The organism is Novosphingobium sp. 550D (assembly GCF_057401885.1).
The window spans coordinates 608099-665291 of record NZ_CM171613.1; the positions used below are offsets into that span (position 1 = coordinate 608099).

General features: G+C 62.7%; 52 protein-coding genes, 1 tRNA gene and 1 riboswitch (2 of these 54 cut by a window edge). Of the genes, 32 read left to right on the top strand and 21 right to left on the bottom strand.

Annotated features, from left to right (window positions below):
• Window positions 1–103 carry the 5' end (the start) of a spinster family MFS transporter gene (locus tag AC2S2E_RS02885; protein ID WP_476105997.1) on the bottom strand. The gene continues 1139 nt to the left of window position 1, outside the view, so 103 of the gene's 1242 nt are visible here — the first part of the coding sequence; its start codon is at window positions 101–103; the stop codon falls past the left edge of the window.
• A 125-nt stretch (window positions 104–228) separates the two neighbouring features.
• Between AC2S2E_RS02885 and AC2S2E_RS02890 the strand changes: the two genes are divergently transcribed.
• Together AC2S2E_RS02890 and AC2S2E_RS02895 are read left to right on the top strand one after the other, a co-directional pair.
• Window positions 229–870 (top strand): TetR/AcrR family transcriptional regulator, encoded by a 642-nt coding sequence (locus AC2S2E_RS02890; RefSeq protein ID WP_486523619.1) that lies wholly within the window; start codon window positions 229–231, stop codon window positions 868–870.
• Window positions 867–1724: an alpha/beta fold hydrolase gene (locus tag AC2S2E_RS02895; RefSeq protein ID WP_486523621.1), complete on the top strand. Its 858-nt coding sequence runs from the start codon at window positions 867–869 to the stop codon at window positions 1722–1724. The genes AC2S2E_RS02890 and AC2S2E_RS02895 overlap by 4 nt, the downstream gene beginning before the upstream one ends.
• Before the next feature lie 225 nt (window positions 1725–1949).
• On the opposite strand, the gene AC2S2E_RS02900 is transcribed toward AC2S2E_RS02895, so the two are convergent.
• The 3 genes from AC2S2E_RS02900 to AC2S2E_RS02910 form a co-directional block, all read right to left on the bottom strand.
• A complete protein-coding gene (locus AC2S2E_RS02900; RefSeq protein ID WP_486524530.1) occupies window positions 1950–4256 on the bottom strand; it encodes a TonB-dependent receptor in 2307 nt (768 codons plus the stop codon).
• A gap of 148 nt (window positions 4257–4404) precedes the next feature.
• Window positions 4405–5448, bottom strand: a complete 1044-nt coding sequence (locus AC2S2E_RS02905; RefSeq protein ID WP_486523622.1) for an AI-2E family transporter — start codon at window positions 5446–5448, stop codon at window positions 4405–4407.
• Window positions 5449–5529: 81 nt separating this feature from the next.
• Window positions 5530–6003 (bottom strand): low molecular weight protein-tyrosine-phosphatase, encoded by a 474-nt coding sequence (locus AC2S2E_RS02910; protein ID WP_486523623.1) that lies wholly within the window; start codon window positions 6001–6003, stop codon window positions 5530–5532.
• Between the two features lie 400 nt (window positions 6004–6403).
• Here AC2S2E_RS02910 and AC2S2E_RS02915 point away from each other — a divergent pair, with 400 nt between their 5' ends.
• The 3 genes from AC2S2E_RS02915 to AC2S2E_RS02925 all read left to right on the top strand — a co-directional run bounded on the left by AC2S2E_RS02915 (window position 6404) and on the right by AC2S2E_RS02925 (window position 7923).
• Complete coding sequence (locus AC2S2E_RS02915; protein ID WP_486523624.1) at window positions 6404–6793, top strand: group III truncated hemoglobin; 390 nt, start codon at window positions 6404–6406, stop codon at window positions 6791–6793.
• Window positions 6790–7359: a hypothetical protein gene (locus tag AC2S2E_RS02920; protein ID WP_486523625.1), complete on the top strand. Its 570-nt coding sequence runs from the start codon at window positions 6790–6792 to the stop codon at window positions 7357–7359. Before AC2S2E_RS02915 ends, AC2S2E_RS02920 begins: the two co-directional genes overlap by 4 nt.
• A 108-nt stretch (window positions 7360–7467) precedes the next feature.
• Window positions 7468–7923 (top strand): Dps family protein, encoded by a 456-nt coding sequence (locus AC2S2E_RS02925; RefSeq protein WP_486523626.1) that lies wholly within the window; start codon window positions 7468–7470, stop codon window positions 7921–7923.
• 57 nt (window positions 7924–7980) lie between these two features.
• Here AC2S2E_RS02925 and AC2S2E_RS02930 read toward each other — a convergent pair whose 3' ends face one another.
• Entirely contained in the window at window positions 7981–8472 is a 492-nt protein-coding gene (locus tag AC2S2E_RS02930) for a response regulator (protein WP_486523627.1), read from the bottom strand.
• Between the two features lie 350 nt (window positions 8473–8822).
• Here AC2S2E_RS02930 and AC2S2E_RS02935 point away from each other — a divergent pair, with 350 nt between their 5' ends.
• The gene (locus tag AC2S2E_RS02935) at window positions 8823–9443 is read left to right on the top strand and encodes a 6-phosphogluconolactonase (protein WP_486523628.1); all 621 of its coding nucleotides are present in this window, start codon (window positions 8823–8825) and stop codon (window positions 9441–9443) included.
• Window positions 9431–9922, top strand: coding sequence for an NUDIX domain-containing protein (locus AC2S2E_RS02940; RefSeq protein ID WP_486523629.1), 492 nt, complete (start codon window positions 9431–9433; stop codon window positions 9920–9922). The genes AC2S2E_RS02935 and AC2S2E_RS02940 overlap by 13 nt, the downstream gene beginning before the upstream one ends.
• Window positions 9923–9935: 13 nt before the next feature.
• On the opposite strand, the gene dinB is transcribed toward AC2S2E_RS02940, so the two are convergent.
• Both dinB and AC2S2E_RS02950 read right to left on the bottom strand, forming a co-directional pair.
• Window positions 9936–11054: a DNA polymerase IV gene (gene dinB / locus AC2S2E_RS02945; protein ID WP_486524531.1), complete on the bottom strand. Its 1119-nt coding sequence runs from the start codon at window positions 11052–11054 to the stop codon at window positions 9936–9938.
• A gap of 72 nt (window positions 11055–11126) precedes the next feature.
• A complete protein-coding gene (locus AC2S2E_RS02950) occupies window positions 11127–11513 on the bottom strand; it encodes a UrcA family protein (protein WP_486523630.1) in 387 nt (128 codons plus the stop codon).
• 251 nt (window positions 11514–11764) lie between these two features.
• Here AC2S2E_RS02950 and AC2S2E_RS02955 point away from each other — a divergent pair, with 251 nt between their 5' ends.
• Window positions 11765–13018, top strand: a complete 1254-nt coding sequence (locus AC2S2E_RS02955) for a multidrug effflux MFS transporter (RefSeq protein WP_476106010.1) — start codon at window positions 11765–11767, stop codon at window positions 13016–13018.
• Window positions 13019–13599: 581 nt separating this feature from the next.
• Window positions 13600–13854 (top strand): hypothetical protein, encoded by a 255-nt coding sequence (locus AC2S2E_RS02960; protein WP_486523631.1) that lies wholly within the window; start codon window positions 13600–13602, stop codon window positions 13852–13854.
• Between the two features lie 58 nt (window positions 13855–13912).
• Here the strand turns inward: AC2S2E_RS02960 and AC2S2E_RS02965 are convergent, their stop codons facing one another.
• The 5 genes from AC2S2E_RS02965 to crtY form a co-directional block, all read right to left on the bottom strand.
• Window positions 13913–14860, bottom strand: coding sequence for a phytoene/squalene synthase family protein (locus tag AC2S2E_RS02965; RefSeq protein WP_486523632.1), 948 nt, complete (start codon window positions 14858–14860; stop codon window positions 13913–13915).
• Between the two features lie 10 nt (window positions 14861–14870).
• On the bottom strand, window positions 14871–15452 hold the full coding sequence (locus AC2S2E_RS02970) for an LOG family protein (protein WP_486523633.1): 582 nt from the start codon (window positions 15450–15452) through the stop codon (window positions 14871–14873).
• Between the two features lie 269 nt (window positions 15453–15721).
• Complete coding sequence (locus AC2S2E_RS02975; protein ID WP_486523634.1) at window positions 15722–16051, bottom strand: hypothetical protein; 330 nt, start codon at window positions 16049–16051, stop codon at window positions 15722–15724.
• 234 nt (window positions 16052–16285) lie between these two features.
• Window positions 16286–17767 carry a phytoene desaturase gene (locus tag AC2S2E_RS02980; protein ID WP_486523635.1) on the bottom strand — a complete coding sequence of 494 codons (1482 nt, stop codon included), beginning with the start codon at window positions 17765–17767 and terminating at the stop codon, window positions 16286–16288.
• Window positions 17764–19002, bottom strand: coding sequence for a lycopene beta-cyclase CrtY (crtY, locus tag AC2S2E_RS02985; RefSeq protein WP_486523636.1), 1239 nt, complete (start codon window positions 19000–19002; stop codon window positions 17764–17766). The genes AC2S2E_RS02980 and crtY overlap by 4 nt, the downstream gene beginning before the upstream one ends.
• Before the next feature lie 209 nt (window positions 19003–19211).
• A riboswitch (TPP riboswitch) is annotated at window positions 19212–19317 on the top strand.
• Window positions 19318–19399: 82 nt separating this feature from the next.
• Here crtY and AC2S2E_RS02990 point away from each other — a divergent pair.
• The 3 genes from AC2S2E_RS02990 (at window position 19400) to AC2S2E_RS03000 (ending at window position 22440) form a co-directional block, all read left to right on the top strand.
• The gene (locus AC2S2E_RS02990; protein ID WP_476106017.1) at window positions 19400–19801 is read left to right on the top strand and encodes a hypothetical protein; all 402 of its coding nucleotides are present in this window, start codon (window positions 19400–19402) and stop codon (window positions 19799–19801) included.
• A 17-nt stretch (window positions 19802–19818) separates the two neighbouring features.
• On the top strand, window positions 19819–21681 hold the full coding sequence (gene thiC / locus AC2S2E_RS02995) for a phosphomethylpyrimidine synthase ThiC (protein ID WP_476106018.1): 1863 nt from the start codon (window positions 19819–19821) through the stop codon (window positions 21679–21681).
• Window positions 21682–22029: 348 nt separating this feature from the next.
• A complete protein-coding gene (locus tag AC2S2E_RS03000) occupies window positions 22030–22440 on the top strand; it encodes a DUF4440 domain-containing protein (RefSeq protein ID WP_486523637.1) in 411 nt (136 codons plus the stop codon).
• Between the two features lie 266 nt (window positions 22441–22706).
• On the opposite strand, the gene AC2S2E_RS03005 is transcribed toward AC2S2E_RS03000, so the two are convergent.
• The 4 genes from AC2S2E_RS03005 to AC2S2E_RS03020 form a co-directional block, all read right to left on the bottom strand.
• Entirely contained in the window at window positions 22707–22997 is a 291-nt protein-coding gene (locus tag AC2S2E_RS03005) for a hypothetical protein (RefSeq protein WP_476106020.1), read from the bottom strand.
• Between the two features lie 380 nt (window positions 22998–23377).
• Complete coding sequence (locus AC2S2E_RS03010; RefSeq protein WP_486523638.1) at window positions 23378–23806, bottom strand: cupin domain-containing protein; 429 nt, start codon at window positions 23804–23806, stop codon at window positions 23378–23380.
• Window positions 23806–24747 carry a 1-phosphofructokinase family hexose kinase gene (locus AC2S2E_RS03015; RefSeq protein WP_486523639.1) on the bottom strand — a complete coding sequence of 314 codons (942 nt, stop codon included), beginning with the start codon at window positions 24745–24747 and terminating at the stop codon, window positions 23806–23808. The genes AC2S2E_RS03010 and AC2S2E_RS03015 overlap by 1 nt, the downstream gene beginning before the upstream one ends.
• A 7-nt stretch (window positions 24748–24754) precedes the next feature.
• Window positions 24755–25060, bottom strand: coding sequence for an alkylphosphonate utilization protein (locus AC2S2E_RS03020; RefSeq protein ID WP_476106023.1), 306 nt, complete (start codon window positions 25058–25060; stop codon window positions 24755–24757).
• A gap of 175 nt (window positions 25061–25235) precedes the next feature.
• Here AC2S2E_RS03020 and AC2S2E_RS03025 point away from each other — a divergent pair, with 175 nt between their 5' ends.
• The 12 genes from AC2S2E_RS03025 to AC2S2E_RS03080 all read left to right on the top strand — a co-directional run bounded on the left by AC2S2E_RS03025 (window position 25236) and on the right by AC2S2E_RS03080 (window position 40223).
• On the top strand, window positions 25236–26048 hold the full coding sequence (locus AC2S2E_RS03025; RefSeq protein WP_486523640.1) for a hypothetical protein: 813 nt from the start codon (window positions 25236–25238) through the stop codon (window positions 26046–26048).
• A 108-nt stretch (window positions 26049–26156) separates the two neighbouring features.
• Window positions 26157–27395, top strand: coding sequence for an MFS transporter (locus tag AC2S2E_RS03030; RefSeq protein WP_476106025.1), 1239 nt, complete (start codon window positions 26157–26159; stop codon window positions 27393–27395).
• A gap of 87 nt (window positions 27396–27482) precedes the next feature.
• Window positions 27483–29048, top strand: coding sequence for an aldehyde dehydrogenase (NADP(+)) (locus tag AC2S2E_RS03035; RefSeq protein ID WP_486523641.1), 1566 nt, complete (start codon window positions 27483–27485; stop codon window positions 29046–29048).
• Window positions 29049–29130: 82 nt separating this feature from the next.
• Window positions 29131–29556 (top strand): thioredoxin TrxC, encoded by a 426-nt coding sequence (gene trxC / locus AC2S2E_RS03040; RefSeq protein WP_486523642.1) that lies wholly within the window; start codon window positions 29131–29133, stop codon window positions 29554–29556.
• Entirely contained in the window at window positions 29553–29960 is a 408-nt protein-coding gene (locus AC2S2E_RS03045; protein ID WP_486523643.1) for a group II truncated hemoglobin, read from the top strand. Before trxC ends, AC2S2E_RS03045 begins: the two co-directional genes overlap by 4 nt.
• Complete coding sequence (locus tag AC2S2E_RS03050) at window positions 29957–33505, top strand: hydantoinase B/oxoprolinase family protein (RefSeq protein ID WP_486523644.1); 3549 nt, start codon at window positions 29957–29959, stop codon at window positions 33503–33505. The genes AC2S2E_RS03045 and AC2S2E_RS03050 overlap by 4 nt, the downstream gene beginning before the upstream one ends.
• Before the next feature lie 99 nt (window positions 33506–33604).
• Window positions 33605–34762: a M20 aminoacylase family protein gene (locus tag AC2S2E_RS03055; RefSeq protein WP_486523645.1), complete on the top strand. Its 1158-nt coding sequence runs from the start codon at window positions 33605–33607 to the stop codon at window positions 34760–34762.
• Window positions 34759–36036: an MFS family transporter gene (locus AC2S2E_RS03060; RefSeq protein ID WP_486523646.1), complete on the top strand. Its 1278-nt coding sequence runs from the start codon at window positions 34759–34761 to the stop codon at window positions 36034–36036. The genes AC2S2E_RS03055 and AC2S2E_RS03060 overlap by 4 nt, the downstream gene beginning before the upstream one ends.
• A 269-nt stretch (window positions 36037–36305) precedes the next feature.
• Complete coding sequence (cysD, locus tag AC2S2E_RS03065) at window positions 36306–37226, top strand: sulfate adenylyltransferase subunit CysD (RefSeq protein WP_476106032.1); 921 nt, start codon at window positions 36306–36308, stop codon at window positions 37224–37226.
• 1 nt (window position 37227) lies between these two features.
• Entirely contained in the window at window positions 37228–39165 is a 1938-nt protein-coding gene (gene cysN, locus AC2S2E_RS03070; RefSeq protein WP_486523647.1) for a sulfate adenylyltransferase subunit CysN, read from the top strand.
• Window positions 39166–39210: 45 nt separating this feature from the next.
• Window positions 39211–39462, top strand: coding sequence for a DUF2061 domain-containing protein (locus AC2S2E_RS03075; protein WP_172342322.1), 252 nt, complete (start codon window positions 39211–39213; stop codon window positions 39460–39462).
• Window positions 39463–39476: 14 nt separating this feature from the next.
• The gene (locus AC2S2E_RS03080; RefSeq protein WP_486524532.1) at window positions 39477–40223 is read left to right on the top strand and encodes a 3'(2'),5'-bisphosphate nucleotidase CysQ; all 747 of its coding nucleotides are present in this window, start codon (window positions 39477–39479) and stop codon (window positions 40221–40223) included.
• Here AC2S2E_RS03080 and AC2S2E_RS03085 read toward each other — a convergent pair.
• The gene (locus tag AC2S2E_RS03085) at window positions 40208–40978 is read right to left on the bottom strand and encodes a helix-turn-helix transcriptional regulator (protein ID WP_486523648.1); all 771 of its coding nucleotides are present in this window, start codon (window positions 40976–40978) and stop codon (window positions 40208–40210) included. The two genes, AC2S2E_RS03080 and AC2S2E_RS03085, sit on opposite strands and share 16 nt — an antisense overlap.
• An 80-nt stretch (window positions 40979–41058) precedes the next feature.
• Between AC2S2E_RS03085 and AC2S2E_RS03090 the strand changes: the two genes are divergently transcribed.
• Window positions 41059–41817, top strand: coding sequence for a class I SAM-dependent methyltransferase (locus tag AC2S2E_RS03090; RefSeq protein ID WP_486523650.1), 759 nt, complete (start codon window positions 41059–41061; stop codon window positions 41815–41817).
• 47 nt (window positions 41818–41864) lie between these two features.
• Here the strand turns inward: AC2S2E_RS03090 and AC2S2E_RS03095 are convergent.
• Window positions 41865–41938: transfer RNA gene (locus AC2S2E_RS03095), tRNA-Gln, on the bottom strand.
• Window positions 41939–42123: 185 nt separating this feature from the next.
• On the opposite strand from AC2S2E_RS03095, the gene AC2S2E_RS03100 reads away from it, so the two are divergent.
• Together AC2S2E_RS03100 and AC2S2E_RS03105 are read left to right on the top strand one after the other, a co-directional pair.
• Entirely contained in the window at window positions 42124–43503 is a 1380-nt protein-coding gene (locus AC2S2E_RS03100) for a Ppx/GppA phosphatase family protein (protein WP_476106036.1), read from the top strand.
• Entirely contained in the window at window positions 43500–44195 is a 696-nt protein-coding gene (locus tag AC2S2E_RS03105; protein WP_486523651.1) for an RlmE family RNA methyltransferase, read from the top strand. Before AC2S2E_RS03100 ends, AC2S2E_RS03105 begins: the two co-directional genes overlap by 4 nt.
• Window positions 44196–44431: 236 nt before the next feature.
• Here the strand turns inward: AC2S2E_RS03105 and AC2S2E_RS03110 are convergent, their stop codons facing one another.
• Window positions 44432–45208: a siderophore-interacting protein gene (locus tag AC2S2E_RS03110; protein ID WP_486523652.1), complete on the bottom strand. Its 777-nt coding sequence runs from the start codon at window positions 45206–45208 to the stop codon at window positions 44432–44434.
• 227 nt (window positions 45209–45435) lie between these two features.
• On the bottom strand, window positions 45436–47427 hold the full coding sequence (gene thrS / locus AC2S2E_RS03115; RefSeq protein WP_486523653.1) for a threonine--tRNA ligase: 1992 nt from the start codon (window positions 47425–47427) through the stop codon (window positions 45436–45438).
• Between the two features lie 107 nt (window positions 47428–47534).
• Between thrS and AC2S2E_RS03120 the strand changes: the two genes are divergently transcribed.
• From AC2S2E_RS03120 to AC2S2E_RS03130, 3 genes are all read left to right on the top strand, one after another.
• Window positions 47535–48263 carry an alpha/beta fold hydrolase gene (locus AC2S2E_RS03120; RefSeq protein ID WP_486523654.1) on the top strand — a complete coding sequence of 243 codons (729 nt, stop codon included), beginning with the start codon at window positions 47535–47537 and terminating at the stop codon, window positions 48261–48263.
• A gap of 6 nt (window positions 48264–48269) precedes the next feature.
• On the top strand, window positions 48270–49139 hold the full coding sequence (locus tag AC2S2E_RS03125) for a tetratricopeptide repeat protein (RefSeq protein ID WP_486523655.1): 870 nt from the start codon (window positions 48270–48272) through the stop codon (window positions 49137–49139).
• A gap of 180 nt (window positions 49140–49319) precedes the next feature.
• Window positions 49320–54119, top strand: coding sequence for an NAD-glutamate dehydrogenase domain-containing protein (locus AC2S2E_RS03130; protein WP_486523656.1), 4800 nt, complete (start codon window positions 49320–49322; stop codon window positions 54117–54119).
• A 240-nt stretch (window positions 54120–54359) separates the two neighbouring features.
• On the opposite strand, the gene queG is transcribed toward AC2S2E_RS03130, so the two are convergent.
• A complete protein-coding gene (gene queG, locus AC2S2E_RS03135; protein ID WP_486523657.1) occupies window positions 54360–55391 on the bottom strand; it encodes a tRNA epoxyqueuosine(34) reductase QueG in 1032 nt (343 codons plus the stop codon).
• A 93-nt stretch (window positions 55392–55484) separates the two neighbouring features.
• Here queG and AC2S2E_RS03140 point away from each other — a divergent pair, with 93 nt between their 5' ends.
• Window positions 55485–56453 carry an ABC transporter ATP-binding protein gene (locus AC2S2E_RS03140; protein WP_486523658.1) on the top strand — a complete coding sequence of 323 codons (969 nt, stop codon included), beginning with the start codon at window positions 55485–55487 and terminating at the stop codon, window positions 56451–56453.
• Window positions 56453–57193, top strand: the 5' portion of a protein-coding gene (locus AC2S2E_RS03145; RefSeq protein WP_486523659.1) for an ABC transporter permease. 498 nt of this gene lie beyond the right edge of the window; only the first 741 of its 1239 coding nucleotides appear in the window; it begins with the start codon at window positions 56453–56455; its stop codon lies off the right edge, out of view. The genes AC2S2E_RS03140 and AC2S2E_RS03145 overlap by 1 nt, the downstream gene beginning before the upstream one ends.

Here is a 57193-nt window from a genome sequence, read left to right on the forward strand (position 1 = left end):
CCAAAATGCCAAGAATCTGCCGGTCGATGAAATTGAACGTATAAACCACCAGCAGCATCGCCAGCACAAAGGCTGGCTTTCGCCGGGTTGCGGGCTCGGACATGCTTCTCTCCCAAGGGGCCTTGCGCCTGAATGGTAAACCTTGCCGGGTAAACCTTGCGCTTTGGGCCTGCTTGGGCATAATAGTGAAAAATGAATCACGCTTCAAATTAGAAAGCGGCTTGAGCGATGTCTGAAACGAAAAATGCCCCCGCGCCCGCGGCAAAACCGGCCTCCAGCAAGGTGCCCAAAACCGAGCGAGGCCGCCGCACCCTTCGCGCGCTGCTGAACGCGGCGGCCGAAGAGTTTGGCGAAAAAGGCTTTCACGATGCCGCCATCAGCCAGATCACCGCGCGTGCCGGCGTCGCGACAGGCAGCTTTTACGTCTATTTCGACAGTAAGGAAGCGATTTTTCAGGCACTTGTCCGCGATCTGTCGGGTCAGGTAAAGGATTTCGTCGCCCCCCGCATCGCCGCTGCCCCGGACCAGATCGCCGCCGAACAGGCGGGCCAGCTGGCCTATCTGGAATTCGTGCGACAGCATAAAGAGATCTATCGCATCATCGATGAATCCGAATTCGTCGATCCGGCCGCCTATCGCGAACATTACACCAAATCGGCCACCCGCATCGCCACCCGCCTGCAATCGGCGATGGAACGCGGTGAAATCAGCCAGGGCGATTGCGAAGTTCGCGCATGGGCGCTGATGGGCATCAACGTGTTCCTTGGCCTGCGTTACGGCGTGTGGGGCGATGAAGCCCCCGCCGACATCGTGCGCGAAGCAGGACGTTTCATAACCAGCGGCCTGGCCCCACAGGAGGAAAAGCCATGATCGAAGGTCTGCCCCGTCATTGGCGCAGCGCCGATGGCCTGAACCTGTTCGGCCGCGATTATGCCGCCAGCGCGGGCGCGGCCCGGCTGCCGGTGGTATGCCTGCACGGCCTGACCCGCAATTCGCGCGATTTCGAAAATGTCTCGCCATGGATCGCGGCGCGGCACAGGCGCGTGCTGGCGCTGGATATGCGCGGGCGTGGCATGTCGGACCGCGATCCGGCGGAAAATTATGATATTGCCACCTATGTTGATGATATCACCGCCCTGCTGGCGCAATTGGGCATAGGGCAGGCGGTGTTTGTCGGCACGTCAATGGGCGGGCTGATCACGGTGGAATTGGCCACGCGCCACCCCGAACTGGTGGCGGGCGCGGTGATCAATGATATCGGACCACAGCTCTCCATGGTCGGCCTTGGCCGGATCGCGGGCTATGTCGGTCAAGGCAAACCCCTGCCCGACTGGCAGGCCGCAGCGGACGCCTGCGCGGCCATGAACGCGGATGTGTTTGCCCATTACGGCCCCGCCGACTGGATGGCCATGGCGCGCCGCCTGTTCCGCGAGGATGATGGCCGGATCATCGCCGATTACGATCCCGGCATTGCCCGTGCCCTTGCCCGCATTGTGGCCGACCCCGATCCTTGGGGCAAATGGCATGATTTCGCCGCGAAACGCCCCGTGCTGGTGCTGCGCGGGACGGTGACCGATCTGCTGAACGAAGATGTGGCGCAGGCGATGGTGGCGGGTAAACCCCGCGCCGTTCTGGCCCCGGTGCAGGGGGTGGGCCACGCGCCGATGATGGACGAGCCGGATGCCCGGGAGGCAATGGCGCAGTTTTTTGACGAAGTTGAATAGGATGCGAGGGTCATAACCCTCGCGCTCCCGTTACTGTCTGCGTGGCGCATGGGGTTCGGCGTTTTGTGTCCGACGCGGCGTTGAACAATGAAAGCCTGCGGCGCCTGTTAAAAGCGCCGCAGGCTTTCAATTAACGGCCATCTCACCCCTTCGCAAATCTGGCGCCACCCCATTAACGGGATTGCCAAGGGCTTTCGCCCTTGGCCCGCCGGAGGCACCCCTATCTTAAAAATTCACCGTCGCCGTCGCAAACACCTGACGCGGATTACCCCAATAGGTGGTCAGCACGCCTTCTTTGCCCAGCGTGGGGATCAGATTGCCCGCCCCGGTATAGGTCAGCGCGCCCGTGGTGGCATTGCCCGCCACATAGGTATAGCCAGAAGTCTTGTACCGCTTGTCGGCCAGGTTCTTGCCGTAAATGCCCAAAGACCAGCGCCCACCGGGCGCGCGATAAACAAGGCTGGCGTCGAGCAGCGCATAGGCGGGCTGGTCGAGATAGGGGTTGGGCACTTCGAATTGATAGGTCGTGCTTTTCCACGAAACGCCGCCCGACAGATCCAAGGAACCCGACGGCACGGGAATCGCATAGGTGGCCGAGGCATTGCCGGTCCATGCGGGCGTGTTCTGCACCTTGCGATTGGCGGCCACATCGGTCGGCTGACCTGCGATCAGGGTGATATATTTCAGATATTTCGCATCAATATAACCCAGAGAGCCGTTCAGCGAGAGAGCGCCCAGCTTGAGCTTGGCTTCCGCCTCGACGCCCTGCATCCGCGCCTTGCCGGCGTTCGACACCACGCCGCAGAAACTGGGCAGGCCCGACACAGTACAGGCCACCGAGCCGGGGATCTGCACATCGGTATAATCCATTCGGAACGCCGCCAGATTGAGCGCCAGTTTCCGGTCGAACAGGCGCGTCTTCAGGCCGATTTCATAGCTGTCAACCTTTTCCGGACGGAAACTGAGGAACTGCCCCTGCGACACGCCCGCAGGCGCATTCACACCCACGCCGCGCGGGTCAAACCCGCCGCCTTTAAAGCCCTGACTATAGCTGGCATAGATCGTGTTGTTGGTGTCCGGCTTCCAATTCAAAGAAACGCGCGGGGTGAACTTGGTATAGCTCGCGCTGCCAAGGAAATTGGTGCTGGGTGCGCCAAAGGCCGTCCCCGCGCCGCCAAAGGTGGGCGAACCGCCGCCCAGATAGCTCTGACGCAGGATCTGGGCATAGCGCTTGTCCCAAGTATAGCGCCCGCCCGCCTCGATGCTCAGTTGATCGGTGATGTCATAGGACATGTTGACGAAACCGGCCATCGTGTCGGTGCGGATATTGGCGTCCGTATAGGCGGTAAAGCCGGGCAGCGTGGTGAACAGGCGCACGTCAAACTGGGTCAGAGCCGTTGCATAGAGGTAATAGAACCCCGCCATGCCGTTGAACCGGCCCTTGCTGTAAAGCACCTGAAGCTCCTGGCTCCATTGCTTGTTGCGGTAATAGGCGGGCACATCGACGTCTTGCGACGCGGTGGCGTCAAAGTCGATGGGCGAGGCCGAATCGTCCTTGCGGAAGGCGGTGATCGAGCGCAGCGTCAGCGCCTCGGTCGGCTTGGCCTCAAGGAACAGCGACCAGCCCCAGGCCTTCACATCCTGCTTGGGGCTGTTGAGGCCCGCCTGCGTGTCGAACACATTGGCCAGCACCGGCGCGCCGCTGAATTGCCCCGGAATTTCGCGATGGCCGCCGCGCGGGTTTGACAGGTCATGGGTGTAATCGCCGGTCAGGCGGGCAAAGATCTTCTCCCCATGCACCTCGATCGTGCCGCGTCCGGCATAAATGTCCTTGTTATAATTCGAGCGCCCGGTGGTCAGATTAGTGCCGAACCCGCCGCGCGTCAGGCGGGCAAAGGTGCCGCTGGCCCGGATCAACCCATCCTTGGTGATCGGGCTGCTGACCGTGACCACGCCATCACCCTGATTATAGCTGCCATAGGTGCCGCGCAGGCCGAAGTGAAAGGAATCGCCGATCTTCTTGGTCACATATTTGATCGCGCCGCCGATCGTGTTACGGCCATAAAGCGTGCCCTGCGGTCCGCGCAGCACTTCGACGCGTTCGACATCGTAAATGTCCAGCACGGCGGCCTGCGGACGGTTGAGATAGACATCGTCCAGATAGATGCCGACGCCCTGTTCAAAGCCGGAAACGGGGTCTTGCTGACCCACCCCGCGGATAAAGGCCGAAAGGGTCGAATTGGTCCCACGCGAAGGCTCCAGCGTCACATTGGGCACTTCATCGGCCAGCGATGTGATGTCGGCAAAACCCTTGGCGGCCAGTTGATCCCCGCTCAGCGCGGTCATGGTGATGGGGACGTTGTTCAATGATTCGTTGCGGCGGCGGGCGGTGACGATGATGTCGCCATTGCTGGCCGCCGGGGCGGCTTGCGCCAGAACCGGGGTTGGCAGCGCGCCGATGGCCACGCTGGCCAAAAGGGTTGCGGCGAACGGAATGGCTACGGGCGGACGGATGCTGTTGCGGGCGTTCAATGCCATGGTCCTCTCCTTGCGCGGCGGTCTTTTGCGCCAGCGTCTGAAGTGAACAATATTGAAAGGTGAACCGGCTTTCAACTTTGAATTTCAGGCACACCGAAATATCCCTGTTAAGGCGTTGCTAACCGGCAACATGATGGCAGGTTCAGATGTCCGTTTTAGGCCCGGCGGGACGCTTGGGCGTGCGCCCCAACATCGCTCCGATGTAAAGATGCTGAACCAGAATATAGCCGACAATCGTCAACGGCGCGGCCAGCAGCACACCGGGAGGGCCAAACACCGTGCCCGTCGCGATCACCGTGAACAACAACACCACCGGGGGCAGATCGACCGAGCTTTTCTGGACCATGGGTTGCACGACATGACCCTGAATTTGTTGAACAAGCACGAACAGGCCGATGGTCCACAGGCCGGTCGTCGGGCTGGCCGAAAATCCGACCAGAACGCCGGGAATCGCGGCCAGAACCGGGCCGAGATAGGGAATGAAATCAAACGCCCCCGCCAAAATCGCCAAAGCATAGGCCGAAGGAACGCCCAACAGCAGCAGGCCCGCCAGTGTCAGCGCGGCGATGAACAGGCTCGATACCATTTGCCCTTTAAGCCACAATTGCAGTCCGCGCCCGCAATCATCCAGCGCGTCGGCCATCAATCGTTCCACCGAACGCGGCAATAGACGCAGCATCCCGGCGCGGTAAAAGGCCGGATCGACGGCAAAGAAAATGCCCCCCACAAACACCACCGCAACATCGGCCACCACCCCGCCGATCGAGATCACAAAGCCGCTGGCCCGCTGAAATATTGAGGAAAATTGCTCTTTGGCAACCTTGGCCATTTCCGACAGGTTATAGTCGATATGCCACCGGTCCAGATAGGTCTGCGCCGCATCCACCGCACCGGGCAATTGTCGGCCCAGTTCCACAAACTGATCCGAAACCAGCCCGCCGAACATCGCGCCCAGCCCGGCAAAAATCGCCAGCAAGGACAGAACCGCCAGCCCCACGGCCGCGCCATTGCCCAGCCCCAGCCGCAGAAAATGCCCTGCCAGCGAACGCAAGACCACCGCCACCACCACCGATGCAAAGACCAGAATCAGCAGATAGGACAGTTCCACCACCAACGCGGCCAATGCCACGATGAACAACAGAGCCAAAGCCTTGCGGGTGAAACCAATCAGATCATCGTCGCGCATGATGCCTCTTTGCCAAGAGCCGAATTGCCATGACTTATGCCATAGACCGGCGCGAAGGCATTAAAAATCGGCGAAAATTATTCAGGCTCCACAGCGCAAGTGTTCGACCAATGCCTGAGCCGCCGTCGCGATTTCATCCCATGCGATCGCGAAATCTTCCGGCCCGCCGTAATAGGGGTCGGCCACCGACTGTCCCTTGCGCCCCGGAACGTGGTCCAAAAGCAGGGAAAGGCGGGCGGGCGCATTGTCGGGCGCGATACGTTGAAGATCGGCCAGATTGGCCTCGTCCAGCGCGATAATATGGTGAAAGCGGTGAAAATCCGCACGTTCAACCTGTCGCGCGCGCAGGCCGGTGATATCCACGCCATGCTTTGCCGCCTCGGCACGGGCGCGCGGGTCGGGCGCTTCGCCAATGTGCCAACCGCCCGTTCCGGCCGAATCGACATAGACGTCTATGCCCATACGACTGGCGGCCGCACGAAATGCCCCCTCGGCCAAAGGCGAGCGGCAAATATTGCCCAAACAGACAAAAAGGACTGAGGCTTCCGACACCATCGGAAAAGAACGTAACCGCGATTGCCGCGCCTGTCACTTGCTACAAAGCCCAGTTTTGTGCGATTTTTGTAAAAATACGCCTCATTGTGAGACAGTATAAACGGCTAATATACCGCTTAGGTGTATTTGCAGTAATCCATACAACCAGACAGGCGAAACCTCGCACCCATGCGCCTGATACAAGATTTCGCCCATCGAGCATTGCGATCCATCGCCCCGCCTGCTTCAGAGCGACCTCGGAATAGTAACTCAATTCAAGAAGTAGACAATGCACTCGCGACGAGGTGCGCAGCACTTTCGACGAACGGAGTGCATGCCGCGATGGCCCAACTGTACCGCGGCGATACGGGCGTAAAACAGGCGCTTTGCAACGCCGCAAACCGGGGCTAGGCCGCGAATCGTGACCCAATCCTCCTCCCCTCACTCGGTGCAATTGCGCCACCCCGATCTGGCTCGCCTGGTCGAGCATTTTTATGGCCATGCGCGAGGGGACGCGCTGCTTGGTCCCGTCTTTGCGCGGGTCCATGACTGGCCGCACCACTTTCGCGCGCTGACGGCTTTTTGGGCCACGCAATTGCGCGGGCGCAGCGTCTATCGCGGGGCGCCCATCGCGGTCCACCGCGCCATGGCGGGCCAATTGACACCCGCCATGTTCGACCGCTGGCTGGCCCTGTGGGACATGTCCACCGACGCCGTCATGGAACCACAGGATGCCGCGGCGTTGCAGGCCCATGCCCGGCGCATTGCCGATGTGATGCGCGCCGCCATCTTTGATGGAGAAACGACATGAATGCGGCGCTCTGGGCCATGGTCGGGTGCTTTCTGGCCGGGATTGGCGCGCGCGATCAGATGTTGGTGGCGGTGCTGACCGCTCGTTTGGGGCGCCATGGCGGGTTGCTGATGATGGGGGCCATCACCGGCGCTCTGGCCAGCGGATTTGCCGCGTGGTTTTCGGGCGAAATGGCCGCGCAAATGACCTATCCCGCGCGTCTGGTGCTGGCCTGTTTCGCGCTGATCGCGGCGGGCGGAGAAGCCTTGCTGTTCCGCCCCAGTTTCAAGGCCAAGGAACCGACGCGCTCGCTCTTTGCCGCAGCATTGGTGCTGTTGATGCAACAGGCGGCGGATGCGGCGCGGTTTATCGTGCTGGCCGTGGCGCTGGTCGGGGATGCGCCCATTCCGGCGGCGGCAGGCGGCGCAGTGGGTACGGGCTTTGCACTCTTGCTGGGCTGGCTTGCATCGAACGCAATGCTGGATGCACAGGGCGGCATTGTTCAGATTCGTCGATGGGCCGGGGCCGTCCTGCTGGGGGTGGGTATTGGGCTTTCGGGGTGGATCTGGTTCGGATTCAACGGGTAAGGGCCATGCTTAAAATCGCAAATGACGATTACAGTTGCCCATTTCATTCGTTTTTACAATTACAACCCCCGCGCTAAAAAGCCTCAACACTTTCAGAGGCAAGCGCATATGAACGACCACAATACCAAAACCGCCCTCGTCCACAGCCTGAACGGTTTGCTGGCCGATCTCTTCACGCTCTATCTCAAGACCAAGAGCTTTCACTGGCATGTGAAGGGGCCGCAGTTCCGCGATCTGCACCTTTTGTTCGATGAACAGGCCGGGGCGATCTTTGCGCTGACCGATATTGTCGCGGAACGCATCCGCAAAAATCAGGGTGAGGCCCTGACCGGCATCGGTGCCATCGCATCGGCATCGCGCATTGCCGATCAACCCCGCGCCGATCTGGCCGCGGCCGACATGATCGATGAATTGCGCCGCGACAATCTGACGCTGATCGGCGCGATCCGCGAGGTCAAGGCCGCCGCAGGCGCCGCGGGCGACAATGCCACCGAAGGCTTTGCCGACGATTGGACCGATCAGGCCGAAACCCGCGTCTGGTTCCTGTCCAGCCATCTGGCATAAGAAAACCCGGCCCTGTCGCGATGGACAGGGCCGGGCCGTCTTCAATGCGAAATGAAATCAGATCTTCTTGATGATCCGGCGCAAGGATTGGGTCATCATATTTACCTTTTCCTTTTTGGTGATGTATTTCCACGCACCATTCTTGCCCGCCCGGAACACATCCATTTCCGCCTTGGACGAGGTCAGAACCACGGCGGGAAAATCCACCAGCATCCGCGCCTTCATATCGGCCAACAGGGCAAAGCCGTTCATACGCGGCATCGACAGGTCAACCAGCGCGAGATTGGGCGTGAACTTGCGCCCATCGATGATTTCCAAGGCTTCGACGCCGTCATAGGCGCGCACGACATTCTTGACGCGGGGAATATTCTTGAGGGCTTCAAGGATAATAAAGGCGTCGGCATCATCATCTTCGACCAGAAGGATGTCGACCGTCTTTTCTTCGGTGATGGCTTCCTTCGACTGAAGCAAAGCCGGCTTCACTTCGGTATCACGGTCTTTTTCAACAACCGTGGACTGTCTTTCGTCTAGAACATGCTCAACAAGCATTACTTCCTCCATTAGCCCCCTCAAGGCCAGACATGAATTTCTGAATTGGCGTCCCCAACCAATTCAAAAGATCGACGGGAGGAAACATAGACAGATTTGATTTTTTTGATCTTAGGAAGGGTATAGTAAAACATACTGATTTAATGAAAATTAAACTACGCTATAATCAGACAAAACAACCGTTTGCATAGGCTTATCATCCATCAAGCCTATGACATGTAAATAGACCCTTCCGGCGTACTTCCCGTAAGATTCTCGTTCGGATACTTAGGCATATTCGCCGATTAATGTGCCCAAGCATAGGTTTGCGCCGCTTTGCCCTAATCGCGGCGCCCTGCTATCAAGGGCGCATGGCCGACATTTCCATCCATCAAGGCGCCAGCGACAGCGCCATCGCCACCTGGCTTGCCCAGTTTCTGTTCAACGCACTTGCAGCACAGTCTGGCGAAATTGCCATTTCGCTGCCCGGTGGGTCGACGCCTTTCCCCATTCTGGCCGAACTGGCGCAACAGGGGGTGCCGTTTGACCGCATCGCGATCTGGCCCGGCGATGACCGCGTCGTTCCCGAAGATCACGCAGCCTCCAACGTCGGCCGCATCCGCGCCGCGCTCGAACCGCTGGGCGCGCGGATCGTGCCTTTGACCGAAGGCGCAACCCCGCCCCATTTCGCGCTGGTCTGGCTGGGCATGGGCAATGACGGGCACATTGCCTCGCTTTTCCCCAACACAGATCCCCGGCCTGATGCGCCTGCGCGCGTTCTGCGCCTGACGCCCGATCCTTTGCCGCCAGAGGCGCCGTTTGATCGCCTGTCGCTGACCATCCCCAGCCTTGTGGCGGCCGACGCCATGATGTTCGTGGCGCGCGGCGCGGAAAAAGAAGCGATCTTTCGCGCCGCCATGGCCGGTGAGCATGACCTGCCGGTGGCCCGTCTGTTGCGCGCGGCACAAGCGCCGGTCACGTGCTTTACCTGATCGCCGAAACCATCCTTGGGCGCCTGCCCGCGCCGTTGCATCGCATCGCGCTGCGCGGGGCCCATGGATTGCGCAAGGCGTGGTGGCGCGTGCGCCGCCCCGGTCTGGAAGGCTGCCGCATCCTTGCGCTGGATGAAACCGGGCGCGTGCTGCTGGTCCGCCATTCCTATGGCAAGACGCATTGGATGCCGCCCGGCGGCGGGATGAAGCGCGGCGAAGACCCGTTGCTGACGGCGCTTCGCGAATTTTCCGAAGAGATCGGCTGTATGCTGATCGCCCCGCGCCTGATCGATGTTGTGCAGGAAGGGCTGCATGGTGCGGACAACCGCGTCCATGTCGTGATCGGCCTGTGCAAAGGCATGCCCGCGCCCGACATGCGCGAAATCACCGATGCGCAATTCTTTGCCCTCGATGCCTTGCCCGATGATCTGCCAAAGGGTTTGAAGGAACGCCTGCAGCAATGGTTGTCGGCGGGTTGATCGTGGCGGGGCGCTAAAACAGCGCCATTTGTCCATTGCCCTCAACGGGCGCGGGGGTCTCTGGCGCCTCGAACCCCGACAGGGTCATGCCCATCAACCGTACCGGCAAGGGCAAGGGCAAAAGGTCATTCAGCAATTCCCGCCCGATCGCGGCAAGTTCATCCCGCCCCGCCACAAACCGGTCCAGTGTGCGCGCATGGGTGCGGATCGAGAAATCGGACAGGCGCAGCTTGAGCGTGACCGTCCGGCCCTGTGCCTGCGCTTTGGTGATGTCGTCCCACACCATTTCGATAATCCCCTCCAACACCTGACGCAGGCCGGGGCCGGTGGAAATATCGCGATCAAATGTGCGCTCTCCACCAAGGGATTTGCGCGGGCGATTGGGCTTGACCGCGCGCAGGTCAATCGCCCGCGCCGCGCGATAGAGATAGTCCGCCAATGATCCGAAATGTTCGCGCAGGAATGCAATGTCATGCCCGCGCAAATCCGCCCCCGTTTCAATGCCCAGCGCGGCCATCTTTTCCGCCCCGCGCGGACCGACACCGTGAAAGCGCCGCACCGGCAGGCTGGCGACAAATTGCGCGCCTTCGCCGGGGCGGATCACGCAAAGGCCGTCGGGCTTGTTCTGATCGCTGGCGATTTTGGCGAGGAACTTGTTATAGCTGACCCCCGCGCTGGCGGTCAGGCCGGTTTCCGCCTTGATGCGGGCGCGGATCAGTTCGGCGATGCGGGTCGCGCTGCCGATGCCTTTTAAATCCTGCGTGACGTCCAGATAGGCTTCATCCATCGCCAGCGGTTCGACCAGCGGGGTATATTCGCGGAAAATGGCGCGGATCTGCTGCGAAACCTTGCGGTAGGCCTCAAATCGCGGCGGTTTGAAAATAAGGCTGGGACAAAGCCGCGCCGCCGTCACGCTGGGCTGGGCCGAGCGGACGCCGAATTTGCGCGCTTCATAGCTGGCCGCCGCGACGACGCCGCGTTCGCGGCTGCCGCCCACGGCGACGGGTTTGCCGCGCAGCGCTGGGTCGTCGCGCTGTTCGACGCTGGCAAAGAAGGCATCCATGTCGACATGGATGATCTTGCGCAGGCCCGGCGCGCTGATTTCCTCATCCTGTGCCGGTTCCGATTCCATGGACGCCACGATAATGCCCCGATGCCGTTTTGGCACCGGGGCATGGCAAGATATGAACATAAAAAGAACGCTTCAACGCTGGGCCAGCTGCTTCGCCTTCATTTTGACGGCAAAATTGGTGATCGCATTGTCCAGCGCCTCTTCCTTGCACTGACGATAGGCGGCGCGGGCCTTGAGCGGGTCGGTGATGCTGGTGGCATCGTCGCACACCATATGCGCGGCCGCGGCCAGACGGTGGCGCATGGCGCGGCGGCCCTGATCCGTGGTCAGATCAAGGTCGGCATAGGACACGCGGATCGCGGGCATGTCGCCTGCAACCTGCTCGAACTGCTGCGACGTGATCGGGGCGGTCGCGGCATGGGCGGGCATGACAAAAGTGAACGTGGCAAGGCCCAAAGCGGCCGTGGTGGCGAAGCTGAGTGCGAGGGGGCTGAGGGCGTTGGTGCGCGAGATGGACATGGTCGGTATCCTTCTGATGGTTCGTTGGTTTCGTTCAAACCGGCGTTTGCCGGATGTCAGAAGGATTGCAGGGGGCGTGCCAATTTCACGAAATTGTGTAAATTCAGTTATTTATGAATTTTCACGCATTTTTCCGACACCGCCAAACCTGAATAAATAGCAATATTTCCCATTTATCATTGTAATTTTCACCACATTATTTGTTTCTTCCGGGACTAGCCATTTTGGCGCCATGTCGCCATGGTGAATTCATGACGTCTCCCTCCCCCGGGCCTGCCGAAAAGAAGATTGGCGGGCTGGAATTCATCCTTCTCATGGGTCTGGTTCAAGCGCTTCAGGCGCTCGCTGTGGACTCGATGCTGCCCGCGCTGGGCGAAATGGCGCGCGATCTTGGCTCGCGCGATCCCAACGAGCGCCAGCTTGTCGTGGGCGTGTTCCTGATTTTCAGCGGGCTGGGCTGTCTGGTTCCGGGGGCTTTAGCGGACCGTTTCGGGCGGCGTCCGGTGCTGCTGTCCTGCATCGCGGCCTATGTCATCTGTTCGGCGGCCTGCGGGCTGGTTCAGAATTTCTCGCAATTGCTGGTGCTGCGCGCGCTGGTGGGCTTTGCCTGCGCAGGTTTGGCTGTATTACCCGCCGCGATCATCCGTGATCTGCACGAAGGCGACCGGATGGCGCGCATGCAATCGACGGTCTCGATGGTCTTTATGATCGTGCCCATGATCGCGCCCAGCGTGGGTCAGGCCGTGCTGTTCCTGGCTAGCTGGCGTTGGATCTTTGGCGTGATGGCGCTGATGGGCGTGGCGCTGGCCACGTGGATTGCGCTGCGCCTGCCCGAAACGCTGCGCCACGAGTATCGCCAGACCATCAGCCTGCCCAATATCGGCCGCTCGATGATCGAGGTGACGACGACGCGCGCCGCATTGGGCTATGTGTTCGGCATGGCGCTGATCCAGTCGGCCATGTTTGGCTACATCAATTCGTGCCAGCAATTGGTGGGCGAGCATTTCGGGGCCGGAACGCGCTTTCCCCTGATCTTTGCCGGGATGGCGATGGTGATGGCCACCACCAATTTCATCAATTCGCGCATCGTCATGCGTTTCGGCGCCCGCCGGGTCAGCCACACCGCCTTGGTCGTCTATATCGCCACCAGCGCGCTGCAATTCTATATGGCCACCCGCCCGGATGAGACCTTGTGGGAATTCGTGCCGATGATGACGGTCAACATGTGCTTGCTGGGCTTTTTGGGCGCGAATTTCTCGTCCATCGCGCTACAACCCTTTGCCAGCAAGGCGGGGGCAGCTTCTTCGGCGCAGGCGTTTATTCGCATGGTGCTTGCCTCGTGGCTGGGCGCGTTGATCGGTCAGGCCTATGATGGCACGGCGCGCCCGCTGGCCTTTGCGCTGCTGACGGCGGGCTGCGGCTGCCTGACGCTGATCCTGTACAGCGAAAAGGGCGAATTGTTCCGCCGCCGTAACCCTCCCGGCACGACCTATCCGGTGGCCTGAAGGGGGCTGTTGACGCAACCCCTGCATCGTGACCGGACCGAGCGCGAGCAAGTGTAACATCTTTTAATCCGCCATACGCCAGCGCCGCGTCATGGTTTAGGTCCACCTATGCGCGACACTTCGGCCTTCGCAATTGCAACATAGGGTGGAGTTCCCCACCGAACGTGTTGACCGAATTGCTCAATCCAGCAATCCTAACATGCGCCGCTCGATCACTTAATAATAACCACTAAGGATATGACGAATATTCTTTTTCAGGCATATTCATTCACGACTATGATTTATTGTTCATCCTAAATGTATATTCGCAAATTGGGCCAAAAATTTGCCATTTTGCACATGATTTCGCCGGCCGCCTGCAAACAACGGTTCGCATATTGCAAGTGGCATGCAGGCTGATCCGATTCAAAATGCAATGAAATCGCCAAAATGGCCGCCGATTTCAGAAAATAATCCCATTTGGTTCAAGATGTCACCAAACCGTTCACCATCAATTTTTACAATTTGATCACCGCTCCTTACAGATAGTTAACGCCTGTTTTCAAAGGCTATTTCGCCAAAACAGAACAGGGGTCACCAGTATGAGCGTGAATTTGATCGTGATTTTGGCTGCTACAAGTCTGGCCGCAACCCACGCGACCGAGGCGATACGTTCATCCCAAGCCTTGCCCAACGCCCATGCCGCACAAAACAGTTCGGCGGGGAAAAATCACCCCGTTGGTACCGAATGGGCCTATGAAAAATTCAAGCACAGTGCATCGCACAACGTGAACTTTCCGGTTCGCCCCAACCCCCACGCCTGCGGCGCGCATGGCGTGGCAATCTCGGCCTGCTGAACCGGCGGCATTCATCACGAACGACCGGCCCCGTCACAAGGCGGGGCCAACCAGCCCTTCACACCCGCGCAACCGCGCGCGCCAGATCCCCCCGGCGATAGGGCACCATGGGCACCTGCGCAGGCGGCGACGCCATCGCCCCGATCAAGCCCGCAGTCAGGAACCGCAGCTTTTCCGCCTTGCTGGTGGATACGCGAACATCCCAAGCCTTTGGCCCACGCTGGGCCACTTTGCGGGCAATCGCGCCATAGATGCCCGCCGCCGACAGCACGGCCCAACGGCACCGAAACGGCAGACGCGCCGCCCCCGCCCGCGCGCTGGCCTCATAGACCTGTGCCGTGGCGCACATGCGCGCCACAATCCCGACCAAAGCGGCACGATGTTCAGGCGCCATCAGGTCTGCCTCACGCACCCCCGCATTGGACAACCAGTCAGAGGGCAGGTAGCAGCGCCCCGCCGCGTGATCCTCGGCAATGTCGCGGGCGATATTGCCCAATTGAAACGCTATGCCCAGATCGCTGGCCCGGTTGAGCGTGTCGGCATCTTCGGGATCAACGCCCATCACCAGCGCCATCAACACGCCCACCGCCCCGGCGACGTGATAACAATAGCCCAGCATGTCCAGTTCGGTTTTGGGCCTCCATCCGGCCGCATCCAGCGCAAATCCGGCAATTACATCGCCGGTATGCACCGCATTGATCCCGCATTCGGCGGCCACCACGCCCAGCGCGTCGAATGCGAAATGCCCGGTCGCATCCCCGCCCAGCGCTCGTGCGGTCAAACGGCGGATCTGCTCCAACCGCTCCGCCGCCCCGGCCTGCGCACCCAAGGCGCCACCATGGTCCTGATCATCGGCCAGATCATCACACGCCCGGCACCAGGCATAGAGCAGCCAGACCCTTTCCCGCGTGGCCGCATCAAACAATTTCGATGCGGCGGCAAAGCTCTTGGATCCTCGCGCGATGCTCTCACGCGCCGCCTCGACCAAAGCCGCCCGGTCTATCATACCCGGCCGATCACAGGGTCTTGGGGTCCATGCGGATGATCTGCTCACCCGGTTCATGGGCCGCCATCCGGTCGAGCAGCAGGTCCAGCTCACGCTCGGCCAGAATGATGCCCTGATGCGCGGGGCGGATAAAACCGACCTCGCCCATGTGGCGGTTAAACGCCAGCAATCCGTCATAGAACCCAAAAGCGTTGAGCAAACCCACCGGCTTCTGGTGATAGCCAAGTTGCGCCCAGCTGACCGCTTCCCACAGCTCATCCATCGTGCCCACCCCGCCCGGCAGGGTCAGGAAACCGTCCGAAAGACGCTCAAACGCGGCCTTGCGCTCATGCATCGTCTCAACCGTGATCAATTCGGTCAGGCCCGTATGCTCAACCTCTACATGGGCCAGCGCCACCGGGATCACGCCGATCACCTCGCCCCCGGCCTCCATCGCCGCGTCCGCCACAGCCCCCATCAGGCCAAGCCGACCGCCACCATACACAAGCCCAATCCCGCGCCTTGCCAGCTCGGTGCCCACTTCACGGGCCAGTTCGATATAACGGGGATCGGCGGGAGTGGCTGAGCCACAATAGACAGCAATGCGTTTCATGCCCCCCACTTTAGCGATTGTGCAGGGGATGGCCAGATGGGTCTTGGGGGAATTTTGGGGATGGGATTTTGTTGATGTGCGTGTGCCTCCGGCGGGCAAAGGGCGGGGGCCCTTTGCAATCCCGATACTGTCGGCGATGCGTCACGGGTGCAGCGTTGTGTATTGGAGGGAAGTTGCGGTGTTTTATAGCCGCTTCGCGGCGGGGGATGGCCGGAATGTTGGGGGAGAAACAGGCATAGACCGCCACTGGCTATGACCGGGACTGGTAGTTATCTGCCACTCTGCCTTAAACGAGAAAACCAACCGATCATGGATGCACACACGGCAAGCGTGACGACCCACACTATGTAATCAGCTTTGAAGGCAAACTGTAGAGCCAATGGAATAACCGTGAAACCAATCAGCATCAGCGCCCCAGGGAGCCACCATAAACCGCGAGCAATCAGAACGATAAGCGAGGCAAGCGCGAATGCCGCAAACAGCATCAATGCCGTCGGAACTTTCGTTTGATCGGACCTCCAATCAAGGTTCAGGTAGAAGATCCAGTAGCTTATCGTGAGCACTACGGCATAGGTGATGAGAAATGCGATCCGTTTCATCCAAAGATGATTGCAGCCGATCCGATTGTCCGCAAGTGGGGCGCTTGCCACCATTCATGCAACGGCAGCTTTGACACCGGATCCTAAACGTCTTTCTTCTTCCCGCGAAGCGGCTTATTCGCCCCTCCAAACTCACCCCCAACACCGCCTCTCGCCCAAAACCGCCCAGTAACGGGATTGCAAAGGGCCCCCGCCCTTTGCCCGCCGGAGGCAAAATAACCCCCCAACAAAAACCTACCCCGCCAAATCCTCTATCATCAACCCGGCGGTGGCTTTCGCACTGCCTACAACGCCGGGAATACCCGCCCCCGGATGCGTCCCCGCGCCGACCAGGTACAGATTGGGGATCACATCATCACGGTTATGCCCACGGAACCACGCGCTCTGCGTCAGGATGGGTTCGAGGCTGAAGGCGCTGCCCATATAGGCTGAGAGGTCGGTTTCGAAATCGGTGGGGGCATAGTGGAACTTGGTGGCGATCCGGTCGTGGATGTCGGGGATCAGGCGGCGGCCCACTTCGTCCAGGATGCGCTTTTCAAGGATGGGGCCGACTTCGTCCCAATCGACCGACAATTTGCCGCGATGGGCGACGGGCACCAGCGCATAGAAGGTGCTGCGTCCTTCGGGCGCCATGGACGGGTCGGACGCGGTGGGATGGTGCAGATAGATCGAGAAGTCGCGCGGCAGCACGCCATTGTCGAAAATATCCTCAAGCAGTCCCTTATAGCGCGGCCCGAACAGGATCATGTGATGCGGGATCTGGGGGAATTGCCCCTCCAGCCCGAAATGGACGACGAACAGGCTGGGCGACCAGCGTTTGCGCGCCAGCGATTTGGCATAAGCCTGTCCACGCGGCGTGTCGGAGAGCAGGTCGCGATAGGTGTGCATCAGGTCGCCATTGCTGGCCACGGCGTCGAAACGTTCGCGCCAACCACTTTTGGTTTCAACCTCATGCGCGCGGTTGCCGATCGTGTGGATCTGCACCGCGCCATCATTCAGGCGCATGACCCCGCCGAGCCGTTCAAACAAAGCCGCCATGCCCGCGACAAGGCGATTGGTGCCGCCCCGCGCCCACCACACCCCGCCATCCTTTTCCAGCTTGTGGATCAGGGCATAGATGCTGCTGGTGGCCATCGGATTGCCGCCGACCAACAGCGTGTGAAAGGACAGAGCCTCGCGCAGCTTTTCCGATTCCACGAAACCGGCGACGCGAGAATAGACACTGCGCCACGCCTGATGCTTCATCAACGCGGGGGCGGCCTTGATCATGCTCTTGAAATCAAGAAACGGGACATGGCCCAGTTTCACATAGCCTTCGCGGTACACCTCGCCCGCAAAGTCCAGAAATTGCTGATATCCAGCCAGATCGCCGGGCGCGACGCGATTGATTTCGCTGCGCAGGCGGGCTTCGTCATTGGAATAATCGAAATGGCTGCCATCGGTCCATTGCAGGCGGTAAAAGGGCATCACCGGCATCAATTCGACGTCGGTTGCGATGTCCTGTCCCGACAGGTTCCACAATTCCGACAGGCATGACGGGTCGGTGATGACGGTCGGCCCCGCGTCAAACGTATGGCCGTCGCGTTCCCACACATAGGCACGCCCGCCGGGTCGCTCTCGCGCCTCAACCAGCGTGGTGGCAATGCCGGCCGATTGCAGGCGAATGGCCAGAGCCAGTCCGCCAAAACCGGCACCAATCACACAGGCCTTTTTCATGAATCCTCAGTTTCCCCGGCAAAGGCCGGTATGGTTGTCGTTTCCAAAACACCCCCGATCGCGCCCAGATCGGCCAGCCCCCGTCCGCCATCCAGCAAACAGGCCACAGCCGCGCCAATAGGCACCGGAGGCCGCCCCATCAACAATCGGATGCGGTCGGCCCATGTTGATTGCCCCGCATAGAAGCGCTCGATCAACCTGTCATTTAGGCGGTAAAAGCGGGCAAAGACCCGGTGGCGCTGATCCGGCACGGCGGCGCCAAACAACATGCGGGCCAGCAGGCGGTAGAACCCGCCCGATTTCCAATGGTCGCGGGCAAATTGCTCGACCCTGGCGGCCAACACCGGGCCCGACAGGTCCGGCATATCGGCAATCATCGCCGCCACCCGTACCGCCGTGGGCAGCGAATAGCCCGTCAGCGGGTGAAACAATCCCGCCGCCACGCCAATCCGCGCCACGCCATGTCGATTGTCGCGCAGGTCATGGGGGTCGCCATCGGCCACGACCGGCAACACCCCCTGCTCCTCGTGCAGGACCTCGGCGACGGTCCACCCCTTGCTTTTGGCATAGGTGGCAATGCGTTCGCGCAAGGCGGGCGCATCAATGTCGGGCGTGTCGGAATAATAGGTATCCTCGACAAACACCGTATCGGGCGAAAAAGGCAGGGCATAGACGAAGCGGAACCCGTCATGCTGGGTCCGGTTGCCGTCCATCACGATGGGGGCGGTCAAACCATGGGGGGCGCTGGTGCGCAGCATCTGGCCCACGAATTTTTGCCACCCGCCGCGCATGCCGGGAAAGGCCGTTGACCCGCGCGCATCGATCACCGCGCCCGCGCGAAACTTTCGCCCATCGGCAAGGGTGAAGCCCCCGCGATCAAACGCCGTCACGGTCGCGCCCGTCAGGATCGAACCTTGGGGCAGGCTTTCGCGCAGGACCGCGTCAAAGCGATCGCTGGATATCGTGCGATAGGGGCTGCTCAAATGGCGACGCTTGCCGGTGAAGCGGACGCTGTAACTGCTCCAACGCGCCACGATCAAAGGTTTAAGCAGCCATCGCGCGGAAACCGGAATATCGCTGAGGAAAAAGGACCAGAGGTGATTGCCCCCCAGCCTTTCGTCCCGTTCCACCAACATGATCCGCAAATCGGGCCGACGCGCCGCCAAGGCCAGCGCCACCAGCCCGCCTGCCAATCCGCCCCCGAGGATGGCAATATCCGTGTCATGTCCAGCCATAGACCAGAGTCTATGTTACCCCAGACCAACCGGCAACCGCCCAAACAGGCAAATGCCAAGGAAATTTATCTTGGCTGCGATGCTGTTTGGGGCATGGCCGACCGGGACGATGGCGGTGCCGGAACCGCCCCTGACAAATCCACCCAATTCTGCGCGAATTCGCCCGCAACGCGCGCTTGCCAAGGGCCGCGCCTTGGCATAACCTGTGATCAATATCCCCGGGGAGCCATGTGGCTGAGAGGTGGGCGTAACGCCCCACGACCCGTTGAACCTGAACCCGTTAATCCGGGCGTAGGGAGGGAACGAGTCTGTCGGCCCGGTATGGTGCCCCCCGCTCCTCCTCTCCTGACGCCGCAGAAAAAAGGCGAATAAAAAACGAAAAAACAAAGGAGAAGGTATGCAGGAAGCTGGAGATCCCACGGCTTGGAGCGCTCTTATTCTTGGTCTGGCCGCCTTGGCCGCAGGAGCAGGGGCGCTTAGGCAACCGGGCGTTTGGCAGACCATGATCGGCGAGGTCGAAGGATCACCCGCCCTACAATTCCTGTGCGGTATGCTGGAATTGATGGTGGGGTCGCTCGTTTATCTGGCCAATCCATGGATACCGCATGACCTTCTTACCTGCATCATCAAGGCGCTGGGCGGATTGATGATGGCCGAGGCTTTGGCCATCCTATTCGCCTGCGATCTTTACACCCAGATGTGGCTCAAAACCCTTGGTAATTTTCACAAGGGCTGGGCCGGCATCACCACTCTTATCGGGCTTGTCATGACCGTGATTGGTATGGCCCGCTTCGGATAGACAGCAGAAAGACATCCATGGCCGACATCAACTCTCCCCTTGAAATTGGCGTCACCACCGGCGCCATCCGTGGCTCGAAGAAGATTTACGTCCCTTCGCCCAGCCATCCCGAAATCAAGGTAGCGATGCGCGAAATCGCGCTGGAGTCGTCGGCCAGGGAACCTGCGGTGCGGGTCTATGACACGTCCGGCCCCTATACCGATCCCAATGCCACGATCGATATTGCCGCCGGCCTTGCCCCGCTGCGCCGCGAATGGATTTTGGCACGCGGCGATGTCGAGGACTATGAAGGCCGCGCGATCAAGCCCGAAGACAATGGCTTGAAAGGCCCGGATCGCAGCGGCGGCGTGCCCGCCTTCCCCGGCGTCAACACCCGCCCCCTGCGCGCCAAGGCCGGGGCCAATGTCAGCCAGATGCACTATGCCCGCCGCGGCATCGTCACCCCCGAAATGGAATATGTGGCCCAGCGCGAAAACCTTGGCCGCGCCATCCTGAAGGAAAAGCTGGAGCGTGACGGGCAAAGCTGGGGCGCGGAAATCCCCGATTTCGTGACGGGCGAGTTCGTGCGGTCAGAAGTGGCGCGGGGCCGCGCCATCATTCCCTCGAACATCAACCATCCCGAATCCGAACCGATGGCGATTGGCCGCAATTTTCTGGTCAAGATCAACGCCAACATCGGCAATTCGGCGGTGGCATCGGACGTCGCCAGTGAAGTCGACAAAATGGTCTGGGCCATCCGCCACGGCGCCGACACGGTGATGGACCTGTCCACCGGGCGCAACATCCATGACACGCGCGAATGGATCCTGCGCAATTCGCCCGTCCCCATCGGCACCGTGCCCATCTATCAGGCGCTGGAGAAGGTCGGCGGCATTGCCGAGGATCTGACGTGGGAAATCTTCCGCGACACGCTGATCGAACAGGCCGAACAGGGCGTCGACTATTTCACCATCCATGCCGGCGTTCGCCTGCCCTATATTCCCCTGACCGCCAAGCGCGTGACGGGCATCGTGTCGCGCGGCGGCTCGATCATGGCCAAATGGTGTCTGGCCCATCACAAGGAATCGTTCCTTTACGAACGGTTCGACGAAATCACCGAGATCATGAAGGCCTATGACGTGGCCTATTCGCTGGGCGATGGCCTGCGCCCCGGTTCGATTGCCGACGCCAATGACGAGGCGCAATTTGCCGAACTCTACACGCTGGGCGAACTGACCAAGCGGGCGTGGGAACAGGACGTTCAGGTGATGATCGAAGGCCCCGGCCATGTGCCGATGCACAAGATCAAGGAAAACATGGACAAGCAGCTGGCCGCCTGCGGCGAAGCCCCGTTCTACACGCTCGGGCCGCTCGTGACCGATATCGCGCCGGGTTATGACCACATCACGTCGGGCATTGGCGCGGCGATGATCGGCTGGTTCGGCACGGCGATGCTTTGCTATGTCACGCCCAAGGAGCACCTCGGCCTGCCCGACCGCGATGACGTGAAGGTGGGCGTGGTGACCTACAAGCTGGCCGCCCATGCGGCGGATCTGGCCAAGGGGCATCCGGCGGCGAAGTTGCGCGACGACGCCCTGTCGCGCGCGCGTTTCGAATTCCGCTGGCGCGACCAGTTCAACCTGTCGCTCGACCCCGACACCGCCGAGCAGTATCACGACCAGACCCTGCCCGCAGAAGGCGCCAAGACGGCCCATTTCTGCAGCATGTGCGGGCCGAAATTCTGCAGCATGAAGATCACGCAGGAAGTGCGCGAATTCGCGGCCAAGCAGAACGCGCCCATCGAAACATTTGCCGCCGCGCAGGACGCCGAAGCGGGCATGGCGCAGATGAGCGAGAAATATAAGGAAGCGGGCGATCTCTACATTCCTGCTGCGGAATAAGGGTTCGGTTTGAGTGGATGAAAGGGTCGGGGGCCGGGGTGGTCGTCGGCCCTTTTTTGTTTGATGCCTCCGGCGGGCAAAGGGCGGGGGCCCTTTGCAATCCCGATACTGTCGGCGGTGGGATGCGATGGCGGCCTTGCGGGAAATTTCAGCGTTTTGATTGTAAAGCCTGCGGCGCTTTTAGCGCGAGTTTGCTGCGCCGCAGGCTTTCAACACCCATGCCCAGAAACGCCACCCCGCAAACCACCCGCAACCCCAAAACGGGATTGTTAAGGGCCCTCGCCCTTAACCCGCCGGAGGCAAATACCCCCTTCCCTTCCCCCCAAAAATCCCGCAGCGGTGAATCCCATGCAAAACCCCGCCGCCGATCTTGCCATCCGCCTGCGCCGCGCCGCGTTCAACCGCGCGCTGGAACAAGGCGACCTTGACGCCATCACGCCGATCCTTGCGCCCAATGTGACCTTGATCACCGGCACGGACAGCGCGCTGCTGAACGGGCGCAAGGCGCAATTGCTGGCGTGGAAGCGTGAATTTGCCGCCCCTGCGGCCCAGCGCTCGATCTATGTCCGGACACCGGAAACCATCATCGTCAGCGCCATTGAACCCATCGCCATGGAACACGGCGCATGGCGCGGCGCCGCCGTCGAGGGCAAAGTGCAAGCATCGGGCACCTATGCGGCCAAGTGGCGCAATCTTGCCCCGATGGGGCCGGATGCCAATTGGGTGCTTGTCGCAGAGATTTTCGTAACGCTGGCCTGAAACCATCAACCAAGTCAGCAAAAAGAGTTCATAAAATTCGCCAAAGTGGCATTTCATTCATGGATTTGTCAGATCAGCACTGCCATATGGATCTCGCGGCCTAGTCGGCTCTTATTGAAGAGGCTACCAACCCGACTGGGCCGCAACTCTTCCCCAAATTTCTGCGCGCAAGCAAAAGGGCGGCCGGAAGTCATCTTCCAGCCGCCCCTTGGGTTTTGTAGCGCGTATTTCAGCTTTGGAACCGACCCGTTTCCGGGTCCAGGTTCTTACTGGCCTTCGACAACTTCCTTGCTGTCGAGGTGCTGAACTTCGTGCATGTCAAAGTTCACGGGAGCCTTGTTGAACGTGCCCGAAACGCCATTCTTGGTCACCTTCAGTTCGAAGGGCACCTTGCCGTTGTAGGCCGAACCCTTGAGAACCTTCACGCCGTTCTGAACTTCCGAGGTGTAGGTGTAGGTCACGCCCTGATAGGTGAAGCTCTGCTTGGGAGCTTCGTCAGCGAAAGCAACGGTGGGCAGAAGAGCGAAAGCAGCGGCAGCGATAACAGTCTTGATCACGGCAAATTCCCCTATTTGGTTAGGATTCATTGCCTCGAAGCACCCTTTATGTTGTTGAACCCCGTCTATCGTGAATGGTGGGATTCGAGCAATTGCATTCACCAACGAGTTGATTGCATTTTTTGCAAACGGCGACAGCCCTGCCTAAAATTAATGTCCACCTATCTCGTTAGAATTCGCCATTATTCCTCGGAATTGGGGGATTTTTGATGTTCCGTCGCCTTCAGATCCGCATAAGGCTTGAATAGGAATGCATACAAGTTTCACCCGTTCATCCTGGTAGAATGATCCAAATTCATCAAAGAATCATCAGATCGAATCACTGAATTCAAATCAACGAAAAACCATTTTGGAATGTTGCGTCGCAACAAAGAACCGAATCACCCCGGATGCCAATCGGGATCGGCCAATTCAAACCCTTCGAACCGGAATCCCGGCGCCACAACGCAACTGACCAAGGCCCAACCGTCCTTCGCCCGCGCCGTTTGCCAATATCGCGTCGGGATCACGCCCTGCGGCTCATCCCCCGCCAGAACATCGCCGCCCAAACGGATCCAGCGCACCGGCCCCGCATCATCCTCCGCCACGCCCAGATCCAGCGCCGACCCGGCGTGCCATAACCACACTTCGGCGGCGTCGATCCTGTGCCAATGCGACGTCTGCCCCGCCTCCAACAGGAAATAGATCGTGCTGACGCACCCGCGATCAGGCCCTTCGCGCCATAATTCGACGTACCATCCACCCTCGGGATGCGGCTGCATGCCAAGGCGTTCGATTATCGCCACAGCCTTTGGATCACGCTCTGCCATCACAACTCTCCCAAAGCTTCCCACATCTGCCGCACCGCTTCCGGGTGGCACAGGTCCGTGCCGGGCGACAGGACCGCCGCCGTCCCCGCCGCCATGCCCCAGCGGAATGCACCCGCTGCATCTTCGTCGCGCAAAAAGCCATGGACCATACCGCCCACGAAACTGTCCCCCGCGCCCGTCGCGCTCTTAACCGGAACGTCCAGCGCGGGCCGGACGATCACCCCGCCCGCATGGGCCAGAACCGCCCCTTCGTGCCCCATGGACACCGCGACATGGGCCGCCTTTCCGGCGCGCACCATATCCATGGCCGCCTCGCCCACATCCTGCGCCCCGTCCAGCTTGCGCCCGACCAGCGTTTCAAATTCGCCAAGGCTCGGCTTGACCAGATAAAGCCCGCCCTGCTCCAGCGCAGCGGCCAGAGCAGGCCCCGATGTATCGACCACCAGCCGCACATCGCGCCCCGCCAACCCCGCCGCCAGCCGCGCATAGAAATCCACCGGGACGCCGCGCGGCAAAGACCCACTGGCCACCAGCCATCCGTGATCCAGACCCGCCACCCGGTCAAAGGCCGCCTGCCACTCCGCCTCGCGGATCAAGGGACCATCGGGGACAAAGCGGAACTCCTTGCCGCTGGCCCTTTCATACACCGCCAGCGATTGCCGCGTATGGTCACGGATGGGGATGCGAAACCGCTCCAACCCATGTTGGTCCAGCAATTCGTCGAGCAAGGCCCCCGTGGCCCCGCCCGCCAGATAAATGACCTCGACCGCGGCAGGCGATAAATCATGGCCCAATCGGGCCAGCACGCGCGCCACATTGATGCCGCCCCCGCCCGGATCGTAACGCTCGTCATGCGTGCGGATCTTGTGGGTGGGGAAAACCTGCTCGGCCTCGCACGAACCGTCGATGGCCGGGTTCATCGTCAATGTGGCGACGCGCATCGGGCATTTACCTCTTGCGGACGAATTCGGCGCGCAGCACCAGCCCCTTGATCCCGTCATAACGGCAATCGATCTCTTGCGGATCGCCCGTCAGGCGGATCGATTTGATCAACGTGCCGCGCTTCAACGTCTGGCCCGCGCCCTTGACCTCCAGATCCTTGATCAGCGTCACCTGATCGCCATCGGAAAGCAGATTGCCCACCGCATCGCGCACTTCGACCGTATCGGCAGCGGCCTGTTTGGCGGCCAGTTCCGATGCGGGCAGCCATTCGCCGCTTTCCTCGTCATATACGTAATCTTCTTCGGCGCTCATGTCGGTTCCTTTCATATGCCCCTTGGCACGCCATCCGTGCCTTGGCCATCGCGCGGCCTGTAACGGGTAACAAATTGTCGCGCTTTGCGCTGTGTCAGCCTGCGTTCACGCGGATCATGTCAGCTATGTTGCCATAGTTTTTCAGCGTTCGAATTTTTCAGCAAGGACCCGCGTCATGTCCATCGCTTTTCAAAAGACCGTGCTGGCCGCCAGCGCTCTGGCCGCCGGTATGTCGCCCCTCGCCTCCACCTTTGCCTCTGCCCAGATCGGTGGTCAGGGCTATTCCGATCCGGCCTATTCCGCGCAGGAACCCTATAACGGCCAAGCCTATAACGGTCAGCCCTATAATGGCCAGCCGCAAGGTGGCTATGACTATCGCAATCCCCCGCCCGAACCGTCGGCGCCCGAAGGCTATGACGGCCGCACCCTGCCCCCCGCCCCGCAGGGCTATGTCGCGGGCGCCGAGGATCGGGCCGCCGATGCACGCTATGCTGCGGACGCCGAAAACTGGGCGCGCAACAATTGCGTAAAATCGCGGGGCAACACCGGGGCGGGCGCTCTGGTGGGCGGCGTGCTGGGCGCGATCATCGGGGGCGGATTGGCCGGTCGCCATGACACGGGCGTCGGCATGGCTGCAGGCGCGGCCATCGGCGCCGTGGGCGGCGCGGCCGTGGCCAGCAGCAGCGGCGGCGAAACCAGCCCCGGTTGCCCGCCGGGCTTTGTCGTGCGCGGCGGCGCCCCTGTCTATGCCTATGCGCAAAGTGATTATTATTACGCGGCGCCCTCGTGGTATCGCCCATGGGTCTATGTCGATAATGCGTGGATCTATCGTCCCTATCCCTATCACGGATGGTATTACCGCACTTATCGCCCGATGCCCCGTGGCGGCTATTACGGCGGTCCGGGCCGTGGCTGGGGCGGTCCGCGTGGCGGCTATTACGGTCGCGGCGGATGGGGCGGCGGTTGGGGTCACGGACACCACCACTAAGACCTGAATGAATGACACAAGTTCGGGCGGCATGGGCAAGCAAGTCTGTGCCGCCCGAAACATTTTCGTGCCTCGACGGCGCAACATGGCGCTGATAGCCGACATGGCATGAAGCACCCCCTGCAATATCGCGATTTCCAGTTTTACTGGCTGGCCCGGCTGACGGCCATGCTGGGGCATAATGCGATGGTCATGGCGCTGGGCTGGGCGGTCTATGATGTGGCGCGGGCCAGTTACGGGGTGCGTGCGGCGGCTTTGCGGCTTGGCCTTGTGGGGCTGGCGCAATTCCTGCCGTTTCTGATCTTCAACCCGATGGCGGGCCTTGTGGCGGATCAATATGACCGGCGCAAAGTCGTGCGCATCGCGCTGATCGGACAATTGGCCTTTCTGATCCCGCTATGCTTTCTGGCGATGAAGGGCGGGCTGTCGCTGGCGGTTTTGTATATTGTGGCTTCTGGGTTTGCCGCATCGCGGGCCTTTTACATGCCGGCGATGAATGCGCTGCTTTCCGCCACGGTGCCGGTCGAAGCGCTGCCGCGCGCGATTGCTCTGGGGGCGATTGCGGGGCGCGTGGGGGGCATTCTGGGGCCGGTGCTGGGCGGATATGCCTATGCGGTTTCGCCGGGCGCGGCCTTTGGCTTTGCCGCCGCGCTGCTGCTGGTCGCCTTTGCCGCCCAGGTCATGATCAGCGCGCAGGCCAGCCATTCACGCGGATCACGCGGTCGCCCGCTCGAATTGATGCGTGAAGGATTGACCTATGTCCGCTCGAACCGCCTGTTGTTCGGCACGATCACACTGGACATGTTCGCGACCTTGCTGGGCGGGGTGACGGCGCTCTTGCCGGTCTATGCGCGTGATATTTTGCATGTCGGCCCGGATGGGCTGGGCCTGTTGCGGGCGGCCTCTTCGGTCGGGGCGCTGGCCACCGCCTTGTTCGTGTCATGGCGCCCGGTGGGCCAACATGTCGGGGCCAAGATGCTGGGGGCGGTGGGCGTCTATGGCGTTTTTACCGTGGTGTTCGGGATTTCGACCTCTTTCTGGCTCTCGGCTTTCTGTCTGGCGCTGCTGGGCGCGGCGGATATGGTGTCGGTGCTGATCCGCCAAACCTTGATGCAGGTGTCCACCCCCGATGAAATGCGCGGGCGCGTGGGGGCGATCTCCACCCTGTTCATTTCGGCCTCCAACGAATTGGGCGAGATGGAATCGGGCATTGCCGCCGCGCTGATGGGCCCGGTGGGCGCGGTGGTGTTCGGCGGGGCGGCCTCTATCGTGATCGCGGCGACATGGGCGCGGCTGTTCCCGGTGCTGCTGGACGCGGACGGATTTCACAACAAACCGGCTGCCTGATCACCGTCAACGACCGGACGGTTGCAAATGGTAGCGCAATCATGGACACAGGCCGCCAACGAATCCCTTTTTGCCAAGGAGCCAATCATGTCCTCTGCCACCACGGGCGCCTATCTGATCGGCGCCCAGCGCCGCACCAGCGCCAACAGCTTTACCGGCATCGAGGCCGCCACCGGCAAGGCGCTGGATGGTGAATTCTCGATCACCCCGGTTGCCGAAATCGACGAAGCCTGCGCGCTGGCCGCCGCCGCCTTTGACACGTTCCGCGAAACCACGCCGGATGCGCGCGCGACCTTCCTTGAAACCATCGCCGCCGCGCTGGAATCACGCGCCGAGGCGATCGTGGCCCGCGCCATGCTGGAAAGCGGCTTGCCGCAGGGCCGGTTGAACGGCGAGCTGGGCCGCACCACGGGTCAATTGCGCATGTTTGCCAAAATCCTGCGCGAAGGCGACTGGGCCGGGGCGATCATCGAGCCTGCCCTGCCCGAACGCCAGCCTTTGCCGCGCCCCGACCTGCGCGCGCGCCAGATCGCCGTTGGCCCGGTTGCCGTGTTTGGCGCCTCGAACTTCCCGCTGGCCTTCTCGGTTGCGGGCGGTGACACCGCCTCGGCGCTGGCCGCCGGTTGCCCGGTGGTGGTCAAGGCCCATCCGGCCCACCCCGGCACCTCGCTGCTGGCCGGTGAAGCGATTGCCGAAGCGGTCGCCGCCTGTGGCCTGCCCGAAGGCGTGTTCAGCCTGGTTCAGGGCACCGGCCATGAAACGGGCACCACGCTGGTGGCCAATCCGCATATTCAGGCGGTCGGCTTTACCGGATCGCGTGGCGGCGGTCTGGCGCTGATGTCGGTGGCGGCCAGCCGTGCGCAGCCGATCCCGGTCTATGCCGAAATGTCCTCGATCAACCCGGTCCTGCTCTTCCCCGCCGCGCTCGCCGCGCGGGCCGAGGAACTGGGCAAGGCTTATGTCGGCTCGCTCAGCCTGTTCGCGGGTCAGTTCTGCACCAACCCCGGCGTGGTGGTGGCGCTCGATGGTCCCGACCTCGACCGCTTCCTTGGCGCGGCCAGCGAAGCGCTGAATGCGGTCCCCGCGCAGGTCATGCTGACGGGCGGCATTGCGGCGGCCTATGCCAAGGGTATCGATGCCCTGACGCAGGCCGATGGCGTGTCGGTTCTGGCCGCGGGCGCCGATGGTTCGGCCCAATGCGGGGCCGCGCGCCTGCTGGCGGTCGATGCGGCGCACTTGCTGGCCAATCCGGCGCTGACGCATGAAGTCTTCGGCCCCTCCTCGCTGGTCATCCGTTGTCAGGATGCCGGGCAGATCGTCGCGGTTCTCGAAAGCCTCGAAGGCCAGCTCACCGCCACGCTGCATATGGACGAGGCTGATTACGCGCTGGCCGCCCCGCTGCTGCCCATTCTGGAGCGCAAGGTTGGCCGAATCCTCGCCAATGGCTGGCCCACGGGCGTCGAAGTGTCGCGCAGCATGGTTCACGGCGGCCCCTTTCCCGCCACGTCCGATCCGCGCACGACATCGGTGGGCGGCATGGCGATCCATCGCTTCCTGCGCCCGGTCTGCTATCAGGCGCTGCCCGATGTGCTGTTGCCCGCCGCGCTCAAGGCCGCCAATCCGCTGGGTCTGCCGCGTCGCCAGTTCGATTGAGTGAGGCCGGCACTGGATTAAGTGCCGATCCGCGCTACATGAACATCCAAAGGCCCGGCGCAAACCGCAGGGCCCAAGGAGCATGATGAGCGAGATCCTGATCTGTCCGCATTGCGGGGGCGCCAATCGCGTGGCGCGCGAAAGGCTGGGCGATGGGCCGCAATGCGGCAAATGCCACAAGAGCCTGTTTACCGGCCACCCTTTACCCGTCGATGCCGCCGGTTTTGCCGCCCATGTTCAACGCGGCACCTTGCCGGTGCTGGTCGATTTCTGGGCGCCGTGGTGCGGGCCGTGCCGTGCGATGGCCCCCGCCTATGAACAGGCCGCCGCCGCGCTCGAACCCTATTTCCGCGTGATCAAGGTCGATACCGAGGCGCAGCAAGCCCTTGGCGCGCAATATGCGATCCGATCGATCCCCACGCTGATGCTGTTGCAGGGCGGACGGGAAATCCGCCGACAAGCCGGAGCCATGGACGCCCGCCGCATCGTGGATTGGGCCAGAGGATGAGCCAAACCCCCTATGATGCCTTTGGCGGCGAGGCCGCGGTGCGCGCGCTGGTCTCGCGCTTCTATATCCTGATGGACACTTTGCCCGAGGCCAAGGCGTGCCGCGATGTGCATCCGCCTTCCCTCGCTCGGGCCGAGGAGAAATTGTTTGAATATCTGACCGGCTGGCTGGGCGGGCCGCCGCTCTATACCGACAAATATGGCCACCCGCGCCTGCGCATGCGCCATTTCGTCGCCCCCATCGGCGGGGCGGAGATCGAAGGCTGGCTCTTGTGCTTCAAACAGGCATGGGCCGAGGTGATCCCGCAATCCCCCCTGTCCGACACGATCCTTGAAAAGATCGAGGCTTTGGGCTGGCACATGGCCAATAAGCCGGAAAGCGCATCAGAGGGCGGGCGCGCTTGAACTGGCAATTCTGGATCGACCGGGGCGGCACGTTCACCGACATTGTCGCCCGCGCGCCGGATGGCACGCTGCGCACAGCCAAATTGCTCAGCGAAAACCCGCAAGCCTATCGCGATGCCGCCACGGCGGGCATTCGACGGATCATGGGCGTCGCGCCGGGCGCCCCCATCCCGCCGGGCAGCATCGATGCCGTCCGCATGGGCACGACCGTCGCCACCAATGCCCTGCTGGAACGCAAGGGCGAGAAGGTGCTGCTGCTGATCACGCAGGGCTTTGGCGATCTGTTGACCATGGGCCACCTTGCCCGCCCGCGCCTGTTCGATCTGGACATCCGCCTGCCCGCGCCGATCCATGACGGGGTGGAGGAAGTGTCGGGCCGGGTCGCCGCCGATGGGGCGATCCTGACGTCCTTGGACGAGGATGCGATGCGCGAGGCCCTGCTGCGCCGCCGCGCACAGGGTTACACCGCCTGCGCCATCGCGCTGATCCATGGCTGGCGCTATCCCGATATGGAGGCGCGTTTGGCAAAACTGGCCCGCGAGGCCGGGTTTACCCAGATCACCCAAAGCCATGAGGCCAGCCGCGCCATCGGCATGGTTGCGCGCGGGCGGACAGCGGTGGTCGATGCCTATCTCTCACCCGTGCTGCGCCATTATGTGGCGCAGGTGGAGGAGGATCTGGGCACGGGCGTGCCGCTCTATTTCATGCGTTCGGATGGCGGCCTATGTGCGGCGGCCGATTTTCAGGGACGCGATGCGATTCTGTCCGGCCCGGCGGGCGGCATTGTCGGGGCGGCGCGCACCGCACAACAGGCCGGGTTTGACCATATCGTCGCCTTTGACATGGGCGGCACATCGACCGACATCGCGCTTTATTCCGGCGCCTTTGAACGAAATTATGAAGCACAGATCGCAGGCGTCGATATTCGCGCCCCAATGATGGCCATCGACACGATTGCGGCGGGCGGCGGTTCGATCCTGCATTACGACGGGTTGCGCATGAGTGTTGGGCCGGACAGCGCCGGGGCCAATCCGGGGCCGGCCTGTTACCGGCGCGGCGGGCCATTGACGATGACCGACGCCAATCTGTTGTGCGGGCGGATTGCGCCGGAGCATTTCCCGGCGATCTTTGGCCCCGATGCCAACCAAGCGCTGGACCGCGAAGCAGTCGAGGCCGGATTTGCCGCCATGGCCGCCCGGATCGGCGGCGGACGCAGCGCGCAGGACGTGGCCGAAGGGTTCCTGCAAATCGGTGTGGCGCAAATGGCCGCCGCGATCAAAAGGCTGGCGCTGGGGCGCGGGGTCGATCTGCGCGATTACACGCTGCAATGTTATGGCGGGGCCGGCGGGCAGCATGCCTGTCTGGTCGCGGCGGAATTGGGCATGGGGTCGGTGCTGGTGCATCCGCTGGCCGGGGTTCTCTCGGCCTATGGCATGGGTCTGGCCGATCGTAGCGCGGCGCGGGGGGCCATGATGGACCGCGCGCTGGATGGGGATGCCATCACGGCGGCGCGGGCATTGGCCGATGATCTTGCCGCCGATGCCTTGGCGGAATTGGGCGGTTCTGGCGAAATCGCCGTCCATCTGCGTCTGCGCTATGCGGGCACGGATACGGCGCTGAGCGTGTTATGGGGCGATGAGGCCGCGATGCGCGCCGCCTTTGCCGCGCAGCATATGGCCCGCTTCGGCTATATTCAGGACCAGCGCCCGATCATCATCAGCGAAGTTCTGGTCGAAGCGCGATTGGAGGCGCAGGTGCCGCCTTCTCTGCCGGTGCCATCGGGTGATGCCGCAAGCCCGCTGGGCAGGATCGCCATCTGGAGCCGGGGTGCAAGCCTGTCCGCGCCGGTCTATGCGCGTGAGGCAATGGGCGTGGGCGCGGTGATTGTTGGTCCGGCGATGATCCGCGAGGGACTTGCCACCACGATTGTCGAACCGGGATGGCAGGCGCGAATGCTGGATGGCGGCGAATTGCTGCTGACCGGGGGCGCGGCGGTGGCGGCGCATGGCGCATCCGATGGCCAACAGGCCGATCCGGTCATGCTCGAACTCTATGCCTCACGCTTCATGGCTTTGGCGCAGCAGATGGGCGAGGTTTTGAAAAACACCGCCACCAGCGTCAACATGCGCGAAAGGCTGGATTTCTCCTGCGCCTTGTTTGATCCGGCGGGGCAATTGATCGCCAATGCCCCCCATGTGCCGGTACACCTGGGCGCGATGGGGGAAAGCGTGCGCTCGATCATGGCGGCGCGCGGGGACGATATGCGCCCCGGCGATGCTTTCGTGATGAACAACCCCTTTAACGGGGGCACCCATTTGCCCGACATCACGGTCATCACCCCGGTCTTTGATGGGGCCGATCTGATCGGTTTTGTCGCCAATCGCGGGCATCATGCCGATATTGGCGGGACCACGCCCGGCTCCACCCCGCCCCATTCGCGCACCCTTGATGAAGAAGGCGTGGTGCTGGATAATATCCTGCTGCTGCGCGATGGCGTGCTGCGCGAAGAGGATATGCGGCGGGCCTTGATGGATGCCCCCTATCCGGCGCGCAATCCGGAGGCCAATCTGGCCGATTTGCGCGCACAAATTGCCGCCAATGCGGCAGGGGCGCGCGATTTGATCGCCATGGCGGCGCGTCATGGGCGGGCGCAGGTGGCCACCTATATGGCCGATGTTCTGGATCAGGGCGAGGCTGAGGTGCGCCGCGCACTGGCCACGCTCAGGGATGGCGCGTTTTCCTGCCTGCTCGACGATGGGCGGGTTTTGCAGGTTTCGCTGCGCATTACAGAGGGCGGCGCACAGATCGATTTCACCGGCACAGGGCCGCGGGACGATGGCAATTTCAACGCTCCGCCTGCCGTCACCCGCGCCGTGGTGCTTTATGCGCTGCGGGCTTTGGTCGGGCGCGATATGCCGCTTAACGATGGTTGCCTGCGCCCGGTGGAGATTATCATTCCACAGGGCAGCTTCCTTGCCCCCACACCGGGCAGCGCCGTGGTTGCGGGCAATACCGAAATCAGCCAGCAGATCGTCAACGCCGTTCTGGCCGCGATGGGGGCCGGTGCAGCGTCACAGGGGACGATGAACAATTTCCTCTTTGGCAATGGCGCGCACCAATATTACGAAACCATCGGCGGAGGCACGGGCGCCGGTCCCGGCTTTAACGGCGCAGGTCCGGTGCAAAGCCATATGACCAACACCCGCATCACCGATCCCGAAGTGCTGGAATGGCGCCTGCCGGTGCGGTTGGAGCGTTTCGGCATCCGGCATGGGTCGGGCGGCGAAGGGCAATGGCGCGGGGGCGATGGAGCGGTGCGAGCCATCACCGCGCTTGAACCCATGGTGGCGACGCTGGTGTCCTCGTCCCGCCATGTCGCGCCCTTTGGATTGCATGGTGGGCAGGACGGAAAGCCCGGCGCGCAATGGGTGCGCCGCGCCGATGGCCGCATCGAAACCATCGCGGGGCGGGCGCAAATCGCGCTGGAACCGGGCGACATGATCACCATCGAAACACCCGGCGGTGGCGGATGGGGGAACATCTGAGCGAATTTACGCCTATCTAGCCACGCGATACCGGATTATCACCTCTGGTTCCCCCGAAGCACCCCCGACGCCCATCGCGGGGTAACAAGGTGTTTGCACATGACCGAACTTGCCGGGCTGATTGCCCCCCTCGTCGCGCTGCGCCGCGATATTCATGCCCATCCTGAACTGGGGTTTGAAGAACATCGCACCGCACGCGTTCTGGCCGAGCAATTGCGCGCCATCGGGTTGGAGGTGCATGAGGGCATTGGCGGGACCGGTGTTGTGGGGGTTTTGCGCGCGGGCAATGGCGCGCGCAGCATTGGTCTGCGTGCCGATATGGACGCGCTGCCCATCGATGAGAAGACCGGCCTGCCCTATGCCAGCACGGTGCCGGGGTGTTTCCATGGTTGCGGCCATGACGGGCATATGGCCATGCTGCTGGGCGCGGCGCAGGCTTTGGCGGCGGACCATGCCGGTTTGGACGGCACGATCCATTTCATCTTTCAACCCGCCGAGGAAGGGCAAGGCGGCGCGAAGGCCATGATCGAGGACGGTCTGTTCGACCGTTTCCCATGCGACCGGGTCTATGCGCTGCACAATTGGCCCAGCCTGCCCGCAGGCACGATTGCCACGCGCGCAGGGCCGATCATGGGCGCGGCCGACCGGTTTTCGATCACCCTGCGCGGCAAGGGTGGCCATGCCGCCATCCCGCACAACGCCAATGACGCGGTTCTGGCCAGCGCCAGTCTGGTGCAGCAATTGCACACGATCGTCTCCCGCTCGATCCCGGCCAGCGCCAATGCCGTGCTGTCGATCACCCAGATCCATGGCGGACAGGCGTTCAACGTGATCCCGCATGAGGTGTGCATCGGCGGCACGGTGCGCACCTTTGATCCCGCCGTTCAGGACCGCATCGAGGCTCGCCTGCGCCAGATCGCGGCGGGCATTGCCGCCAGTTTCGAGGTCGAGGCCAGCGTCGAATATACCCGCTATTACCCCGCCACGATCAATGACGCGCAGGCCGCAGAAGATGCGTTGAGCGTAGCCGCCACCGTGGGCAAGGCCCTGCGCGCGCCGGAACCGGAGGCGACCTCGGAAGACTTTTCCTTCATGCTTCAGGCCCGCCCCGGCGCCTACATCTGGCTGGGGCAAGGGGTGGGTGACAATCCGCCCCCGCTGCACAATCCGCATTATGATTTCAACGATGGGGTGATGGAAACGGGCATCCGCCTGCATCTGGCCCTTGTACAACATTGGTTGGGGAATGCGGCGTGAGCGAGAAGAAGCAGGGCAGCATCGGCGCCATCGTCGCGGCCAGCAGCGGCAATCTGGTCGAATGGTTTGATTTTTACATCTACGCCTTCTGCTCGATCTATTTCGCCGGGGCCTTTTTTCCCAAGGCCGACCCCACCGGGCAATTGCTGAATACGGCGGGGGTGTTTGCCGCAGGGTTCCTGATGCGGCCCATCGGGGGCTGGTGGTTCGGGCGTTTTGCCGACCGGCACGGGCGGCGCCTGTCGCTGGTGATTTCGGTGGTGACGATGGCGGCGGGGTCTTTGGCCATTGCCTGTTTGCCCACTTATGCCTCGATCGGCGTGTTGGCCCCGGCGCTGCTGGTCGCGGCGCGGCTGGTGCAGGGTTTTGCGCTGGGCGGCGAATATGGCACGGCGGCCACCTATATGAGCGAGATCGCCACCGAAGGGCGGCGCGGGCTTCTGTCATCCTTTCAATATGTTACGCTGGTGGGCGGGCAATTGCTGGCAGCAACACTGGTGGTTATCCTGCAATCGCTCCTGCCTGAAAGTGAACTCAAGGCCTGGGGCTGGCGCATTCCCTTTGTGATCGGGGCGCTGGCGGCACTGGTCGCTCTGGCGGCACGGTCGCGCTTGGAGGAAAGCGGCAGCAGCGAGGCGCGCGAAAGCGAGGAAGCGGGCAGCCTGATCGCTCTGCTGCGCCAGCATCCGCGCGCCTTCCTTTCGGTGCTGGGCTTTACGGCGGGCGGATCTTTGGCCTTTTACACCTTCACCACCTATATGCAGAAATATCTGGTCAATTCGGCGGGCCTGCCGATCACCACGGCCAGTCGGGTGATGACGGTCAGCCTGTTCATCTTCATGATTGTCCAGCCCGTCATGGGCGCGTTGTCGGACCGGATCGGGCGGCGGGCCAATATGCTGATTTTCAGCGGGGGGCTGGCGGTGCTGACCGTGCCGCTGATCGCGCTGCTGGAAAAGGCCGGGTCGCCGGTGATGGCCGGGGCGCTGATCTGTGTCGCCATGGTGCTGATGAGTTTTTACACATCGGTCGCTGGCATCATCAAGGCCGAGCTGTTTCCCACGCAAGTGCGCGCACTGGGCGTGGGTTTTTCCTATGCCGTGGCCAATGCCATTTTTGGCGGCAGCGCGGAATATGTCGCCCTGTGGTCCAAACAGGCGGGCCACGAGGGCGCGTTCTATTGGTATGTCAGCGCGATGATGGTCATGGTTTTTCTGGTCAGCCTGAGCCTGCCGCGCCGCGCGCCCTATCTGGGGGCCGATACGAAGGATTGAGCGCGGCCATTTGTAAACTCCGCCCAAAGAGGCGGAGTTGTCCCGCACCGGCCCTCTCCCCCGGCCCTGCCACCCACAGGGTACACTATACGGGTGGCAGGGCCGGGGGAGAGGGCCGGTGCCGTGGGAAATCGCGGAGGCGATTTCCCAACCCCGTAAAAGATCGCTTTGGCAGGCAATAGAAAAGCCATGGGGCCAATTTCACTCCGCCGCGTGTAGTAGGCTGCGCAAAGCCCATATCGGCGCACGTCAAGTTTCTGGAGTGATTCATGTCCCAAGGTTTGGCCAGATCCACGCTCACCCATCTGGAGCGTCTGGAGGCCGAGAGCATCCACATCATCCGCGAGGTGGTGGCCGAGGCGGAAAACCCGGTGATGCTTTACTCTGTGGGCAAGGACAGCGCGGTGATGCTGCATCTGGCGCGCAAGGCGTTTTATCCCGCGCCGCCGCCCTTCCCGTTGCTGCATGTGGACACGACGTGGAAATTCCGCGCCATGTACGAATTGCGCAACAAGATGGCCGAATTGTCGGGCATGGAGCTGCTGGTCTATCAAAACCCGGAGGCCAAGGAGCGCGGGATCAACCCGTTCGACCATGGCGCTCTCCACACCGACATGTGGAAGACCGAAGGGTTGAAGCAGGCGCTGGACAAGTACGGTTTCGACGCGGCCTTTGGCGGCGCACGCCGTGACGAGGAAAAGAGCCGCGCCAAGGAGCGCATCTTTTCGTTCCGCACCGCATCGCATGGCTGGGATCCGAAGAACCAGCGCCCGGAATTGTGGAACCTCTACAACGCCAAGAAGGCCAAGGGCGAGTCCATCCGCGTCTTCCCGATCAGCAACTGGACCGAGCTGGACGTGTGGCAATACATCCATCTGAACAACATCCCCATCGTGCCTTTGTACTTTGCCGAGGAACGCCCGACGGTGGAACGCGACGGCATGCTCTTGATGGTGGACGATGACCGCTTCCCTCTGCGCGAGGGCGAAGTGCCGGTGATGCGTTCGATCCGTTTCCGCACCTTGGGCTGCTATCCGCTGACGGGTGCGGTGGAAAGCCGCGCCAAGACCTTGCCCGAAGTCATTCAGGAAACCTTGCTGACCACCACCAGCGAGCGGCAGGGGCGCGCCATCGACAAGGATGCGGGCGGCGCAGGCATGGAAGTCAAAAAGCAGCAGGGGTATTTCTGAGATGACCGATCCGGTTTACGTCGTCGACTCGCTGATTGCCGAAGACATCGACGCCTATCTCGACACGCATCAGCACAAGACGATGCTGCGCTTCATCACCTGCGGGTCGGTGGACGACGGCAAATCGACGCTGATCGGGCGCTTGCTCTATGATTCCAAGATGATCTTTGAAGATCAGCTTGCCGCGCTGGAGGCCGATTCCAAGAAGGTCGGCACGCAGGGTCAGGGGATCGATTTCGCCCTGCTGGTCGATGGTCTGGCCGCAGAGCGCGAACAGGGCATCACGATCGACGTGGCCTATCGCTTCTTCAACACCGAAAAGCGCAAGTTCATCGTGGCCGATACGCCCGGCCATGAGCAGTACACGCGCAACATGGTGACGGGCGCCTCGACGGCGGACCTCGCCGTGATCCTGATCGACGCGCGCAAGGGCGTGCTGACGCAAACGCGCCGCCACTCGTTCCTTGCGCATCTGATCGGCATCCGCAACATCGTGCTGGCGGTCAACAAGATGGATCTGGTCGATTATTCCCAGACCCGCTTTGACGAGATCGTCGCCGATTACCGTGCCTTTGCCTCCAGCATCGGGATCGAGGATTTTGTCGCGCTGCCGATTTCCGGCTATATGGGCGACAATATCACCACGCTCTCGGACAACACGCCCTGGTATGCCGCCCCGGCCTATTTCGGGCGCAGTCTGGTCGATCACCTTGAAACGGTCGAGGTCGACACCACGCGGGATCTGGCCAAGCCTTTCCGCATGCCGGTGCAATGGGTCAACCGCCCCAACCTCGATTTCCGCGGCTTTGCGGGCCTGATCGCCAGCGGCAGCGTGAAACCGGGCGACGCCATCCGCGTGCTGCCCAGCGGCAAGACCAGCACGGTCGAACGCATCGTCACGCTGGACGGCGATCTGGATGAGGCCGTCGCGGGTCAATCCGTCACGCTGACCTTTGCCGATGAAATCGACTGCTCGCGCGGCGATGTCATCGCTCTGGCCGACAATCCGCCGCAGGTCGCCGATCAGTTCGAGGCCAGCATCGTGTGGATGGCCGACAGCGCGCTCATTCCGGGCCGCGCCTATTGGCTGAAAATCGGCACGCAGATGGTGTCGGCCACGGTGCAGGCGCCCAAATACACGATCAACGTCAACACGATGGAACATTGCGCGGCGAAAACGCTGGAGCTGAACGCCATCGGTGTGGCCGAGATCACCACCGACCGCCCGATCACGTTTGAACCCTACGGCGAAAACCGCGCGCTGGGCGGCTTCATCCTGATCGACAAGATCGGCAACAGCACGGTTGCGGCCGGCATGCTGCATTTCAGCCTGCGCCGCGCCCAGAACGTGCATTGGCAGGCGCTGGACATCACCCGCGAGGCCCGCGCCGAAATCAAGAACCAGCGCCCCGGCGTGCTGTGGTTCACCGGCCTGTCGGGTTCGGGCAAATCGACCATCGCCAATCTGGTCGAGAAAAAGCTGCATGCTTTGGGCAAGCACACGTTCCTGCTGGATGGCGACAATGTGCGCCATGGGCTGAACAAGGATCTGGGCTTTACCGAGGCGGATCGCATCGAAAACATCCGCCGCGTGGGCGAGGTTGCGCGCCTGATGACCGATGCGGGCCTGATCGTGCTGACCGCGTTCATCAGCCCGTTCCGCGCCGAACGCGATCTGGCGCGCAGCCTGACGCCCGAAGGCGAGTTCTTCGAGGTCTTCATCGACACGCCGCTGGACGTGGCCGAGGCGCGTGACGTCAAGGGTCTGTACAAAAAGGCCCGGTCGGGCGCGCTCAAGAACTTCACCGGGATCGACAGCCCCTATGAAGCGCCGGAAAACCCCGAAATCCGCATCGACACGACCAAGATCAGCCCGGCCGATGCCGCCGAATTGATCGTGGCAAAACTGCTCGGTGACTACTGGATGCCGGAAATCTGAGCCGCTATGCAGTCGGGCATAATAAAGCTGGGAGTGAAGTAGAAGATGTTGCTCTTCAATGGCCATGAGACCCATAGCCGCTCGCTGATCAAGGGGATCAGCTGGCGCGTGTTGGGCAGCATCGATACGTTCATTCTCAGCTGGCTGTTTTCGGGCAATGCCAAGACGGCGGGCGCCATCGCCAGCACCGAGATCATCACCAAGGTGGCGCTGTACTATTTCCACGAACGTGTGTGGAGCTCGATCAACTGGGGCGCAGAGCGTGCCGCCCCCAACGACCCCGCGGCGGAAATCTGAACATGCCCGATCTTATGTCCGACGCCGATCTGGCCGCCGAACTGGCGCGTGTTGCCGGGCAATTGCTGATCACCGTGCGCGACAGCGGGATGGTGACGGGCAAGGCTCTGGGCAAGGCAGGGGACGCCACCGCCAACCAGTTCCTCGTCCACGCCCTGCGCCAGCAGCGCGCGCAGGATGGCCTGTTGTCCGAAGAGGAAAAGGACAATTTCGAGCGGCTGGATCAGTCGCGCGTATGGATCGTCGACCCCGTCGACGGCACCCGCGAATATGGTGAGGCGCGGGCCGATTGGGCCGTCCATGTGGGCCTTGCGGTCGATGGCGCGCCGGTGCTGGGCGCGGTGGCGCTGCCCGGCGCGGATGCCGTTTATCGCAGCGATGCGCCAGTGGCCGTCCCCCCCGCACCCGACGTGCTGCGCATGGTGGTCAGCCGCACCCGCCCCGCCGCCGAGGCCGTGTTCGTGGCCGGTGAACTGGGCGCCGAATTGGTCCCCATGGGCAGCGCGGGCGCGAAAGCCATGGCCGTGATCCGGGGCGAGGCCGACATTTACCTCCATTCGGGCGGACAGTTCGAATGGGACAGTTGCGCACCGGTTGCGGTCGCTCTGGCCCATGGCCTGCATTGCAGCCGGATCGACGGGTCGCCGCTGGTCTATAATCAGCGCGACACCTACCTGCCCGACCTGCTGATCTGCCGCCCTGAACATGCGGCGCGGGTTCTGGCCGAAGTGGTGCGATTTCAGGATCAGGCCAAAGGCTGAAGCACCACCAGCCGGAAATCGCCGCGCTCTACCTCGGCCAAAGTGTGCTGGGTAAAGCGCAGCGGCCCGCGTGCAGGATGCTGGAACAGGCGCGCCCCGCCCTCGCGCGCCAACACCTTTTGCCGACCCCATGCGTCGCGAAAGGCATCGCTATTTACCGATAACCATTCGATCATCGCCGCCACACGCGGATCACCCAGCACCCGCCCGTAATCCCGCCGAAATTCAGCCAGAACGCGGTGGCACCGATCTTCCCAATCGGGCAGCAGGGCGCGGGCCTGAGCATGGGTGAAGATGTAGCGCAGGAGGTTGGCCGGTTCATCGTCAAACAGGCCCACAAACAGCTCGCGCGCCCCCGCATTGGCGCAGCATACTGTCCATGAAGGGTCCAGCCCATAGGCGGGCCATGGCACGGCCTTTACCATCGCCTCAATCGCGGCGGGCGCCTGCGTGGCGGGCAGGAAGGGATCGCGCGGGTCCTGCCTTGCCGCCAGAGTAAAAAGATAGGCCCGCTCCGCCCCGGTCAGGCTCAAACCCTCGGCCAGACGCGCCAGGGTTTCGGCTGAGGCGCGCACGGGGCGCCCCTGTTCGATCCACGTCACCCATGTCACGCTGATCCCGGCGCGGGCGGCCAACTCCTCTCGGCGCAGACCGGGTGTGCGGCGTCGGCGGCGTTCTGGCGTATCGGGCGCGATGCTTTCCCGGCGCGCACGGACAAAGGCGCCCAGCAGATTGCGATGATCTTCATCCAGCATGGCAAGCCTTATAACAGGATAATTATATCCATTGTAACAGTCTAAATTCACCAGCATCCGGGCGGCGAAGGAGAAACACCATGACCACCCACCACGACGCCCTGGTCCAGCAACAGTTCGGCACCACCGCCCGCGATTACGTCACCAGCACCACCCATGCAAAGGGCGAGGACCTGATCCGCATCGCCGCCATCACCGAACAGGCACAGCCAGTCCACGCGCTGGATCTGGGCTGTGGCGGGGGGCATGTCGCCTATGCGATGGCCGATCATGCGCAATTGGTCACCGCCTGCGATCTGTCCTCCGACATGCTGGAGGCGGTAGAGGCCGAAGCCGCGCGGCGCGGCATCACCAACATCGCCACCACCCGCGCCGCCGCCGAAGACCTGCCCTTTGCCGACGACAGTTTCGACTTTCTGGCCTGCCGCTTTTCCACCCATCACTGGCGCGACGCGTTGCGCGGCCTGACGGAGGCGCGGCGCGTGTTAAAGCCGGGCGGACGGGCGATATTTGCCGATGTCATCGCCCCGGTGCTGGCCGCCGCCGACACCCATTTGCAGGCGATCGAGGTTCTGCGTGACCCGTCCCATGGCCGCAATTACAGCGCCCGCGACTGGCACGCCATGTTGACGCAAGCGGGCTTTGCCGTCGAATCGGTCCACGAAGGTCGCTTGCGCATGGAATTTGCCGACTGGACCGCCCGAATGCGCACGCCGCCGCCCGCCAAGGCCGCGATTCGCCACATACAATCGCTGATCAGCCGCGAAGTGGCCGAGCATTTCGAACTGGAGGCCGATGGTTCCTATACGCTGGATACGATCACGATTTGCGCGATCTGAACCCTTTGTCGGGAAGGGCGAAGTATCAGCGATTTAGGGAGAAGAACTGGATGCCCTGCAAGGATTCGAACCTCGATAGACGGAATCAGAATCCGTAGTCTTACCATTAGACGACAGGGCAATGCCGTTCGGTGGAGCGGGCCTCTAATGCGATGCTTTTGCCCCGTCAAGAGGAAAATGCATCGCGCAAGGTGCCGCCGCCATCATCATCCGTATCAGCCATTGCCCCAAAGGCTTGTCGGCGCTAGCATGGAGAGTGACGATACCCGCGTATCTCGCGGGATGCATGATTTTTGAGAATTACACATGGCGGATCAACCTCCGCCGGACACGCCAGCCAAGGTTCACAGGCGCGGGGAAAAGTCTAGGCGCCGAGCGCGAAAGCATCGCGCCGCCGCCCCGCGCAAGGACCAGAGAGTAGACGTAACCGGCGGCAAGCCCGAAGGCGCAGTCGTGCCCGCGGGACAGAGCAATTCAGGGGCGGCGGACGCCCCCACCTCGCGGCGCAGCGCAAGGCGCAAACGCGGGGCCAAGGCGCGTGAACGCAGCGTAGCGGCCCAGACCGCCGCCAGAGCCAATCCCAAGCCCTCCGGCAACAGGCAAGGCGGCAAGGGGCAGGCCAAGCCGGCAGAGGCCCAGCCCCCGCGTCCGGCGCCCTATTTCCCCGGCGCCTATGGCCAATCCTATGCCGCGATCGACCTTGGCACCAACAATTGCCGCCTGTTGATCGCGCGGCCTTCGGGCGACAGCTTTGTCGTGGTCGATGCGTTCAGCCGGGTCGTGCGCCTTGGCGAAGGACTGGCGCAGACCGGGCGCCTGTCGGATGCGGCGATGGAGCGCGCGCTGGGCGCCTTGCGCATTTGCGGCGATAAATTGCGCCGTCGCGGCGTGGCATTGGCGCGTTCCGTGGCCACCGAAGCATGCCGCCGGGCCAGCAACGGACAGGAATTCATCGAACGGGTTCGCCGCGAAACCGGCATCGCGCTCGACATCATTTCCGCGCGTGAAGAAGCGCGGCTTGCGGTGCTGGGTTGCCACATCCTGATCGAACCGGGGCCGGGACCGGCGCTGGTGTTCGACATTGGCGGCGGGTCGACCGAACTGGTGTTGATCGAACATCGCGACGATGGCGGCGTGCCGCATATCCTTGACTTCGTCTCGATCCCCTATGGTGTTGTATCGTTGACCGAAAGTTGCCGCGAAGAGGTCGATTCGCCGCGGGAACGGGCCGAACGTTATGCCGAGATGCGCGCACTGGTCGATGATGGCTTTGCCGCTTTTGCGGCACGCATCGCCCCGTTGCGCGAAGGACTGGTCCACGATCACCTTGAACATAACAGGGGGCCGCTGCGCCTGCTGGGCACCAGCGGGACAGTGACGACGCTGGCCAGCGTCCATCTCGACCTGCCCCATTACGACCGCAGCGCGGTGGACGGATGCATCGTCCCCGCGGCCAGCATGCGCGGCATAAGCCAGCGTCTGTCGAGCCTGAGCGTGGCCGGGCGGCGCGAAGTGGCCTGTATCGGGCGTGAGCGGGCCGATCTGGTGGTGGCGGGTTGTGCTATCCTCGAATCGATTCTCGATCTATGGCCGGCGGCGCGCCTTGGCGTGGCCGACCGCGGCATCCGTGAAGGCATTTTGCGCAGCCTGATCGGCATCACTCACAATAAAGGAGGCCCGGCATGAGCCGTTCCGGCCGCGACCCCACCACCCGACTGAAAAGCGCCAAGGGCCGTACCGCGTCGCAAACCCGCTGGCTGCAACGCCAATTGAACGACCCCTATGTGAAGAAAGCCAAGGCGGACGGATACCGCAGCCGCGCGGCCTATAAGCTCATTGAACTGGACGACAAATTCGGTCTGGTGAAAGGCTCGCGCCGCGTGGTTGATCTGGGCGTGGCGCCCGGTGGCTGGACGCAGGTGGTACGCCAGCGCGCGCCTCAGGCGGGCGTCGTCGGCATCGACCTGTTGCCCACCGACCCGATCGAGGGCGCGATCCTGTTCGAAATGGACTTCATGGCCGACGAGGCCCCCGATGCGTTGATGGAGGCGCTGGGCGGGCGGCCGGATCTGGTGATCTCGGACATGGCCGCCAACACCGTGGGCCACAAGCAAACCGACCACCTGCGCACGATGGGCCTTGTGGAAACGGCTGTGGACTTCGCTGTGCATAACCTGTCGAAAGGCGGTGCATTCGTGGCCAAAGTTTTCGCGGGCGGGACCGATCCGGGGCTGCTGAACATTCTCAAGCGCCACTTTACCACCGTAAAGCACGCCAAGCCGCCCGCGAGCCGCAAGGATTCGTCCGAGTGGTATGTAATCGCGCAGGGGTTCAAGGGGACTGTGGCCGAATTGGAAGCCGGTCAGGAAGAAGAATGAAATGCGAGGGTCTCGACCCTCGCGCTCCCGTTACTGTCTGCGTTGCGCACAGGGTCGGCGTTTCGTGTCGGACGCGCCGTTGAGATTATAAAGCCTGCGGCGCGGATAGACTTGAGCCCACCGCGCCGCAGGCTTTAACACAATCGCACACCTGCGATTCTGCCGCACCCCATTAATGGGATTGCAAAGGGCCCCCGCCCTTTGCCCGCCGGAGGCAAAACTTCAAAAAGCTCCCGTTAATCCTCAATCCCCCCATGGCTGTCGGCCACGCCGCGCGTCCAATAGCCCGCTGCCTTCACCCACTCACGCGGATGGCCCAGCGTATCGACGACATAGGCCTTTACCGCCCGCGCCATTTCGGTTTCGCCCGCGATAAAGACGAAGCCTTCGCCGGCGGGCAGATCCACCCCGCCCAGCGCCGCGATCAGGCGGGCGGCGTCATCCTTGCCCCCGCTTTGCGCGCCATTACGGTGGGCCCAGAGGCCCTGCCATGCGGATTTTGCGTCGAACACCTGCTGGCTGTCGGCACCATCGACCACGACGGCGGTGATGACGGGAACGTCGGCGCGCAATTCTTCGGTGCGGCGCCCGATCGAGGGCAGCGCGGTTTCATCGCCGATCAGCAGATACCAATCGAAATCATCAGGCACGACCGCCGATCCGCGCGGCCCGCCAATGTCGAGCGTATCGCCGGGCGCGGCTTTGATGGCCCATTTCGTGGCCGGGCCTGCCTCGTGAATGGCGAAATCGATCACCAGCACGCCAGCGGCCTTGTCGAAACGGCGGGGGGTGTAATCGCGCATCAGGGGCTTTACTTCGCCCGGCGCCGGGAAAAACAGCTTGATGTGATCATCGGGCGAGACGCTGGCGAAATCATGCAGGTCGTCGCAGAAAAAGGTGATGCGGCGCATGTTGGGGCCAAGCGCCTCGATGGTTTGCACGGTCAGCGTGCGGCGGCGGATTTCGTGACGCAGGCGGGTGACTTGATGGCGGGGGGCGGTGTCGGTGTTCATGATGGCTTTCCCTTTTGGCGGAAGGTGGGAGGGCAGGTGGCGGCGGCGCAGGATTTCGAGATGGGTCATCATGAAGCAGCCTGTTCCTGAATCGCTACGTTTCATTCAAGATATATCTTAACGGACAAAACGCAAGCCCCCTCGCACCGTTTTTTGCGAACCCATCGCAAAAACAAAAACGGCGCCCGAAGGCGCCGTTACCGTGTCCTGTAAAAATTCTTCTCCGATCAGCGCAGATCGGGCGGGGTCGCCTCACCCTTCAGCAGCGCAATCGCCTCGGCCAAAGGCATGAACTTCTGCTGCTGCTCGCCCAGAATGCGGACCGCCACGGTGCCTTCTTCGGCCTCGCGCTTGCCGACAACCAACAGGTAGGGCACCTTTTTCAAGGAATGCTCGCGCACCTTGTAATTGATCTTCTCGTTGCGCAGATCGCTTTCCACGCGAATGCCCGCCGCCTTCAACTGGGCCACAGCGTCCTGCGCATAGCCATCGGCGTCCGAAACGATGGTGGCCACCACCGCCTGCACCGGGGCCAGCCACACCGGCAGCTTGCCCGCGAAATGCTCGATCAGAATGCCGATGAAGCGCTCATACGAACCAAGGATCGCGCGGTGCAGCATGACCGGGCGATGCTTTTCGCCATCCTCGGCGATATAGGCCGCGTCCAGACGCTCGGGCAGCACGCGGTCCGACTGGATCGTGCCGCACTGCCACGTCCGGCCAATGGCGTCGGTCAGATGCCATTCCAGCTTGGGCGCATAGAAAGCCCCCTCACCCGGCAGCTCTTCCCAGCCATATTCCTCGGTGGCAAGACCCGCATTGACCACCGCGTCGCGCAGTTCCGTCTCGGCCAGGTCCCACATTTCCTCGCTGCCGAAACGCTTTTCCGGGCGCAGCGCCAGCTTGATCGAATAGGTGAAGCCAAAGTCCTTGTACACGCGGTCGGCCAGTTGGCAGAAGGCGCGCACTTCCTCGACGATCTGATCCTCGCGGCAGAAGATGTGGCCATCGTCCTGCGTGAACTGGCGCACGCGCATGATGCCGTGCAGCGCGCCATGCGGCTCGTTGCGGTGGCAACAGCCCATTTCGGCCAGACGCAGCGGCAATTCGCGGTACGATTTGATGCCCTGACGGAAGATCAGCACATGCGCCGGACAGTTCATCGGCTTGAGCGCCATCCAATCGGCGTCCTTCGAGACGATGGGACCATCATCCTCGGTATTGGGCGCCTCGTCGGGGATGACGAACATGTTTTCGCGGTATTTGCCCCAGTGGCCGCTCTGTTCCCACTGCTTGGCGTCCATCACCTGCGGGGTCTTGACCTCCTGATAGCCGGTGCCGTCAATGGCGCGGCGCATATAGGCCTCCAGCTCGCGCCAGATCAGATAGCCCTTGGGGTGCCAGAACACGCTGCCATGCGCTTCGGATTGCAGGTGGAACAGGTCCATCTCGGCGCCCAGCTTGCGGTGGTCGCGCTTGGCGGCCTCCTCAAGGCGCAGCAGATGGGCGTCGAGCTGCTTCTTGTTGAGCCAGCCCGTGCCATAGATGCGCGAAAGCATCGCGTTCTTCTGATCGCCGCGCCAGTATGCGCCCGACACGCGGGTCAGCTTGAAGGCCGCCGGGTCCAGCTTGCCGGTGCTGGGCAAATGCGGCCCCTTGCACATGTCCAGCCAATCATCGCCAGACCAATAGACGGTCAGCTCTTCATCTTCGGGCAATTCGGCGGCCCATTCGGCCTTGAAGCTCTCGCCCTGCTGCTTCCAGCGCGAAATCAGTTGTTCACGGCTCCACACTTCGCGGCGCAGCGGCTTGTTGGCGGCGATGATCTTGCGCATCTCCGCTTCGATTGCGGGCAGGTCATCGTCGGTGAAGGGGCGATCCTTAGGCGCGAAGTCGTAATAAAACCCATCATCGGTCGACGGGCCAAAGGTGATCTGCGTGCCGGGAAACAGCGCCTGCACCGCTTCGGCCAGAACGTGGGCGAAATCGTGCCGCGCCAGTTCCAGCGCGTCCTTCTCATCCTTGCCCGTCACCAGCGCCAGTTGCGCATCGCCCGTGAAAGTTCGGGTGAGATCGACCAGTTCGCCATCAATGCGCGCGGCAATCGCGGCCTTGGCCAGGCCTGGGCCAATCGCGGCCGCAACGTCGGCTGGGGTCGAGCCCGGCGCCATCTCGCGCACAGAGCCATCGGGAAGGGTGATTTTGAGCATGTCAGACATGGGCCAAGCCCTTAGCGCCCGCGCGGCCAAGGCTCAACAGCAAAGGTACCTGCCCTGTATGCGGCTGGAAACTTGTATCGCGAAGGAAACATGCCCATCTGAACGGTATGACGCAAATGCACATGATGCCCGATGGCCGCGCCATCGCCTTTCGCCACACCGCCGCAACCGGCCCGACCTTCGTTTTCCTGCCCGGATATATGTCGGATATGGCGGGCAGCAAGGCGACCGCCGTGTTTGATTGGGCGGTGGCCAACGGGCGCGGATGCTTGCTAATCGACTATTCGGGATGCGGCCAGTCGCCGGGGGATTTTGCCGATGGGTCGCTCTCACGCTGGCGCGATGAGGTCGTGGCCTTGATCGAGGCCAAGGTTTCGGGGCGCGTCGTGCTGATCGGGTCCAGCATGGGCGGTTGGCTGATGCTGCTGGTGGCGCGCGCCATGCCGGACCGGGTTGCCGGATTGGTCGGCATTGCCGCCGCGCCCGATTTCACCACATGGGGTTATTCCGAGGCGCAAAAGGCGCAGTTGGCCGAAGGTCAGACCATTTTCGAACCCAACCCCTATGGCCCCGAACCGACGCCGACACATGGGCTGTTCTGGGCCGACGGACAGGCGCAATTGCAATTGGAAGGCTCCATCCCCATCGACGCCCCGGTCCGCCTGCTGCACGGGATAGAGGACGCCGATGTCCCGCCCGCCATCGGCCACCGCCTGATGGCGGCGCTGCGTTCCGGCGATGTTCAGCTAACCCTTGTCAAAGGCGGCGATCACCGACTCAGCCGGGACGAGGACATCGCCCTGCTGCTGCGCACCCTTGCCCCTTTTGCTGATTGATCGACTATGGCCCTTGTCTTTCTTATCCCCCTCGTCGCTCAGGCCGCCGCGCTGAACCATCAGGGCGTTGCCGGGCTGAACCTGCCCCAGATCGACCGGCCCAAGCCTGCGGCCAAGCGCCCGCGCGGCATCGTTTTTGATTTCCCCGCGCAAACCAGCCATTTCCGCAAATGTATGGACAGCGCCGAAACCGAACCGGCCAATGCGCTGACCGATGCGCGGCAATGGGCCAAGGATTCGCTCAAGGATAACGAGATCGCCCGCGTTCAGGCGCAGGTCTGCCTTGGCACCGCGCTCAGCCGTCAGGATCAGTGGGGCGAGGCCCGCGCCGCCTTCCTTGGCGCGCGAGAGGCCACGACCGACCGCCTGTGGCGCGCACAGGCCGGCGCCATGGCGGGCAATGCCGCGCTGGCCGAAAGCGATGCGGCGGGCGCGCTGCCCTTGCTGGATCAGGCGCTGGCCGATGCGCGCGCGATGAACAAACCCGAACTGGCGGGCGGCATCATGGTGGACCGCGCCCGCGCTTTGGTGGCCACCGGCCGCGCGCTGGACGCCGAAGCAGTGCTGGCCGATGCCCGCGCCGCTTTGCCCGATGATGCGCAGGTCTGGTTGCTGTCGGCCACGCTGTCGCGCCGATTGAAGAAATTGCCCGAAGCGCAGCTCCAGATCGAAAATGCCGCAAGGCTGGACCCGCGCGACGGCGAAATCGGGGTCGAGGCGGGCGTCATCGCCATATTGTCGGGGCGCGAGGATGCGGCGCGCAAAAGCTGGGAATCGGTGGTCAAGACCAGCCCCGATTCGGCCAGCGCCGCCCGCGCCAAATCCTATCTGGCGCAGATTGAACCGGAAACACCCCGCCCCACGGCAGGAAAATAAAGTGTAAAACTTCAAAGGCACCTTGGCGGTATCACGGTGATTAACTAACACAATTGGGTAACTCCTTGGGGCTAAACCCAAGGGGCGTAACAAAACCAAGTCTAAGGCCCCGGGCAGCCGGGCATTCCCCCGCCTGCCCCGGCCGCATCCCCGGCCAACGGGGGGAGAGTGTGTCCCACAATGACCAAGACGGCTCGCAAATCCGAAAATTCCCCGAAAACTGACGCCCAAGGCGAAGTGCAGGCAGAGACGATCTCCGCCCCGCCCGCATCCGGCCACCCGCCCAGCCCGCATGAAGCGGCGCTGGCCCGCCATCTGGCCGAGGCGCAATTGCCCGGCGACGGCGATCTGGACGAGGAAGGCCTGCTGGCGGCTGCACGTTTCCTGTTAACCGCCGGGGGAAGGCGCGAGCGGGCCAAGACCGCCCTGTTGATCGAAAACGTCAGCCGTGAGGGCGGCGGGCGTTTCATGCGCATCGCCATCGTCAATGAAGACATGCCCTTCCTTGTCGATTCGATGGCCACGACGATTTCGGCCCATGGGCTGGTGATCGACCGCCTGTTGCATCCGGTCGTGCCGGTGCTGCGCGATGGGCGCGGCGAAATCACCGACATCCCCGAAGACCACGGTCCGGGCATCCCGCGCGAATCGATGATCTATCTGGAAACCGCCCGTGCCGATGCGCGCACCCGTGCGGCCATTTCGGCGGCGCTGGGCGTGACGCTGGGCGATGTGCGGGCGGCGGTGGGCGACTGGCCCGCGATCCAGCGCGCCATGGTCGAAGATGCCGCCATGCTCAACGCCATGGACCGGACCGAAGGCGCGGCTTTGCTGCGCTGGTTCAATGACGGGATGTTGACGCAATTGGGCCATGTCGTGCGCCGCCGCGACGGCACGCAAACCGGCGCGCTGGGCATTTGCCGCAAGAGTACGTGGGAATTGCTCTCCGCCCCCGCCTATGCCCGCTGTTTCGCATGGTTCGATCAGTTTCTGGCGCGGGGGGGCGCGGGCCGCCTGCCGCTGATCGTCAAATCGAACCGCATTGCCCATGTGCATCGCCGGGTGCCGCTCGACCTGTTTATCCTGCCGATTATCGAGGATGGCAAACTGGCCGCGCTCTCAATCCATGCAGGCGTGTGGACCAGCGCCGCTCTGGCCACCGCGCCGGCGCAGGTGCCGCTGATGCGTTCGCAATTGGCCGCCTTGCTGGAAAAGCACGAGTTCAGCCCGACCGGCCACGCGGGCAAGGTGCTGACCCACGCCATGACCAGCCTGCCGCACGACCAACTGATCGGTTTTGCCGATGCGGATATGGAACGGGTGGCACTGGCGCTGATGGGGTTGATCGACCGGCCCCGTCCGCGCATCGCGCTGGTGGGGGCACCGCTCGAACGCCACCTCTACGCCTTTGTCTGGTTGCCCCGCGATTCGGTGGCCACCGAGGTCCGCCTCGAAATCGCCCAGATGCTGAGCGAGGCCGCCCAGGCCACCGTCATCGACTGGAGCCTTGAGGTCGAGGGGTCCAATCTGGCGCAATTGCGCTTTACCCTGTCGGTGGACGAGGCGGTGGAAACCTTCCCCGAACCCGATGAGGCCGCCTTGGACGCGCGCCTTCGCGCCATGTTGCGCGGGTGGGGCGACGCGGTCGAGGCCGAAATCGCCCATACCGAGGAACCGGGCCGGGCCGCCGCGATTGCCGCGCGCTATGCCGGGGCCTTTCCCATCGCCTATCGCAACCTGTACGGCCCGGCCGAGGCTGCGCAGGACATCGCCCATCTGCGCCGCATCACCAGCGCGCCCGATGACGAGGCCCATCAGCGCGGCGTCCGCCTCTATCGCCTGCCCGGTGATGAAGCGGGCCAATTGCGCCTGAAGCTTTATCAGCGGCATGGCAGTCTGGTGCTGTCCGATGTCGTGCCCGCGCTGGAAAACTTTGGTTTCCGCGTGATCGATACGATCCCCACGACGCTGGAATGCCGGGAAATGTCGCTGGGTTCGATCCATGATTTCGTGCTGACGCTGCGCGGCGGACAATCGCTGAACGAAGTGCTGGGCCATGCCCCGATCATCGAGGATGCACTGACCGCCATGCTGCATGGCGCGGGGGAAAATGATGCGTTCAACCGGCTGATCGTGGGCGTGGGCCTGTCCGCGCGTGAGGCCAACTGGCTGCGCGCCTTCTATCGCTATCTGCGCCAGACGGGCCTGTCCTATGGCATAGACACGGCGGTCGATGCGCTGCTGGGCGCGCCGATGGTAACGCTGGGTCTGGCCGATCTGTTGCGGGCGCGTCATCAACCCGGCATCGACAATCGCGAGGCCGCCGAAGCGCTGGCCGAGGATGCGATCCGCGATGGTCTGGCGGGCGTGACCGCGATCAACCAGGACCGCTTGCTGCGCGCCTTCCGCGCCGTGGTCCATGCGTGCCTGCGCACCAATGCCTTTGTCGAGGCGGGGCGTGAGGCGCTGGCCTTCAAATTCGATTCCGCCCTTGTTCCCGGCCTGCCCAAGCCTGTGCCATGGCGCGAAATCTTCGTCTATTCTGCCCGCGTCGAAGGCATCCATCTGCGCGCCGGGCCGGTGGCGCGCGGGGGCCTGCGCTGGTCCGACCGGCGCGACGATTTCCGCACCGAAGTGCTGGGCCTGATGAAGGCGCAGCGCGTCAAGAACGCCGTGATCGTGCCGACCGGCGCCAAGGGCGGTTTCTATCCCAAGCAATTGCCCGATCCGGCGCAAAACCGCGACGCTTGGGGCCTTGAAGGGCGCGAAAGCTACAAGGTCTTTATCCGCACGCTGCTCTCCCTGACCGACAATATCGTCGATGGCAAAGTCGTGCATCCCGAAGGCATGGTGGTCCATGATGGCGAAGACCCCTATTTCGTCGTCGCCGCCGACAAGGGCACCGCAACATTTTCCGACACGGCCAATGCTCTGGCGGCGGAAAAAGACTTCTGGCTGGACGACGCCTTCGCCAGCGGCGGGTCAAAGGGTTATGACCACAAGGCCATGGGCATCACCGCGCGCGGGGCATGGATTTCGGTCCAGCGCCATTTCCGCGAAATGGGCATTGATGTGCAAACCGACCCCGTGCGCGTCGTGGGCGTGGGCGACATGTCGGGCGACGTGTTCGGCAATGGCATGCTCTTGTCCAAGGCGATCAAGCTGGTCGGCGCGTTTGACCACCGCCACATCTTCCTTGACCCCAATCCCGATCCGGCCAGCAGTTGGGAAGAGCGCAACCGCCTCTTCGCCCTGCCCCGGTCCAGCTGGGACGATTATGACAAGAGCCTGATTTCGGCGGGCGGCGGCGTGTTCCCGCGCAGCCAGAAGTCGATTCCCCTGTCCCCCGAAATCCGTGAGGCATTGGGTATTGAAGGCGAAACCATCGATCCCGACAGCCTGATGACCGCGATCCTGACCGCGCCGGTCGATCTGTTGTGGTTTGGCGGCATCGGCACCTATGTAAAGGCGCCGCATGAGGTCAACGCGGACGTCGGCGATCCGTCCAATGATGCGATCCGCGTCAATGGTTGCGACGTGCGCGCCCGCGTCATCGGCGAAGGCGGCAATCTGGGCTGCACCCAGGCGGGGCGCATCGACTATGGTCTGCATGGCGCGCAGGGCGTGGGCGGGCGCGACAATCCCGACTTCATCGACAATTCGGCGGGTGTCGATTGCTCGGACAAGGAGGTCAACATCAAGATCGCGCTGGCCAGCGCCAAGCGGGCCGGGCGGTTGGATGAGGATGGCCGCGTGGCGCTGCTTTCCTCGATGACCGATGACGTCGCGGCGCTGGTGCTGGAGGATAACCGGCTTCAGGCGCTGGGCCTGTCCATCGCCGAAAGCGGCGGGGCGGCGGCGGTTCCCGGCTATGTCCGGTTGATCGAAGTGCTGGAGGAAGGGGGCCATCTGGACCGCCGTACCGAAGGTTTGGCCGACGCCGACACATTCCACCGCCGGGCCGAGGATGGAGACGGTTTCACCCGCCCCGAACTGGCCGTGCTGCTCTCCAGCGCGAAACTGGTGTTGCAGGATGCGCTGGAAAAATCGGGCGTACTGGATGATCCGGGCATGGAGGGCGACCTGTTGGCCGCATTCCCGCCCGCCATGCGCGACACCTATCGCGTTGATATCCTCAACCACCGTCTGCGCCGGGAAATTCTGGCCACGCGTTTTGCCAATCGCGTGATCAACCGGCTGGGCTTTATCCATCCGTTTGAACTGGCCGAAGAAGAGGGTGTCAGCCTGGCCGATGTGGCCTCGGCCTTCCTGGCCGCCGAACGGTTGTTCGCGATGGGTCCGGTGTGGGACGCCATCGAAAGCGGCCAGATGGAGGAACCTGCGCGCATCCTGTTGTTCGAACGCGCGGCACAAGCGATGCGGGGCCATATGGCCGACCTGCTGCGCGCCGGCGCGGCGCAGGAATTCCCCTCGGTGCTGGCCGCCAGCCTTGCCCCTGCCCTCGACCAGATGGCAGGCGTGATCGACGGCCTGCTGGTGTCCGAGGCCCGCAGCGGTTCGGCCCGCCTGCGCGCCGAATTGTCGGTGGCGGGCGCGAACGAGGCCGAGTTGGCCAATGTCGTGCGCCTGTTCGATCTGGACGGGGCGGTGGGCATCGCGGCTCTGGCGCATAGCGCCGGTCTGGACGCGGTCGCCGTGGCCAGCGCCTTTACCCGGCTCGGCTCGGTCCTCGGCCTCGATTGGGCACAGGCGACGGCCGCGCGCCTCTCGCCCTCCGATCCGTGGGAACGCCTGCTGGTCGGCGGCCTCGCACGCGATTTCCAGCAGATGCGCCTTGACGCGCTGCGCCGGTGGAATGGCGGCGATCCGGTTGCGGCGGTCGATGACTGGCTGATGGCGCAAACCGAAGGCGTTGCCCGTTTCTGCGCGATGATCGAGCGTGCACGTAAGGTGGTGCCGACGACGCCCGCGCTGCTGGCCCAGATTGCCGGGCAGGCGCGGGGTTTGTTGGCGCGGTAGGAAGGTTAAGGGTTAGGTGCGAGGGTCTGGACCCTCGCGCTCCCGTTACTGTCTGCGTTGCGCCAAGGATTCGGCGTTTTGTGTCGGGCGCGGCGTTGAAAAATGAATGCCTGCGGCGCGGATAGCGCGAGTCCGCCGCGCCGCAGGCTTTCATACCCAAGAGCCCACCCCGCCAACAATACGCAACCCCATTATCGGGATTGCAAAGGGCCCCCGCCCTTTGCCCGCCGGAGGCAAAACTTACCCCCTCAACCGCCCCAAAGCCCAAAGCGCCGCCTCGGCCACGGCCTCATCCTCATCCCCCAACAGCGCCGAAACCGGCCCGATCAGTGCCGCGTCGCCGCTGTTCCCCGCCGCATAGAGGCAGTTGCGGACAAAGCGATTGCGCCCGATCCGCTTGATGGGGGAACCGGAAAACAGGCGCCGGAACCCCGCATCATCCAGCCCCAGCAATTCGCCCAGCTTTGGCGCGACCAGTTCGGCGCGGGGCAGAAAGGCGCGATTTTTCGCCGCGGCATCGGCAAATTTGTTCCACGGACATACGGCCAGACAATCATCGCAACCATAGATCCGGTTGCCCAGCGCCTCGCGGAATTCCTCCGGAATCGGGCCTTTATGCTCGATGGTCAGATAGGACACGCAGCGCCGCGCATCGAGGCGATAGGGCGCGGGAAAGGCGCCGGTGGGACAGGCATCCTGACACGCCTGACACGATCCGCAGCGGTTGCGCCCTTCGTCCCCCGGCGCAAAGGGCAGCGTCGTATAGATCGCCCCAAGGAACAGCCATGAACCATGATCACGGCTGACGACATTGGTATGCTTGCCCTGCCACCCCAGTCCTGCGGCGGCGGCCAGCGGTTTTTCCATCACCGGGGCGGTATCGACGAAAACCTTGACCCCGATTTCGCCCAGCCCCGCCCTGGCCGCCGCATCCACCAGCCATCGCGCCAGAGCCTTGAGCGCCTTTTTCACCACATCGTGATAATCGGCCCCTTGCGAATAGACCGAGATGCGCGCCCGGTCGCCTTCCCCCGCCAATGCCAGCGGATCATGCGCGGGGGCATAACTCATGCCCAGCGCGATCACGCTTTGCGCCTCTGGCCACAACCCTTGGGGCGATCGGCGGTGGTGCAATCGGTCGGCCATCCATTCCATCTGGCCATAGGCGCCCGCATCCAGCCATTGTTCCAGCCGGGTCGCGCGCAACGCATCCTCCTGCGCCGACGCCACGCCAAAGGCGACAAAGCCCAGACGCGCCGCTTCTTCGGCCAAGGATTTTTGCAGAGATGGAATCGCGGTGTTAATCAAGGGGGGAATAGATCCTGTTACGGGCTTTGCCCGGAACGCTTAGGGGAACCGCAAGTGGTGAGCAATGACAAGCCCAATGAAACCATTTGGGCGATAGAGGCACGCGGTCTGGTCAAGCGGTTCGATGGATTTGTCGCGGTCGACGGGGTCGATCTGTCCGTACCGCTGGGCGCGATCTATGGCATCCTTGGCCCCAATGGCGCGGGCAAGACCACGACTTTACGCATGCTTCAGGGGATCATCGACCCCGATGCGGGCGTCCGGCGCATTCTGGGCGCGGACCGGCCCCATGATGTGGCGCACCGTATCGGCTATCTGCCCGAGGAGCGCGGGCTTTACCCCACGATGAAGACCTATGAGGCGATTGCCTTCATGGGCGCGCTACGCGGCCTGCCGCTGGCCGAAGGGCGTCGGCGGGGTAAGGCGATGATGGAGGAACACGGCCTTGGCTATGCCATCGACCGCCAGATCCGCCAGCTCTCCAAAGGCATGGCGCAACAGGTGCAGATTTTGGGCACATTGGTCCACAACCCCGATCTGGTGATTTTTGACGAACCCTTTTCCGGCCTCGACGCGCTCAATCAGGGCAAGCTGGAAAAGATGATCCGCGCTCTGGCCGCAGGGGGCACGACGGTGATTTTTTCCACCCATGTCATCGCCCATGCCGAAAGATTGTGTGACGAGGTTGCCATCATCGCGGGCGGACGCGTTCCCTTTGCCGGGCCGGTCGATGTGGCGCGGGATCGCATCCCGGCACAGGTTCGCCTTGAAACCCGCCACCATGACGGGCCGTGGCGCGCCGCCCTGCCCGCCGATGCGCGTCACGAACACAAAAGCACAGGGGCCTTCTGGTTCTTCCCCCTGCCCGACAGCGGGATCGAACCTTTGCTGCGCGCCTTGATCGAGGGCGAGGCGGGCATCCTATCACTCTCTATCGAACGCGCCGGATTGCACGACGCCTTTGTCGCCATCGCCGGAGAGGCCGCCGCCCGCGCCCTTGGCCAATCGGCAGAGGAGGCCGCGTGATGCATAAGGGCCGCCTTTCCACCCTTGCCGGCGCGCTGGTCGTCGCCCGCCGCGACTTCATGGCCATCTTGTGGAGCCGCAGTTTCATCTTCTTTCTGCTGGGGCCTTTGTTTCCGCTCTTCGTGGGCGTGATGGCGGGCAGTATCGGCGCTCATGTCGAGGATTCGGTCGATACGCCCCAGATCGGGCTGATGATGACGGGGCCGGATATCGACGCCATGCTGACGGCGCGCCACGCGCTTGAACCGGCGCTGGGTGATCAGATGCCCGATCTGGTGGTGGTCGCCCGCCTGCGCCCCGGCGAAAAGGGTGATCCGCGCATGGCCTTGGCCGATAAACGCATCAATGGCGGCAATCTGTCGGCGATCATTTCGGGGACTTCCGCATCGCCCGTATTGACCGGCACGCCGGGGCGGCTTTCGACATGGCGCGGCGCGGTGGCATTGATCGCGGCGCGGGCAACGGGCCATGGGCCGGATCTCCTGCCCGAAGTCACACTGGCCCCCACCGCCACATCCTCCGCGGCGCAGGCACATAATCGCGTGCTGACCGCGCAAGGGGGGCAAACGCTGCTCTTTCTGCTCACCATGTTGCTGGCGGGCATGGTCCTGTCCAATCTGATGGAGGAAAAGGGCAATAAGGTGATCGAGATACTGGCCGCCGCCATCCCGATGGAATCGGTCTTTTTCGGCAAATTGTTTGCCATGCTGGCGATCAGCTTTGTCGGCATCGGGGTCTGG

Excerpts from the sequence above, each read along its gene's own strand:
- AC2S2E_RS02890 (WP_486523619.1), top strand. The coding sequence starts at position 229 with ATGTCTGAAACGAAAAATGCCCCCGCGCCCGCGGCAAAACCGGCCTCC.
- AC2S2E_RS02895 (WP_486523621.1), top strand. The coding sequence starts at position 867 with ATGATCGAAGGTCTGCCCCGTCATTGGCGCAGCGCCGATGGCCTGAAC.
- AC2S2E_RS02905 (WP_486523622.1), bottom strand. The coding sequence starts at position 5,448 with ATGCGCGACGATGATCTGATTGGTTTCACCCGCAAGGCTTTGGCTCTG.
- AC2S2E_RS02910 (WP_486523623.1), bottom strand. The coding sequence starts at position 6,003 with ATGGTGTCGGAAGCCTCAGTCCTTTTTGTCTGTTTGGGCAATATTTGC.
- AC2S2E_RS02920 (WP_486523625.1), top strand. The coding sequence starts at position 6,790 with ATGAATGCGGCGCTCTGGGCCATGGTCGGGTGCTTTCTGGCCGGGATT.
- AC2S2E_RS02925 (WP_486523626.1), top strand. The coding sequence starts at position 7,468 with ATGAACGACCACAATACCAAAACCGCCCTCGTCCACAGCCTGAACGGT.
- AC2S2E_RS02930 (WP_486523627.1), bottom strand. The coding sequence starts at position 8,472 with ATGCTTGTTGAGCATGTTCTAGACGAAAGACAGTCCACGGTTGTTGAA.
- AC2S2E_RS02935 (WP_486523628.1), top strand. The coding sequence starts at position 8,823 with ATGGCCGACATTTCCATCCATCAAGGCGCCAGCGACAGCGCCATCGCC.
- dinB (WP_486524531.1), bottom strand. The coding sequence starts at position 11,054 with ATGGAATCGGAACCGGCACAGGATGAGGAAATCAGCGCGCCGGGCCTG.
- AC2S2E_RS02950 (WP_486523630.1), bottom strand. The coding sequence starts at position 11,513 with ATGTCCATCTCGCGCACCAACGCCCTCAGCCCCCTCGCACTCAGCTTC.
- AC2S2E_RS02955 (WP_476106010.1), top strand. The coding sequence starts at position 11,765 with ATGACGTCTCCCTCCCCCGGGCCTGCCGAAAAGAAGATTGGCGGGCTG.
- AC2S2E_RS02960 (WP_486523631.1), top strand. The coding sequence starts at position 13,600 with ATGAGCGTGAATTTGATCGTGATTTTGGCTGCTACAAGTCTGGCCGCA.
- AC2S2E_RS02965 (WP_486523632.1), bottom strand. The coding sequence starts at position 14,860 with ATGATAGACCGGGCGGCTTTGGTCGAGGCGGCGCGTGAGAGCATCGCG.
- AC2S2E_RS02970 (WP_486523633.1), bottom strand. The coding sequence starts at position 15,452 with ATGAAACGCATTGCTGTCTATTGTGGCTCAGCCACTCCCGCCGATCCC.
- AC2S2E_RS02975 (WP_486523634.1), bottom strand. The coding sequence starts at position 16,051 with ATGAAACGGATCGCATTTCTCATCACCTATGCCGTAGTGCTCACGATA.
- AC2S2E_RS02980 (WP_486523635.1), bottom strand. The coding sequence starts at position 17,767 with ATGAAAAAGGCCTGTGTGATTGGTGCCGGTTTTGGCGGACTGGCTCTG.
- crtY (WP_486523636.1), bottom strand. The coding sequence starts at position 19,002 with ATGGCTGGACATGACACGGATATTGCCATCCTCGGGGGCGGATTGGCA.
- AC2S2E_RS02990 (WP_476106017.1), top strand. The coding sequence starts at position 19,400 with ATGCAGGAAGCTGGAGATCCCACGGCTTGGAGCGCTCTTATTCTTGGT.
- thiC (WP_476106018.1), top strand. The coding sequence starts at position 19,819 with ATGGCCGACATCAACTCTCCCCTTGAAATTGGCGTCACCACCGGCGCC.
- AC2S2E_RS03000 (WP_486523637.1), top strand. The coding sequence starts at position 22,030 with ATGCAAAACCCCGCCGCCGATCTTGCCATCCGCCTGCGCCGCGCCGCG.
- AC2S2E_RS03010 (WP_486523638.1), bottom strand. The coding sequence starts at position 23,806 with ATGGCAGAGCGTGATCCAAAGGCTGTGGCGATAATCGAACGCCTTGGC.
- AC2S2E_RS03015 (WP_486523639.1), bottom strand. The coding sequence starts at position 24,747 with ATGCGCGTCGCCACATTGACGATGAACCCGGCCATCGACGGTTCGTGC.
- AC2S2E_RS03020 (WP_476106023.1), bottom strand. The coding sequence starts at position 25,060 with ATGAGCGCCGAAGAAGATTACGTATATGACGAGGAAAGCGGCGAATGG.
- AC2S2E_RS03025 (WP_486523640.1), top strand. The coding sequence starts at position 25,236 with ATGTCCATCGCTTTTCAAAAGACCGTGCTGGCCGCCAGCGCTCTGGCC.
- AC2S2E_RS03030 (WP_476106025.1), top strand. The coding sequence starts at position 26,157 with ATGAAGCACCCCCTGCAATATCGCGATTTCCAGTTTTACTGGCTGGCC.
- AC2S2E_RS03035 (WP_486523641.1), top strand. The coding sequence starts at position 27,483 with ATGTCCTCTGCCACCACGGGCGCCTATCTGATCGGCGCCCAGCGCCGC.
- trxC (WP_486523642.1), top strand. The coding sequence starts at position 29,131 with ATGATGAGCGAGATCCTGATCTGTCCGCATTGCGGGGGCGCCAATCGC.
- AC2S2E_RS03045 (WP_486523643.1), top strand. The coding sequence starts at position 29,553 with ATGAGCCAAACCCCCTATGATGCCTTTGGCGGCGAGGCCGCGGTGCGC.
- AC2S2E_RS03055 (WP_486523645.1), top strand. The coding sequence starts at position 33,605 with ATGACCGAACTTGCCGGGCTGATTGCCCCCCTCGTCGCGCTGCGCCGC.
- cysD (WP_476106032.1), top strand. The coding sequence starts at position 36,306 with ATGTCCCAAGGTTTGGCCAGATCCACGCTCACCCATCTGGAGCGTCTG.
- cysN (WP_486523647.1), top strand. The coding sequence starts at position 37,228 with ATGACCGATCCGGTTTACGTCGTCGACTCGCTGATTGCCGAAGACATC.
- AC2S2E_RS03075 (WP_172342322.1), top strand. The coding sequence starts at position 39,211 with ATGTTGCTCTTCAATGGCCATGAGACCCATAGCCGCTCGCTGATCAAG.
- AC2S2E_RS03080 (WP_486524532.1), top strand. The coding sequence starts at position 39,477 with ATGTCCGACGCCGATCTGGCCGCCGAACTGGCGCGTGTTGCCGGGCAA.
- AC2S2E_RS03085 (WP_486523648.1), bottom strand. The coding sequence starts at position 40,978 with ATGCTGGATGAAGATCATCGCAATCTGCTGGGCGCCTTTGTCCGTGCG.
- AC2S2E_RS03090 (WP_486523650.1), top strand. The coding sequence starts at position 41,059 with ATGACCACCCACCACGACGCCCTGGTCCAGCAACAGTTCGGCACCACC.
- AC2S2E_RS03100 (WP_476106036.1), top strand. The coding sequence starts at position 42,124 with ATGGCGGATCAACCTCCGCCGGACACGCCAGCCAAGGTTCACAGGCGC.
- AC2S2E_RS03105 (WP_486523651.1), top strand. The coding sequence starts at position 43,500 with ATGAGCCGTTCCGGCCGCGACCCCACCACCCGACTGAAAAGCGCCAAG.
- AC2S2E_RS03110 (WP_486523652.1), bottom strand. The coding sequence starts at position 45,208 with ATGAACACCGACACCGCCCCCCGCCATCAAGTCACCCGCCTGCGTCAC.
- thrS (WP_486523653.1), bottom strand. The coding sequence starts at position 47,427 with ATGTCTGACATGCTCAAAATCACCCTTCCCGATGGCTCTGTGCGCGAG.
- AC2S2E_RS03120 (WP_486523654.1), top strand. The coding sequence starts at position 47,535 with ATGACGCAAATGCACATGATGCCCGATGGCCGCGCCATCGCCTTTCGC.
- AC2S2E_RS03125 (WP_486523655.1), top strand. The coding sequence starts at position 48,270 with ATGGCCCTTGTCTTTCTTATCCCCCTCGTCGCTCAGGCCGCCGCGCTG.
- AC2S2E_RS03130 (WP_486523656.1), top strand. The coding sequence starts at position 49,320 with ATGACCAAGACGGCTCGCAAATCCGAAAATTCCCCGAAAACTGACGCC.